Below are 52,353 nucleotides of genomic sequence, written 5' to 3'. Positions count from 1 at the left end.
AAAATATAAAAATGCATTATTTAACGACAAAAGAAAGTTTCGAGGTGAGGGATTAAAAAAAAGGATATCGCCTAATACTTTTAATGCCTATATGACTAGGGCACGAAAAAGATTTGATGATAAATTACATCATAATTTTGAAAAAAACATAGTTAGGTTATCAGAGAAATACCCATTATATAGTGAAGAACTATCTTCGTGGCTTTCTATGCCTGCGGCATCGATTCGTCAAAATATGTCTAATTTGCAGACTAAACTAAAATCAATAATGCACTTAGCCGAAGAATTATCAAATATAAAAATAGGTGCAAGGAATAGTGAGGCAAAGTTAAATAAATTAGCAAACAAATATCCTGAATGGAAATTTGCAATTAGTGATTTAAATAGTGAAGATTGGAAAGATAATAGAGATCACCTTTATAAATTATTCCAGCAAGGCTCTTCACTTCTTGGGGAACTAAACAATTTAAAAGTGAACCATGAAGTTCTCTATCATCTACAGCTTAGTTCTGCCGAGCGAACGTCTATCCAGCAACGTTGGTCTGACGTCCTTAGCAATAAAAAACGTAACGTTGTAGTTATTGATTACCCACGTTACATGCAAGCAATTTACAATATCATTAATTCACCTATATCCTCATTCGACTTAACAACTCGTCGTGGTATGGCCCCACTGGCATTCGCTCTTGCCGCGCTATCTGGTCGCCGAATGATTGAAATCATGCTCCAGGGTGAATTTTCCGTCGCAGGTAAATATACAGTAAACTAATTTATCAAGAGAAATATATACCCTTTGCGATGCAAAATTGTTTGTTAAGTTGATATATGAACTTCGTTCATGTCCTGCTGCACTTGATTTTGAAGAGCTCTTAAAAGGATATGGCGAAAACGATACTCGCCCTGGAAATGGCCGAGTCACTGCTATTTTATCAACGGCCTTTAACCCTTGGGTAAAAAAATTCTTAATAAATTGGCTAATTTCTCCAGAACATGGCGACCAGATGTCGGCGAGGAAAATACCCGTCTGGCAGCACTTCAAAAGCTGGATAGCATGATGCCAGATTTCGCCAAAGGCGACGCCGGGGTTCGTATTGATAAAGATCACAAACAGTACCCTGCGACCATTTAACTTCAGTACCAGGCTGATTCCTCGCCGGTGAAAATGGGCAGTGGCAACTGAAGGACGAGGCGCCTGCAATAGTCCTGCCTGATGAAGAAATTCTTGAGCCCATCGACGACGCCGATCTCGATGACGGAGACCAGGAAGATGAAACGCTGGATGACGATGAGATCGAAGTAGACGAAAGCGAAGGAGAGGAACTGGAGGAAGTGGACGACGCTGAAGAGGCCGAGGAGGCTGAGCAGGAAGAGAAACATCCTGCCAAGCCAAACTTTAAAGCGCCGAGGGATAATGGCGATGGTACCTACATGGTGGAGTTTGAATTCGATGGCCGTCATTACGCCTGGTCTGGTGCCGCCGGTAATCGGGTAGAGGCAATGCAATCTGCCTGGAGTGCCTACTTCAAGTGACAAAAAGGCCACAGGTTATCGCCTGTGGCCTTTCCAGTATCCAGCCCTACAAAATCAGGAAGAGACGGCAGGAGCCTCTGATTTTGTGGATAAGGCCTCCAGTTTACTGAACTCGCATATTACCTAGGGCAGTTTCTGCCGCCGTTAATATTCGGCGTAATTCGGCAATGATAGCCGGCAGATCGTCGACCGTAATTGGGTTAGGTGATGGATTCCTGCAGGCACGTCGCAGCGCCAGCCAAACACCACTGATCCACGCGTTTCGATACTGAAAACTTTGGGCTATATCGTTTATCAGGCCGCGTAATTCTTCCTTTTGCCGCCAGTCCAATGGTTCGCCGGCGCTTTTTGGGGTGGTTTCGACGTAGCTGTATTCACAGAGTGTATAGGCCGGACTCATTCAAAATTATCAATGACTGCGCCCCTTTTCCTGCTGACCCTAACTTAAAGTTAGAGTCACCGCTAAAAAGCTGCTTTTCGTCTTCATCGAGTGCAGATACTGACTTCGTCGGGTTCGTTAATCCTAATGCCTTACAAACATCAACCGCTACAAACCACGGTTCGCCATTAACCAGAACCACCCGCACGGGGTGGTTTTCCTGAAACGAGAAAACAGAGAGTGCGTTCATTTGGCCTCCCTCGCAGTCAGCTCCGCGGACAGAGAGGAGGAGCAGTTACGGGCGTCTTGCACCAGCTCACGGGCAACCTGGAGTAATTCCGCCGCCTCCTGCATATACAGTGAAGCTTCATAGCTGGAGATCGTACGGTGGGCCGAGGAAACCAGCGCTTCTATCTGCGCCAGGCGCTCCTCAATCGACTCAAGCAGGCCCTGGGTGTTTAGCTGCACCTGATTCATGCGGCCACCCCGCTAACCCGGCGATGGTGGACAGATGATGAATATGGGATTTTTTATCGGTACGGCAGATCGCCGCGAACTTGAATTTGAACATGGTGCGCACTCCAGTTTGGTTATGCAATACCGGCCCAAACGAAACCGGCCAGCCAAAAGGCTGCCCCGCCTGAGCCACCATAATTCGGGTATGCGCAGGCATATGGCGACAGGGGTTTTTACAGCTAACTTGACCAACTGATCACAACCTGATCAGTCGGTTTTATGAAGGGGTGGCAAAACACGGGGATGACCCATTTTTATGTAATTATATTTTAACATAATTTAGGATTATAGTTAACTTGACTTGCCGGAGGGTTAGGACTACCTTTGAGAGGCTGTACGTTTATACAGCTAATTCAAAACTCACAAGGAGATTAACATGCCTGAAGAAACATTGACTGTCGTAGGTGGTGGTAATAACAGCTGTAATGTTAGCTGGGGTGGTGGCAATGGTAACAACGGTGGTGCTGGCTATTCTGGTAAATACGGTGGTACTAGCTATGAAGGCGCAACTAGTATGTTGAAGTTGAATGACCGTGTTTTAATTCAGCTTTATCTTTGCAATCCGCTTAACCCAGATTATATTGGAGCACCTTGGGGCAGTGATAAAGATGCTGAATCAATTATCAGAGCTAACAGAGATAAACCAGGAAAGTTCAAGGCTAATATTCAGAACTGGAAAACAAGCGGTACAGGTTCTTTAGGTAGCCCTGTAATTGGGAAAGCTTCTAGCTCAGGTGATGTAGATACTTATTCCGTTAGCTTCGGGAAAGAAAAATACAATGTCCTGTATAACCGTAAAAAAGGCTCTTTTACTACAGGTTATATCGATGGCGGCGCAAGTAAACCTGAGGACAGCATGAAGGATCAGGCTGTTGCCGTTGTTAAACTTTACCTTCTCAACGAAAGTCAGGCATCTGTAATCGATACTACATCGGGAATTATTACTGACTCTGGTAAAACTCTTAGCGGGAAATTAGGCGATAAATACAACACTCTGGCGAAAGAAGCTGCTGACAATATAAAAAACTTCCAGGGTAAGAAACTCCGCAGTTTTAATGATGCTATGGCATCTATTAATGAACTAGCTAACAATCCAAAGATGAAGTTAAGTCAGGCGGATAAAACAGTCGTTTCTAATGCCCTCAAACAAATGGATTTGTCAGCACTAGCTGACCGATTCAAAGGGTTAGAGAAAGCCTTTACTTGGGGTGATCGACTTCTTAAAGCCGAGAAAATCAGAGACGGTGTTGTTACTGGTGTTACCACAGGGGACTGGCAAAAGCTGGCGTTTGAGGTTGAAGCTATGTACCTCAGTGGTGTTGCTGGCGCCGTAGCGTTAGGGATTACTACTGCCATGATTAGCACAGTCGCAGTCGCTTTGTCACTTCCAGCTGTAGCTGTCTCTGCGCTTACTGTTGTGTCCGTCATTGGCATCTCTATTCTCACATCTTATATCGATGCTGATAAGGCCAAAGCACTGAATAATGCAGTGCTTGGCTTATTTAAATAATACTTATGTTTAGTATAAAGCGGAGGTTATCTCCGCTTTTGAAAAAAAGGCAGACCTTTTAAAAGATATAAATAAATCAAAAGCAACCAAATAAAAAAATAATTAGTCAGAAATAAAAGAATGTAGTAAATTAATAGAAAGTACTCATTGCCAGCAATAATTCTTTTAATGCGATACATACTATCAGACATATTTTCCACACCTATATATGTTAAATAGTATGCTCCTGCCGTTAAAAGGAGTACACCAGGCAGAAGTTTAAGCCATCGCTTCAAATCGAGTTTGATGGTTTTTATATCAAACTTGTTCCAGCAAATTATATACATTAATATGACGAAAATTGGTGCGGTTTTAGTATATGCAGAAGCTATAGTGCTCACGGCTAAATATTGTTCTGAAAAATCCCTTTGATATCCATTTGCAATATCAAAAAGGTATGAAATGATGTGTGAGCTTTCATTGCTGAAATGAATAAAAAATATTATTATTATTGGGGTTATCCCTAATAGCAATGAAATTAATGAATATTTGAACAGCCCCTTCCCTTCCATATTATATCCCACCATTATCATGTTAATGATACGTAATCATAACCGACAAATAGAAAATGATAAAGGTTCTCAATACCGACAAGCTAACCGGCCCGAGTGTAATCGCTCCGAGCCGGACATCGATTACTCTACTTCAACCCGGTTATCCGGCTGAATAATGCAGCTGTTTTTGACGTAGTTGCAAACCCGACACGGCCACGGATAAGCCACTGGAACGGGATGGTCAACGAATACAGCGGCACGAACCATAGGCGGTTATCATATTGCTCTGGCATTTTGGCTGATTCGGCGTAGTCATCCCCTTCACCGCAAAGAAAATTACATATCTCTTTCCAGTTTTCGAAACCCTGCTCTTTTAACTTACGCTCAAGCTCATGCCGAAACAAAACCGGCACCCATCCCTTGCGGTAAATCATAATGGTTTCCCCTCTAATGCTGACAATTCCATGCGATCAAGTATTCGCAGCAGGTAACGCGCATCCTCAGCATCAGCAAGGCCAGCTTCATTGATGGTGACTTGTACCAGGCGATCACGCAGATGGTTGAATACCTCATGAACGAACGGTTCCGGGCTGTTGTGCAATGCCAGCTGCGCGACCTGAAAGCGATGCTGCGCCAGCATGCTTTCAATATGCGCCGCATGGCTTTTTAAAACGGAGGTCATCTGATCCGCCTGCTGTTCCAGAAGTGCATCGATATCTTTAGCCATAGAACGCCTCCTGCGCGTCGTAGCCGCCCGTAACCGTGCCGGTGATGTATTCACGCAGCCGGCGCAGTTCGTTGCTGGAGAGGCGGTCCATGAACTCTGTGAGGTACAGGGACGCGAAGGTCATCGCTATGCTGGCTGGCGACCAGGAGGTCATTGTGGCCAGCTCATCATCAGACAGCGCGGTCATCGCCCAGGCCTCCGGCACCGGCACCGGCAGTTCGGCCAGCGCCTCAGTTATTACTGAATGAGGGGCGTCCAAATCCTGCCCGTTTGTGGATCGCGTTTTATGATCCATATATATATTGAGATCTAAACCGTGATCCACTTCGGTGGTGGCTTTCTCGGCTTTACGCAACTGCAGAGACAGGCCGTCGTCTTTACGGTTCTCCAGAATTTCCATCATGAACGCCGCCGACTGCTGATCCACAAACCGTATGGTCGGGCGCTTGTCTCCGTCCCTGGCGCGGCGCTTGTCGGTTTTCAGGCCGAGCGACTCGCAGATGGTTTTAAACAGTGCCTCGGGGACCTTCGGCTTTCCTTTGGGCGTCATAAAGCCACCAATGCGCAGGACGTTGTTTAACAGGTCTCGCCGTTCGGCGGTCATGAGTTTATCCCTGGCGTATGCCAGGCGCGCCTGGGTGGCTTCTCCGGTCATGGTTTCCGGGTCGATGCCGCAGTCAATGAAGTACTGGCGTAGCACCGTAGATTTGAGGCCGTAGAAGCCGCGCATACCGACCTCGACCGCGGGTGTCGATTTGACTTTGTACTCGGTGATGCCAGGGTGTTTCGCCTGGAATGCTTCATCAGCCTGCTCGCGGGTCATCGCGGTGGCGGTAAAGTATTGCCATTGGCCCGCCTGCCTGAAAGCGTAGGTGAAGTTGATCGCGGATTCCTCGCGGTCGAAACGCCGCGCGGTGATCTCATCGAGCAGCATGGTTTCATAACGGCGAACCTTATCGCGGGCGCCGTCGAAGTAGAATTTCAGGTTGTCCTCGTTGACCGGCAGTTTCAGCTCATGCTCGATGTCCCAGCGGACCAGCTTCGCCTGCTCTTCCAGGGTCAGGGCGCGTTTCTTCAGAATGGCTTCCCGTTCAGATTCGTTCGGCGTTTCGATATTCAGGTGGAGATCCAGCGTTTGTTCCCAGACAATTTCGCGGGCTTCCTTGCGCAGCTCCTTGCCGACGCAGTTCGCCAGCTCGTCGGATGCCAGGGGGGCAACCTTGTAGCCGTCGCTGTGCATTATGCAGATCATATTGCTGGCGTAGTCATTACGCGCGGAGGCCTCAATCGCTGCTGCCTTGATTTTCATCCGGGTAAAATCGGTGTTGGCCACACCCATAGAAATGCGGTCGCCGTCGAAAACAACGTCGGTTAGTTCGCCGTTCATGCCGGCAGTGGCCAGCAATGCCTGGACAAACGCACGCTCAATTTTTTGCGGATCGGTTTCGCGTCGTGCGCGAACCTTGTCAAAGCCAATGATGAACTCTTTGGCTGTGCGAAATGCTTTTGCTCGATGGAGACGCCGGAGGATATCGACGGGCTATAAATCAGGCCGTCGTACTTCTTCACCATCTTCTTCGGTTTATTGGTGAATTCTTCAACCTCGGGTTCCGGCTTGCTCTTCTGGTTTACGCAGAGGAATTTTTTCTCCGGGTAGCGCTGGCGCAGCGTGGCGGTAACGTCTTCTGCGAAAGTTGAGCTATCGGTCGCCAGCATGATTTTTTCACCGAGTTCCACCGCTTTAATCAGCATCTGCGTCTACCATGATGGGGTGCAATTCAGTTCTGGCCAGCGCGTCGATCAGCGTATTGAAAACGGCGACCGGGTTCTCCATTGCGCGGCCAGAAAGGATGGCGCGAAGTCCCTGCGTTGCCTCATCAAAGCCGAAATATCGGCCTTGGTCCCTTTCTGCTCTGTCATCATTTCCCACAGGCCACCGATGAGGCTTACGCGGTGCGCAACGGAAACGCCGCGATCAGCGTTATGCATCAATGGGCGCAGCCTGCACGTATTGCAGAATTTCATCCGTCATCACGGATGTTTCAAAGCGTTTATACGTGATGTGCTGGGGACGCTTGTTCGGGTCGGTGATCCGCTCGCTAAAGGAACGGGGTGCCTGGGCAGTACGGCATTTGCGGTTCAGGCGGCGTGCGATGTGGTCTTTAACCGTGGCGCGATAGACGCTTTCCAGTCCCATATCACGCAGCACGATGCAGAACATGTTAAACAGATCCGCCGGGCTATTCGGTACCGGGCAGGTCAGCATGCCAATATCTACCGCGTTCAGCAGTTCTTTAGCAAACGTCCTGCGGTTGTCACGTTTAGCCGTTTTCAGCTTGTTTAGCGTCAGAGACAGCAAATCAGTGCTGTTACTCAGGCGGTTCCCTTTGGCGAATAGCTGGCGACAGGTCTCGCGGAGTCCACGTAATCTGTGCAGGTCGTTGAAGTCGCTGCACTCCAGCTGGGGATCGTCTTCAAAGGTGGGATAAACGCATTTGATGCCGCTAAATTTTGCGAGAATGTCGAAGCCAGTACGTAAGCCGTGCGGCCACAGCGACCACGACAGCATCAAAGCTTTTTTTCGGGTCCTTACGGGTAGCCAGCCATACGGACGCGCCGGTGGCGAAACCTTCCACCACTGCAATATTTTGCGCACCGTTCAGGTTGCCGATAACAAAGCACGCCCCGACGAAATCACCGCTGGTGATCGCGCTGGTCTGGAATTTACCGCCGCGCTGGTCGATACGCTGCCAGCCGACAATTTGTCCGTCTTTGCGTTTTTTCACTGCGTAAGGCCACGACCCGTCCTCAGCTGGCGCATGTTCCCATGCACTGTGGAACGCCAACCATCCGAGCAACCGTTCTTGCTCTAACTGATTGTTTTTAAGTTCATTTATCCGTTGCTGTTCGGCGCGGCGCTTGCGGGCTTCTGCCTGGCGTTCAATACGCTCCAGTTCTTCAGCAGGTTGTGCGACCACGGTCGCATGATTTCTTTGTTGTTCACGGCGGTATTCGGCGAACAGGAAGGAGAAGCCGCTCCAGGAACCTTCGTCATGCCCTTTCTGGACAAAGTTGACGAATGGGTAGCTGATGCCGCTTTTGTGTTGTTCCTTGCGGGAGTAGATTTCCACACGCCCTTTGAGGCTCTTTTCCAGAGCTTCGGGGGCGCCACCGTTATATTTTGAATAACGTTCTTCCCCGCCGCGCGGGTTCAACTGAATGTTATCAGCGCATGCTGCCCAGTTAATGCCAGCCATTGTGGCCAGCTCTGACAGCTCATCCCGCGCTGCTTCAAGCAATGAATACGGATCGCTACCGAAGCGAGCCGCAACGCCATCTAAGTAGTAGCGCTCATCGTCGAAGCGCGCTAACCGCTGTATCGAGATTTTCCCGTCTTTATCACAAACTAACACATCCTCACCCGGAACTGGCGTGAGAGCTGAGTCAACCAGGACGACGTCACCCGGCTGATAGCTGTGCTGAACCTGGTTCCCGACAGTGAGCGCATAAACGGTTTCCCGTTGGCTAACAAATATGGTTATGGCATATAATAATTTTATGAAGCCAGAAGAACTTATCCGCCACTTTGGCGACGTCGAAAAAGCAGCTGCAGGCGTAGGTGTAACACCTGGCGCGGTCTATCAATGGCTTGCGGCTGGGGAGATTCCACCGTTACGCCAGAGCGATATTGAGGTCCGCACGGCATACAAACTGAAGAGCGACTTCACCGTTAAGCGGGTTAGCAAGGACGGTAGTGATGGAACTTGAACGAATCCGCGCTTGTGTGGCCACGGCCCTTTCAGATCTGCATTACCTCCAGCGCGGAATTTTAGAAGTTCAGCTTGAGCAGTTACGTCTTGCCAACTCCGGCAGGTTTACTGATAAGCCAACCCGGGTCATTCAAATGGGCGAGAATAATAAATACGAGATCTCGGTCGCGGCTGAGCAGGTTCGTTACCATGTTGGGAAAACGTTTAAGCAATCCTCAATGCTGCTGACTGAACTTGATTTTCAGACGGCTAGTTGGCGAAGAGCTATTGAGCAGTTAAATCGTGAGGAAATTGCCTGGCTGCATTATTGCTATGGCTGTAAGCCCAATTTTGAAAATGATGAAGTTATATGCCAGTGGCTATGGCTGGATTTTCTTGTCGCTCATTCAAAGCCTGATTTCAAAAAAATGAAAGAGGCGACAAAGAAAAAGATGCGCAATTTAACTTATTACGCCATCCAGCAGGTTAAGGCTTCAATATTACGCGGAGAGGATGTGGACCCACTGCGTGAGGATGAGCATATAAGTCTTTTGCTTAATATCACCGTCGATAGCTGGCGTAAGGATTATAAAAAACGCTGGCTATTAATGAAATCACGATGCCTGCATCTGAATAGCATCGCGTTATTTAACGCAGCGGAGAAGCGCAGTGAAATCATCAACCGCCATTGTACAGGAAGTGCCAACGTGCCTGTGCCAGCAGATTATGCACAGGAAGCCCGGTAAACCCGAACTGAGGTATGCCGCAAACCGTAAAGAGTACATTATCTGGTGCCCAACCTGCGATTACCGGACTCATCCTGATACGAACCGGCAATCGGTTATCACTGAATGGTACCTGTCAAATCAGCCTGGTAATAAACACATCGAAGATATGTGGCTGAAACGTTATCTGGAAATAAAAGAGGGTGCGACCGCGGTCGCATAGGGTAATGATGAGAACTCCATTTAAACAAGGCCCCATGTCATACGATGATGCGGTGCGAATTTCTAACGTTTATCGAAATAAAGGTCGAGAGACTTTAATCACGCGCTCGGATGATTTAGACGGGACGTATTACGTTTTTGTTTATCTCCCTGAGTCCAGAAAAGTCCCAACGCCATCCAGAACTTTTCAACAAAAAATATGGGAATAAAATGCTTACCTACCATCAATCAATTTTTAAAATGATTATGGCAAATTGGCTGAACAGCGATCATGTCATCATCGATACTGAGACCACCGGGCTTATGGCTTCTGATGAAATTATCGAGATCACGATAATTAATATGCGTGGTGAGATTCTGTTAAACACCCTGGTGAAGCCGAGCCGCCCTATTCCGCCAGAAGTTACCAAAATTAATAACATCACCAACGAAATGGTCGCTGATGCGCCAGCATGGTGCGATGTTTTCCCGGCTGCGCTGAAAATTATTCGTAAGCATAAATGGCTGGCATGGAACTCCAGTTTTGATGCCCGCCTGATGGTGCAGACCTGTCTGCAGACCGGATTTTTTGATGACCTAAAGCCTCACCTCATCACCTCCATCATCATGGCCATTGAGACGCGCCACATTGACGCCAAAGCGGTTTATGACCAGTGGTATGGGGAGTTCGACGAGAAGCGCAAAAACTTCAAAAGGCAGAGCCTGGCTACAGCAGCTGCGCGCCACGGCATTTCAACCGCTGGCGCCCATCGCGCGCTTGCCGATTGCCTGATGATCCTCGGCGTGCTGAAACAGGTTTGCCAGCCGGAGGTCGCATGAACTCTGAACTATTCAACTACAGCCTGAAAACGCTACAGGTGCTGAACGTTGTCGCAGACTTGGTTTTATCAGTGGCGCTGTTTGGCTTTGGGTACGGTCTTCTTAACTTGCTTGAGTGGTGGCTTGCATGACAGATATCGCCCGGCTGATTAACAGCATTAAGCGCCGCACGTCCTCAGCAAGAGAGCTTGGCTACGATGTCCTGTTCGTGGCACTCGATGATTTGGATGTCCTGGCTGATTCGCTGGAGACGGCGCTGCGCGCAAACACCGCCCAGGCCGATCACATCGAGCAGCTGCAGGACATAAAACACCAGCTGGAATCAAAGTTAGCCAAGCCGGTGCAGTTGCCAAAAACAAACGGCTACTGGACTGAGCCAGAAAAGGCGTATGAAGAAGCTATTACGTTCGCTAAGAGGCAGGTTCGTCTGGCTGGATTCCGGTGTGAGGGAGATGAGTAGATGTGGCGAGGAACCGACCGCAGCAGAAGCCAGATGATACTGACTGAGTATCGCCACGACTATAAAACCAAAGACTCCAAATCCGTTTACCTGGTGCGGCATAGCAGCCGCTCCCAGCAGACTGTTCTGGAGCAATTCCTGATGGTAGAGCGTGATAGTTTTGGGCGATTTACCCCGACTATCGAACTGAAAGACTTTCCGAGTGGGCTTAGCGACCGCGAGTCGATGCTCAAACTTGCCGACTGGCTGCACCGCTTGGGCGTGGCGATTGAAGATAACTGGAGCCAACCATGACTAAATCAACCATAACCAGAGAGCGCTTAGAACAACTCGCTGATAACAACACTATCTGCAAAGTTTCATGGGATGAGCGGATCGAACTAGCACAAATTGCGCTGGCCGCGTTGGACAGTGAGCCGGTGGCAGAGGTCACCGGCGAAGAGCACCGGCAGCTGCGTGACCTGGTCATGATGGTGAAGATGCTCTGCAGAACGGTGAGAAAGTACAACCCGGAAAGCCAGCAGGCGGCAAATTTCACCGCCTATCTCCAAAAGGAAGGTCTGATATCGGCAGCGGATTGTCTGCGCGAAACCGATCCGCTGGATACTGAGTCGGAGGATCGCCGTGGCTAAAACCCCTGCAGAACGGCAACGGCAGCGCCGTGAACGTTTAAAGCAGTCCGGCACAACCAGACGCGATTGGGTACTTGAGCCGGAGGAACTGCGCATGCTGGGCGAGATTTGCATCCAGCGTCGCCCAGGTAGAACGCCGTATTCAGAAAATGAAGTAATCGGCCTGTTGATCCGAAAGAACTACAAAGAGCTTCAGAAGAGCCTGGCGAACACATGCCAGCGATGTGGCCAGGCGCTGCCGGTGTCTGAATGCATCTTCGACGGCGAAAATTCATGCTTACTGACGACTGTCAGACTAAAGCTGGCCATTAAGGCGTGACTGGTCACGGAGGCTTAAAAATGGATAAATCGGCATTGCTTTTGGAGAAACTCCGGCAACGAACGCAAAGTAGCCTGGCCAGCGGTGGCGACGGCTTTGTCTTTGCATCGATGCTGGTCTTTGACGTGGGCTTGAATGCCCGGACTATTCGGCAAATGTTGGACGTTGCAGTAAGGAACGGGACGCTTGAAAAAAGGGAAAGAGGCATAGGCCGCGCGCATAAGTATCGGACAAATCTGCAAATTTGATGAGCACCTTGACAGGAAATGACGTTTTAGCATTTGCCAAAACGCCTGTGTTTTTATACAGTATATTAATATTTTGTAAGACGAATAACGGGTAGGCTATGTGATGGAAGATACGGTCCTCTCAAATTGTGAAAGGCTGGACGCTGAGCTGAGTGATATCGATGCCGTATTAGATATGGTATCGGTGGCGATGGCATCCCCGGAGGCCAGTTTGCATGTGGCTCAAACAATGCGCCTCATTTGTATGTCACGTCGGATGTTGCAGCGGTGCCGGGATCTCAACAAGGTTGAAGGAAGAAGCCACTAGCCAGCCGAATTGAAAAAGGTGAGGTCTCCCTCACCTTTTTACGTTCAGTATACGGCCTGGATGTTAATTTCAGCGCCGCACGCTTGCGCGTATTTGCTCAGTGTCTTCATGCTGGCCCCCAACGGGTTCCCCTCGAGGCGGCTAATAGCAGATGGCGTGATCCCCATCCGCTCCGCCAGGGCAGATTTGCTTAACCCAGCCTTTTCACGCATCTCGTACAGCATTTCGACCAGTGCCAGCTCTTTATCTGCTTCCTGGTAACCCCGGATTGCCCCCGGGGTGTTGAGCAGACTTTCTTTGACCTGGTTAAATGGGATGCCTTTTACTTTCATTAGCTCATCTCCTTCAGGCGCTTTCTCGCTATCTCTATGGCCCCTGCCGGGGTTTTTTGTGTCTTCTTAACAAACGCATGCAGTAGGTAGATTTCGTGGCCGACTGCGTAAGCGTATAACGTTCTTGCTATGTTTTTGTCTCCAACCCTTAACTCAAAAAGCCCGGCGCCAATTACGCGGCTATGAGGCATTTTTAGTTTTCCTTCACTTTCCAGTCTTTCAATCAGTCGGGTCATGCGACCTCGTAACTCGTCCGGTAGTTCCTGTAACTCTTCCAGCGCTGCCGGGTGGGTTATCACGTTAAACATAGTATATCCTCCCTATGCGTTTAAATATACCAATAAATTAATTTTCACACAATAGAGAAATTTAACTTAAAAGTGAAAAATAAGACTAGATGTCTCATGTTGCCAGAGTTACAGTTCGTGTCGTTGAGACGGGAAACAAACCCGGTAACTAGATGAATTTGGAGGATATTGTGAACTATCAAGGCAACGAAAAAATGAGACAGGACGCGGCTGAGATTTCTAACGAGCTGTATGAACTCTGGCAAAAAGTGAAGCGTTTCCAGCGTGAGTACAGCTTCAACAGCGAGAACATTACAGACAGACTGGCGGGCCGACTGATTGGAACAATGGAACCCAAACTGGCCGACCTTAACAGCTTTATGGCCGATGTCGATTACCAGTTTGAAGATTAAAGGGGGAAATGATGAACGTGAAACAGATCCGCGAGAATATGACCGAAGCGGCCCTGAGCGTTGAGAGTGTAATGCGGGGACACCCCCGCATCACCCTGCAGGAATTAAGCACCGCCTGCAGCATTAGCCTGCCAGCGGTGGAGTTTATTATCGAGCAGATGCTTTGTATGAGGGTGGCGCAGCGGGGCGCTTTTGGGCGGTACTCCCTTACCCCGGAATACCAAAATGGTAGCTTTTAAAAACTGTGCGACCACGGTCGCACAGAAAGAAAAGGATAACTTTTGAAAAACTGTGCGACCGCGGTCGCATAGAAAGAAAATGAAAAAGGTTGGCAAATAAGGCTTTTTTAGGTATCGTTTTTGTATGTTGGGAATTTTATAGCCAACGCCCTCACAACCGCCGCCAAGGCGGTTTTTTTATGCCTTGGAAATGGGCGCTACAGCATGTGTCACCATGCTGTAGCTTTCAACCCATGCCGCCTGACAGGGTCAAAACAAGGCCCATTGCTGATTGCGCAACAGCAAAAAGAGCCTACCAAAAAAGGCCACTAAAGACCATGAAAAACACTGTGAAAATAAACAGTGCTGAACTTGTGCATGCAGATTCACTTGAGTACATCAAAACCCTGCCGGACAACAGCTTAGACGCCATCATCACCGACCCACCGTATTACCGCGTAAAGGCAAATGCCTGGGATAACCAATGGCCCAGCGTAACGGATTATTTGGCCTGGCTGGATGAGTTTTTCGCCGAGTTCTGGCGAGTGCTTAAGCCAGCAGGGTCGTTATATGTGTTCTGCGGGCCGAAATTATCATCGGACACTGAGCTGTTGTTACGTGACCGTTTCAACGTGCTGAACCATATCGTTTGGGCCAAACCCAGCGGGCGCTGGAATGGCGCGCGTAAAGAAGGTTTCCGATCTTATTTTCCGGCCAGTGAGCATATTTTCTTCGCAGAGCATTACGGCGCGGAAGGCTTTGCTAAAGGCCAGGCTGGGTATGCGACAAAGTGCCAGGAGTTGAAAGGCCAGGTCTTCGAACCGCTTATCGCTTATTTCCGGGATGCTCGCCAGCGACTTGGTATTTCCGCTGCCGAAATCAACGCGGCAACCGGCACGAAAATGTGTAGCCACTGGTTTAGCGCCAGCCAATGGCAATTGCCCAATGAACGGCAGTACCTGGCGCTGCAGGCGCTGTTTAACCGTAAGGCCGCAGAGCAGGGAATAACGGGATTGTCAGAGCCGCATGCGGCGCTGCAGGAGGAATACGGCACTTTAACGGCGCTATATTCCGAACTGGTTATGCAGTATTCCGAACTGCGACAGCAGTATGAGAATTTGCGGCGCCCTTTCCATGTGACAAAAGATGTTCCACACACCAACGTGTGGACGTATCCACCGGTTCCGTACTATCCGGGCAAACACCCATGCGAAAAACCGCTGCAGATGATGCTCGACATCATTTCGGCTTGTACGCGCCCTGGCGATGTGATCGCCGACTTTTTTATGGGGTCGGGTGCAACGATAAAAGCCGCGCTGCAGTTAGGACGCGGAGCCATCGGCGTAGAGCTGGAAGAGGAGCGATTTTTACAGACGGTCTCCGAGATAGAAAAACAATAATCAACAGCCTCGCCTAAGTGCGGGGCTTTTTATTACCCGCCACGCGGGTGGCGGAGTCATGAACACAGCTATCGAATATGGAAATCCTGATCTCTGGCTGGTCTTGCTCATGCTGGCCGCCGGGGTGGTATCAAGCGCCCTGCTTTCCGAAACCCCTATCAACCCGCGCCGCCTCATCGGAGACGTTCTGAGAGGCGTAATCGTGGCCATCATCCTCTGGGCTTACGGCGCTATGGGCAACATCTCAATTTTGAACGTAATCACTCTCGCCGGTTTATCGGCTGTGGCATGGCCACACACCGTCAACGAAATCACCGGCTTTGCAAAACGAACTATCAGCCGAATTTTCGGCGGGAGAAAAGAACGATGAATTATGGACTGGTGAGCAAGCAAGACGCGCGCCTGTATGCCGAAGCCGTTTGCGATGTGATCGGGCATGGCAAGGCGAATGCAGCTGTTTTGCTGTGTGTCGAAACGGCCGCAGCCGAGACATTGCTCGGCGATTACAAAGACCCGACGCCGACCAGCGCCGGAACCGGATTAACCCAGGTTGATCTCGGTACCTTCGAATGGCTCCGCGATAAGTATAAAAACAGCCGTTATGCCCCTGTACTGCTTAATCAACTTGGTATCGACCTGAGCCGAACAGTTTATGCGGAACTGAGGACCTCGCCGCTGATGGCGATGCTGTTTTGCCGCCTGCGCTATCTGGCGGTTTCAGAGTCGATTCCGGCGACTCGCGAGGCCCGCGCAGCGTACTGGAAAAAATATTACAACACCTCGGCAGGCAAAGGCACGCCGCAGGATTACATCGATAAATGCCAGCGCGCTGGCGTTGATGCGCTATTCACGCAGTGAGGCGCGAGGAGTGATTATGAACAGTTTAAAACGTATGGCTAAAGCCTGGTTGCTGATGAATGGTGCCTTCGTCCTTCTCGTGATGGCGACGCAACCAGCGATGGCAAATGAGAGCCAGAGTCTTGGTTTGGATCTGGATTCAATTCTGAGCGCCCTTCCTGCTGGCTGGGCCAGCGGCGTAACTGCCGTATTTATCGTGCTGTATGCGGTGGCGCAGCTGCGCGCCGTACTCCCCCCGTCAGTGACCAAAAGGATTCCCACGGTGGTCATGAAAATTCTCGACCTCGTTGCCGCGAACTATGCCCACGCCCGGAACGCTGATGCGATTAGCAAAGTTGCGCGGGATGCTGGGAAAGCCAAAGGCCCATCAGATGTTGATTATCGTGTGATGGTGGAAACAGCCAAAAACAATGGAGAGCTTCGTGGAAGCCGGATTGAGAGTGCTGGCGATTATCCTGGAGATGATCGCCCAGGCAGTAAAAGCCCGCAATGAAGCGGAGCGGCAGGCGAGGATTGAGTATGCGCGTAATAACCCAGCTGATTATCTGCGTCGCTTTGGCCGGGTGCGTGAAATCAACGCCAATGACACCAACACTGAATCCGGCTCCGTGCGCAGCGGAAAAGCCGGTGATTGATGTGGTTCACGTCGATGGGCATTTCGTTATCGCTGATGACGATATGGGAAAACTGACCGGCTACATTGCCGCACTGGAAGCGGGCTGCACCGCACCGAAATAGAGTACTCAATGAAAATTTATATTGCTGGCCCGATGACCGGGCGCGAGAACTTTAACCGTGAGGCATTTAACAAAGAAGCCGAACGACTGACCCGACACGGGCACACCGTTTTAAACCCGGCAAGCCTGCCTGATGGGCTGGAGCAACGCGAATACATGGATATTTGTTTTGCCATGCTCCGTTGCGCTGATGCGATCCTGATGCTCCCCAGCTGGCAGACCTCCTCCGGTGCTACGGCGGAATATCACTATGCCTACAAAATGGCGCTTCCGGTCTATACCACGGTTCACTATCCGCCGGTCGCATAGCGGGAAAATGAAGGCTATGCGACCACGGTCGCACAGGCCAAACCGGTATCCCCATTTAGGGATAAATCGTGCTCCATCCCTACAAAGGGATAAAACCCGGCCACAGTAGAGTGCAAGGTTGCCCCGCAATGCCCTATCCATAGGTCGGATAGCAGCAAAATAGAAGCCATGCGACCACGGTCGCACGGGTCAGTGAATCAACAAGAAGATGAATAAAAACACCACCTTCGGGTGGTTTTTTTATTTCAGATCACGGAGCGAAAAATATGAAAACGCCACTCACGTATGGTGCTTACCGAATTCTTCACGATTTATTTAAAAATGGTGTGACCTTCAAACGCGCTTTACATCGTGAAAAATTACTCGAACTGGAAGAGCGAGGTTATGTTGCTACTTACGCCAACAACTTTGTCTATCTGACCCCCACCGGCCAGCAATATGCGATTGAAACCTTTTGGGGTGAGCATTCCAATGTTTGGCAAGTTGTCACTCAAGCTGCTCAAATCAGTAACGCTGGCATGTCAATTACCAAACTAGCTTCGGATTTGCCGGAAGCCAATAACGATATGACGAATCGGAGCTTTTCCAGCGTTGGTACCCTGACCTCAGGACCCGTATTAGAGCTATCTGATAGTGCTCAGGATGCGCTGTATGCTCTTTTTTTCCGAGGTGCACTCGTATCTGGTGATATTCCTTCAAAAGCCGGCGCCTCCGCACTGCGTTCTCTGGGATTTGCCGAGACCGGCCATACAGCCACGCCATACAAAGGGGAAGACTATTTCACCTGGCTGACTCCTGCAGGGTATGCGTTCGCTATTGGGTATCTGGTTAAAACTCGCTTCGGCAAACAGCCTGCAAATGCAAAATCTTCCGGGCAGCCCTCGGTTCATCCGGAAGGATTAAGCATTAACAACGCCATGATTAAAGGGACGATCAGTAGCGCAGCCTATGTTTGCGGCAATACCATCGAGCAGGAAACGCTGTCGAAGGTTCTGGCCAATTCACTGCATAACGTTTCCCATGAGAAAGCTGGCGATGTTGCTGAACAACTGGCCAGGGCCGTTAAGTCTGCGTTTAGTGCGCTGGGGAATGCATCCAGTGAACAGGACAAGGTACGACCTAAAGAATCGGACTTATCCGTCGGTACTTTCAAAATTTATCGCGATGGAAAGGTGAAGATAGCTTCAGGCTCTCCCTTAACGGCTGAAATAGAAACCGAGCGTGAAGATCGCAAAATAGCAGGGACCATTAATTTAAAACTGGAGCTGGATACCTCTGATGCCATCGAAGGCATTAATGGGCTGAGCAAAGAAATTTCAGATCTTGTTGATACTGCTATTGCCGATGCGCTCAAGCCGGGAGGACGGTTGTGGGAGGCCATTCGCCACTCCAGCGGAGAGTCCCTCAGCACGCGTGTAGATAATCTTGAATCTAGTTACCACACCGCATGCGCTCTGATTAGTGATTTGTCTCGCCGTATTTCAGAACGTATCACTGGTGACGTCCATGCCAGCCCGGTCTAAACGTCCATGCCGCCACCGGGGGTGTGCGGCGATAACCAACGATCCCAGCGGCTATTGCGATGCTCACCGGCAGCAACATGCTGGCGACGGCTGGCGCAACTACCAGGGCGGGAAAAGCCGGCATGAAAGGGGCTACGGTCGCCCCTGGGAAATCCGCCGCGCCAGAATCCTCCAGCGCGATAAATATCTATGCCAAAACTGCCGGCGTCATGGCATCGCCACCAAAGCGACCAGCGTCGACCACATCATACCCAAAGCGCATGGCGGTACAGACGACGATTCCAATCTGGAGTCGTTGTGCTGGCCCTGCCATAGAGCGAAAACAGCAACAGAGAGAACCCGATGAATAATTTTAAAATTGAATACGTTGATGGCGCTTTGACCGTTCTGGAGACGGATGGTCATTCACGGATGAATGAAGCCGTACATGGCATCCATTTTGAGCATGTCCAGGGCGGTCGCCCACTGCTGAAACTGACGATTGCGCATGATATTGCCCCGGCCTCGACTCCGGCCCCGGCTGCTGCGTCGGCTCAGGAACCTTTAGAGGGTGAGCTGGTACAGGAGCAACAATCCCCGCTGCCTGGCGGTCGCCGTTCCCGCCATCGCCGTGGAGGTAAGCAATGATGTATCAACGCACGGATCTGACGCTCTCCATGTTCTATGCATCCAGCGCTGATGCAGACGGGAACAAAGTGGCTACGTTGACGATGCAGGTAATTGCGGCAGAGGTTGGCGCCGTCCAGACCAGTCAACTGCTATGCATCACCGATAGCGCGAAGAAAAAAACGTATACCGTGGGCGAGCAATCTATCAGTAATGGTTCCGATCCGTTGCTGGTCGCGATTGAGAATTACTGGCGCCAGAGTACGGATGTCGTGGTTAAAGGACTGATCGCCGAGGTGACCGATTTCATCGCAGGGAATATCAACTCAGTGAGCACCTGGATCGGCCAGTTTGGGATGAAGGTATTTGAGAACCAGCCATTAGCTGAGCGGCTGCCAGAAAGCGTGCTACAGGCTGATGGTAGCTCCGCTACAGCGACAGGGTCCTGACAGCAGGCATTACAACAGGCGCTCACAGAGCGCCTGTGATAATGGCTGAATGCTTCACCAGCGCGGCGTTTTATTGGAGGTCATGATGAGTTACACCAGCTGTACCTATTGCGGTTCACGTCTCCATACGCGGGCTAACTGCCCGAAAACATGGGGCGGTTCATCGCGTCGCGCCAATCTGCGCTGCAGCTATTGTGGCCAGTCCGGGCATAACTCGAATGCCTGCCCACATAATGCGAGCAGCGGTCGACGGCGCAGCCTGAATGACGACTTTACCCTCGACTGAACCGATAGCACGATGGCAGCAGGCGGAATTGATTTCAATGTGAAATTATTCAATGTCAAATCATTGCATTGCGCGATGATGATAATAGATATCATTTGAGGGGGTAGGGGGGATCAAATCCCTAACCCCTTTCGCGCTTCGGGACTGCCGCTTCAGGTAGATTTTTGCGCGTGAGAAATAAAAACTTTTTTTTTGGCTGTTTTGGGGTGCTTTTGAATGAGTACAGGGATGCGATCACCTGGTGGCGGACGCAAATCGAATAACACTGGAAATCAGGTTAGTTCTTTAACCAGAGCGGTTTCTCCGCCGGATGAATTACTGGGCGATATGGCTATCGATGCCTGGAAACGGACGTGCAAAATTCTTATTAACCGTGGCACGTTCGAAATGGAAGATTGTTATTTGCTGATGGAATACTGCAACACCGTGCAGCTGCTGTACGACGCCAACCAGGAAATTAAAAGCGATGGCCTTGGTGATGATACCGCTGCCGGCGGTCAGAAACTTGGTGCGGCAGTGAAGGCGCGTAGCCGTTATATCAGCGAATTAATTCGACTCTCCGTTGTGTTAAAGCTGGACCCCAATAGCCGCATCCTGAAGAAACAGCCCGGAGATAATGACAAATCCAGCGGTGAGTTCGACGAGTTTTAATTTTGGTGCGGCCCTAATGACTTAAGGATGGAGCATGGCCGCATATCCAAACGTCAATGTGGCGAACAAATATGCGCGGGATATCATAGACGGGAAAATAGTCGCCTGCAGAGCTATTCGGCTGGCATGTCAGCGCCATTTTGACGATTTAAAAAAATCACTCGATAACAATTACCCTTACCGGTTCGACAGAGATTTAGCTGAGCGGGCCTGCCGGTTTGTTCAGAAATTACCGCACTCCAGTGGCGATTTGGCGGGGCAGAAATTAAAACTGGAACCTTGGCAAAGTTTTATTTTTTGTTCGATTTTTGGCTGGGTCACGAAAAAGGATAAAAAACGCCGATTTCGCGAAGCGTATATCCGGGTAGCCAGGAAAAACGGGAAATCGTTTTTTGCTGCCGGGATTGGCACCTACATGTTTTGCGCTGATGGCGAAAACAGCGCAGAAGTGTATTGCGGTGCGACAACTATGGCGCAGGCGAAAAAGGTCTTCACCCCAGCCAGGCAGATGGCCAGCCGCCTGCCGGCACTTCGCTCCAGATTTGATATTTCGGTATGGACCGACAGCCTGACACGCCCGGATGGTTCCGTTTTCGCACCTATGGCGGGGAAACCCGGCGATGGTGACAGCCCACATTGCGCGATCATTGACGAGTATCACGAACACGATACGGATCATATGTACGAGGCCATGACAATGGGGATGGGCGCCCGTTCGCAGCCGTTAACGCTCATTATCACGACAGCCGGCTCGTCACTGGAGTCCCCTTGCTATGACAAGGACAAGGAAGTCAAAGAGGTTATCGAAGGCATAACCCGTAATGATCGCCTGTTTGGCATGATTTACGAACTGGATGCTGGCGATGACTGGACCGACCCGAAAAACTTAATCAAAGCTAACCCAAATCTGGACGTTTCGGTTAAGTACAGCGACCTGGTTGAGCTTCTGGAAGTAGCGAAACAGGTTCCTCGCAAGGTTAACGCCTTCAAAACCAAACGCCTCAATATTTGGGTATCCGGTAAATCCGCGTTCTACAACATGGAGCAGTGGAAGGCTGCTGAAGACCCCGACCTTGAGCTGGCTGATTTTGCGAATGACAGCTGCAACATCGGTCTCGATCTCGCCAAAAAGCTGGATATGAACGCCGGGATACGGCTATTTACGCGGGAAATTGAAGGTAAACGGCATTATTACTGCATCAAACCTAAATTTTGGGTCCCGGAAGACACTATCCATACAACCGATCCAAAACTGCTGAAAACTGCTGACAGGTATCAGAAGTTTTATGAAATGGGCGTGCTGGAAGCGACGGATGGCGCAGAGGCAGACTATCGCGAGATTCTGGCCAGTATTATCGATATGCAGGACGAAAACCGCATTGACGAGATTGATATCGACCCTGCCGGCGCAACAGCACTTCGCCACCAGTTGGAGGACAACGGATTTACCGTAGTCGATATCCGGCAGGATTACACCAATATGTCACCGGCGATGAAAGAGCTTGAAGCGGCTCTGGCCGGTGGTCGATTCCACCATGATGGCAATCCCATTCTGACCTGGTGTATCAGCAACGTTATCGGGAAATTTATACCCGGTAGCGATGATCTCGTTCGCCCGACAAAGGGAGACAATCAAAGCAAAATCGATGGAGCTACAGCGTTATTTAACGCCATGACTCGCGCAATGCTGCACGAAAGCAGCGGCGGCACATCGGTATATGATGAGGAAGACATAGCGTGTTAATCACAATTCTGAGTTTCATTATTGGCCTGGCCGGGGCTGTACTCATATCCGCCGGAGCCTGGTTGATTTTGCCTGCTGCCGGTCTTATTACGGGCGGGTCAATATGTCTTATCTGGTCATATCTGACTGCGCGGGCGGTTTCAGCCGGTGCCAAATTTAACGGGGGTGAATAATGTTTATCCCCCAAATGTTCAGAGGGCGCCAGCAATCGGGAAATGGCCTCTGGGAAGCCATGCTGGGCGGGGTTCGTTCAAGCCAGAGCAAAACTGGCATCATAATCACGCCAGAAACTGCTCTGGGACTTTCTGCGATCCGGGCTTGTGTCACCCTCCTGGCGGAGTCCGTCGCGCAGTTGCCTGTCGAACTCTATCGACGAGACAAAAATGGCGGGCGCCAGCGTGCGACGGACCACCCGGTTTATGACCTGATTCACTCCCAGCCCAACAGGAAAGACACCTCATTCGAGTATTTCGAGCAGCAGCAGGGGTTGCTGGGGCTGGAGGGAAATTGCTACTCGATCATCGAACGGGACGGAAAAGGCTACCCGAAAGAGCTGATCCCCATTAACCCGAAAAAGGTCATTGTGCTGAAAGGGCCGGACGGTATGCCGTATTACGAACTCCCGGAAGTCGGCGAAATTCTGCCGATGCGCATGATGCACCATGTGAAGGTCTTTTCTCTGGATGGCTATATCGGCAGTTCCCCAATTCAGACGAACGCCGATGTTCTGGGGCTGAATCTGGCGGTTGAGGAGCATGCGGCCGCGACATTCCGGCGCGGGACAACGATGAGCGGGGTGATAGAGCGTCCGAAAGAGGCTGCGACCATTAAAAGCCAGGATGCTATTGATCGCCTGCTGGCGAAATGGACCGAGCGCCATTCCGGTATTCACAATATGTTCTCTGTGGCATTGCTGCAGGAGGGCATGAGCTACAAACAACTGTCGCAGGATAACGAAAAGGCGCAGCTGCTACAGTCGCGGCAGTGGGGCGTGGAAGAGGTCTGCCGGCTCTATAAAATCCCGCCACATATGGTGCAGATGCTGGCGAAAGCGACCAACAACAATATCGAGCACCAGGGCCTGCAGTTCGTGATGTATACGCTGCTGGCCTGGCTGAAACGCCATGAGGGTGCGCTGCAGCGCGATCTGCTTCTGCCCAGCGAACGCCGCGATTTGTACATCGAGTTCAACGTTTCCGGGCTGCTGCGAGGCGACCAGAAGTCACGCTATGAATCGTATGCGCTGGGCCGCCAGTGGGGATGGCTATCCACTAACGATATCCGGCGTATGGAGAATCTGCCGCCAATTGCTGGCGGGGACAAATACCTGACACCGCTCAATATGGTCGACAGCGCGAAGATCCTTCCTGGCGATAAGTCGCCGACAGCGAAACAGCTGGCCGAAATCGAAACCCTTCTGGCCAGAGCCTGATTATTTCCCGCCGCGCGGGATGACCTGGAAGACAACATGACAACGAAATTAATTAACCTGCCGCACCTGGCAGATATGGTCTTTGGCGTGCCGCATTACGTGACGCGGCAAACAATGGACTCCGTGAAAGCGGTGCTCATCCCCCGTATTCAGGGGTTCACCGAAGATGCCGCCATTCAGATGGCGCTGAATCCGGGTAAATCACCTGCTGCTGAGCAGGTCCAGCCCACCGGCGGGGTGGCGGTGATCCCCGTTCACGGCATTCTTGTTCCACGCCGGGGGCAGATTACGGCGATGTGCTCCGAGCTGACCAGCTACGAGCGGATCCGCGGGCAGTTGCAGGCGGCGTTAAACGACCCCTCAATCAGCGAAATCGTTCTGGATATTAACTCCGGCGGCGGCGCAGCGGTGGGGTGCAAGGAGCTGGCCGATTACATTTATCAGTCTCGCGACACGAAACCCATCACGGCGATTGTGAACTACAGCGCGTATTCCGCCGCGTATTTCATCGCATCGGCCTGCAGCAAAATCATCGTCAGCCAGACCAGTGGCGTGGGGTCGATTGGTGTGATCATGGAGCACCTCGATACGTCGAAGATGGAAGAAAAAATGGGGCTGACGTTCACCACCATTTACCGGGGAGATAACAAAAATAACGGCACCCAACATGAACCACTGAGTGAAGAGTCGCTGGGTATGTTCCAGGGCATGATCGACGAAATGTACGAGACGTTTACGGGGTCGGTGGCCGAATATCGCGGCCTGAAGCAGCAGGCCGTCATTGATACGCAGGCGGGGCTGTATTTTGGCCCTGGCGCGGTGTCTGCCGGCCTGGCGGATGAAGTCTCTGACCCCCAGGCGGCGATCAATGCTATCGCGGCAAAGTATCAGCAACCCCGTCAAAAAACCTCCATTCAGATGCAGGCAGCCGCGATGGACCTGCAAACCAAAATGTAACCCGGCGCAAACACAAACCGCGTCACCTTAAGCAGCCAGCAGGCTGCTTTTTTTATGTCTAAAAAGAGAGAAATAAAATGCCACATATTGAAGAATTGCGTCGTCAGCGTGCGGGTATCAACGAACAGGTTCAGGCCCTGGCAACCATTGACGCCAGCGGCGGCACGCTGACTGCGGAGCAGATGACGGAGTTTGCGAACCTGCAGCAGCAGTTCACTGATATCAGCGCCAAAATTGAACGACTGGAAGCCGCCGAACGTGCTGCGGCGCTGGTCGCAAAACCCGTGAAAGCGACTCAGCAGGCCCCCGGCATTATTGTTAAGCAGGAGCCGAAACAGTACACCGGTGCTGGCATGACCCGACTGGTTATGTCTGTCGCCGCAGGCGCAGGGAATCTGCAGGACGCGGCAAAATTCGCTTCAGAAGAGCTGAATGACCAGTCCGTATCGATGGCCATTTCCACCGCAGCGGCGTCCGGTGGTGTGCTTATTCCGCAGAACCTCCACAGTGAGGTGATCGAGCTACTGAGCGACCGAACCATCGTCCGCAAGCTGGGTGCCCGTCCCGTTCCGCTGCCTAACGGTAATATGACGCTACCACGCGTGGCCGGTGGAGCAACGGCAAGCTACACAGGAGAAAACAAAGACGCCAAGACATCAGAAACACGCTTTGATGATGTAAAACTTACGGCGAAAACTCTGATTGCGATGGTGCCTATTTCCAATGCACTGATTGGCCGCGCCGGATTCAACGTCGAGCAGCTGGTCCTGCAGGATATTCTGACCGCCATCTCAGTGCGTGAGGATAAAGCCTTTATGCGCGATGACGGTACCGGCGATACACCGATTGGTATGAAGGCGCGCGCGACGCAGTGGAACCGCCTGCTGCCGTGGGAAGCTGATGCAGCGATCAACCTGAACACAGTTGACGAGTACCTGGACAAGATCATTTTGATGGCGATGGACGGCAACAGCAATATGATCAGCAGCGGCTGGGGCATGTCGAACCGTACCTATATGAAGTTGTTTGGGCTGCGTGACGGCAACGGCAACAAAGTCTATCCGGAAATGGCTCAGGGATTACTTAAAGGATATCCGGTTCAGCGTACCAGCGCGATCCCTGCGAATCTGGGGACCGGGGGTAAGGAGACTGAGATTTACTTTGCTGACTTCAATGATGTGGTTATCGCTGAAGACGGCAATATGAAAGTCGACTTCTCGAAGGAAGCCTCTTACATCGATGCCGATGGCACCCTGGTATCTGCGTTTTCCCGTAACCAGTCGCTAATCCGCGTTGTTACTGAGCATGATATTGGCTTCCGTCATCCGGAAGGCCTGGTGCTGGGTACCGGCGTCCTGTTCTAACCCATCCCTCAGTAAATACGGCCCGCATATGCGGGCTTTTCCCTTTCAGGAGAATGTTATGGCTGCGAAAAATAAAGCAGTGGAGCCGGAAGAAACAGGCACACAGGACAACCATGCGACCGTGGTCGCACAGGCAGAGCGTAAATCCGTTGTGTTCCTTGGGCCGCACCACCGTTATTCCCGTGGAGATATCGCGTGCTTTGAAGGATCGCGCGCCGAAGAACTGGTTAAGCGGCGTATCGCGGTATGGCCGGAGGATGCCGAACGTGCGCTGAAACCGAAGCCGGGAGACAGCGATTTTGATACTGACATTGGATGATGTGAAAACCCAGCTACGCCTGGAACTGGACTTCACGGAGCATGATGCCATGCTCACGCAAATGGTGAACGCCGCGCAGCGGAGCATCGAGCGTGATTACTACTGCAAGCTGGTCACCAGTGATGAAGAGCTGCAGGCGCTCCCGGAGACCGTCCGCGGATTTATCGCGGATGAAGATATCCGGCTGGCTATTCAGTTTCTGGTCAGCGATGCGTATCTGAATGGCCATACCGGACAGTGGCTGGAAACCGCTGCGGTGAGGCATCTTCTTTTCCCCCTGCAGGAGCATACGCTATGAGCCTGAAACCGGGTGATATGAACTGTCGCATTGCAATTAGCTACGTTCAGTCCGGTCGTGGGCCGCTGGGCGAACCGCTACCGGAAAAGCAGGTTGAATCGGGAAAAGCGTGGGCAAAACGGGAGCTGGTATCGGGGCGAAAAGTCCGCACGCTGGATCAGCAGCAGGTGGTGGAAACCTGCCTGTTCACGGTCTATCCGGGCGTGCTGGTTGATATTGACTGGAAAATCACGACGAAAAATCTGGTTTATACCGTCCGGAATATCGACCGCAAAACAGACCGGATCATTATCACGGGGGAGGCTGACGGGCGGCATGATAGAGCTGGCGATTAAGGGTGCGCTGGAGCGCATCACCGGCATGAATGCGTATCCGCTTTTACTGCCGGACACGGTCCAGGAAGGTGCGACCTTTCAGCGTATCTCTGACCCGGAAATGGTCTCGGGAATGTTGCGAACGGGGATCGTATCTGCCCGTATCCAGGTGAATCTGTACCGTCTCGATGATTACACCTCACTGCTGCAGCTGGATAAAAAAATCTGGTCGGAACTGAAGTCCGTCGTTCATGGCCAGCTGGAGGGTATCCCGGTTCAGTATGTGGAGCGAGGCGGTATCCATCAGGATAAAAACCAGCTGACGAATCGTCGCATTCAGTATCGCCTGACCCGCGATTTCATCATTCACTACGTGGAGGACTCCTCGTGATCCGAATGGAAGTTAAAGGGCTGGATGAGCTGGAGCGGCAGTTAATGGCCCTGGGCGAAAAAGTGGCGACGAAGGTATTGCGGGATGCCGGGCGCGAAGCGCTAAAGGTCGTCGAGGAAGATATGAAGCAGCATGCCGGCTTTGACGAAACGTCTGCCGGGCCGCACATGCGGGACTCAATCAAAATCCGCTCTTCCACCCGCAAGGGTAAAGGGAACGCGGTTGTAACGCTCCGTGTTGGCCCCAGCAAGCAGCACCATATGAAGGCGCTGGCGCAGGAGTTTGGCACGGTTAAACAGGTTGCAGACCCCTTTATCCGACCCGCCCTGGATTACAACCTCCAGACCGTTTTGCGCGTGTTAACCGTGGAAATCCGAAACGGCATTGAAAACAGGTAGCATCCGCTGCCGTATAAAAAGAGAGAGAAACATGGCTGATAAAACTTCGCCTGAATATGCGATGTTGCCGGCGGGCACCATTGTGAAATACGGGGAGCCTGGCGCTGCCACGTCAGCGCTGAAACCGCTGATTAACTGTAAAGCGCTGGGTGCAATGGGGCAGACGGGGGGCTTTGTCGACTGCACCACGTTACTGGATAAGCAGAAACAGTCCATCAGCGATCTGCCTGACGGGCCTGAAAAGTCACTGGGCTTCATTGATGATCCGGGCAACACCGATTTTGCCGCGCTGCTGAACGCAGCAGAGGCCCGCAAGACCATCCAGTTATACGTCGAATTACCCAACAAGCGAACAGCGACGATGCTCCTGGCGCTGTCCGGGTGGCAGATGAATGAAATCGCCGCTCCGGCGAATGAGGTCATCCAGATCACTGTTCAGGGTAAACAGAACAAGATCGCCTGGGGAACCGTCGCTGTCTCCGGCGGCGCCTGATTAACTTAACCTTTAAACAGCCACCTTCGGGTGGCTTTTTATTTTTAAGGACTACCTGTGAAAGATAAAGATTACCTGTCCACGCTGAAATCCGCGTTGCTTAAATCGGAGCCAACCGTCATTAAAACCGAGTTATTTGGCGCCACCGTATTCATCCGCCGCCTGACCGGGGATTACCTCATCAGCTACGAAGAGAAAATGGCTGAAACCGCAAAAGCTGGCGCAGCGCGCGAGGCATCGGAGCAAGTCATCCAGATCGTCATCGATGCACTGGTTCAGCCGGATGGAACGGCCATTCCGGATGAATTTAAACCCACGGCAGCCGAGCTGCTGAAGGCCCATGAAAACCCCGAACTGCTGGCCGCTGTGGAAAAAGTGAAGCAACACGCAATCGGCAAGCTGGAGGAAGCAGAAAAAAACTGAGTGACTCGCCCTGGCTGGAGCTGATCTTCTGGCTGGCCGACCGCTGGGGCGAGCCTGACCCATCCAAAATTGCCGCATTGCCGGCCAACACTCTGTACCACTGGCGAGCCTACTTCCTGAAACAGGGCACTTTCCGCCGTCCTGGCGATGAAAACGCGCCACCTACCGAAACCACACCTGCGCCATCCCGGGTCGATGATGAATGCGCGGCAGTCATGAGGGCATTAATGTAATGGCAGACGTCGCATCTTTAGCGGTCGGGCTGCACCTGAACGCAGCCAGTTTTAAATCCCAGCTGCTGGGAGCGTATGGCGATGCGGAGAACCAGTCACGACGGTTTAACCGTAATGCCCAGGCGGACGCGAAAAAGACGGAGGACGCCTATAAGAAGGTCGGTCTGTCGATATCCGGGATGGCCAGCCGGCTGGCGGGGCTGGCAGGAGCCGGCCTTTCCATCGGCACGATCGTCACCACGTCCAGACAATATGGACAGGCATTATCAGACCTGCAGGCCATCACCGGTGCGACTGCAGCTGAAATGAAAGCGCTGGATCTGGCTGCGCAGGAAATGGGACGCACGACAGAGTACAGCGCCAGCCAGGCCGCCGAAGCGCTAAAGCTGATGGCGTCGGCTAAACCGGAACTTTTAAAAACGTCCGATGGACTGCAGAAGGCTACGAACAGCGCCCTTATCCTGGCGCAGGCCGCCGGCACAACGTTGCCCGATGCGACCAGAACGCTGGCGCTCTCCTTAAACCAGTACGGGGCGAGCGCGCAGGAGGCGGATCGTTATATCAACGTGCTGGCCGCCGGCGCGAAGTACGGGTCGTCGGAGATTGTGGATACGGCGGCTGCCATTAAAAATGGTGGCGTCGCAGCCGCACAGGCCGGCGTTGGTTTTGAGCAGCTGAATGCCGCGATTCAGGTGCTGGCAGAGCGTGAAATTAAAGGCGGTGAAGCCGGCACGGCGCTGCGTAACGTCATCCTGAATCTGGAAAAGGGCACGGACAAGAGCCTCAAGCCGTCCGTGGTTGGTCTCAGCCAGGCGCTGACCACTCTTTCCGGGAAAAATCTTTCCACGGCCCAGGCCGTAAAACTGTTTGGCGTGGAGAACCTGAATGCGGCGTCTATCCTGGTCCAGAACCGTTCAAAGCTTGATGAGCTGACCGCTTCCCTGACCGGTACCAAAACGGCGCATGAGCAGGCATCCATCAGGGTTAACAACCTGAACGGCGATTTGCTGGGGCTGAGCAGTGCGTTTGAAGGGATGGTCATTAAGATCGGCCAGAGCAGTAACGGGCCACTCCGCAGCGGGATTCAGGTTGCCACGGAGGCACTGAACAGCCTGGCAGACAATTTCAACACCGTCTCCAGCGTGGCGCTTTACAGCCTGATCCCCGTGTTATCCACGAAACTGACTGCAGGGCTGCGGGAGAATATCGCGGCCTGGCGGGAAAGCCAGGCGGCGGTAAAAGCGCGGGCGCAGGCTGATGCGGATATTGCCCGCAAAACGCTGGATTCGACAGCTGCCATCCTGAAACAGAACGACGCTGAGTTTGGCCACTACCGGCAGATGGAGCGGACGGCTAAACAGTACGGGATGAATATCAGTTACCAGGATGAGTTTACCCGGCTTATCCGGCAGGAAACTGAGCAAACAAACCTGGCCAGCCAGGCGAAACTGAAACTGGCGGCGGCAAACCGGCAATTGTCGATATCAGCCCGTGCGGCCTCCGTTGCGGTGGGCCTGGCAAGAGGCGCCCTGGCTTTTGTTGGTGGTCCGGTTGGCGCGGCGACGCTGGCTGGATCTGCATTACTGTATTTCCATCAACAGGCAAAAGAAGCCCGGCAATCGGCCATTGATTTAAAAGATGCCGTAGTGGAAACCAGTGAAGCGCTGATGCGCCTCTCGCTTAACCAGTTAAATGTGAAGCAGTTCGACCTGGAGGATAAGTACGAAAACCAGGTCGTGCAGCGTAACCAGCTGATAAAAGAGATTCAGGATGCCGACAGTCGTATCGACAGCCTGAAAGGGTTTGACCCCTTCGGCCAGCTGGAAGGGGTGACAAAAGACCAGACGCGGGCGCGGGCGGATCTCGATAGCGTTAACGAGGGACTCCGCAAAACCGAGGAAAACATTAAGCGTGTCAGTGATGCAAAAACACTGGCTCAGCTGGGTTTATCGGGAAAAATAACCTCCCTAACGGACGATCTGAAAGGAGCGTTAAGCACGCCCCCCAAAGAGACCGGAGATGGAAATCCCTGGGGCGGCGATGGCGGTACCGGCACGGGGAAAGGCAGTAAGTCCCAGGTCGACCAGTTCAAAACGCTGCGGCAGCAAATTGAAGAAGCCCATGCGTCCAGCCTGGCCAGAATTAACCTGCAGGAAAAGGACAGCAACAGGGAGCTGCAGGAAGCGGCGAAGAAAAATGGCGCCAGTGATGCTGACCTGCAGCGCGCGCTGTTAATGAATGCAGAGAACTACCAGAAACAACGACTGGATCTGGCCGCGCAGTATTCCCCCGCTCATGAAACTCTGCGAAAAGAGCAGGAAGCCAGCCGGGACCTGGCTGAGCTTTTCAAAGCCCGCCTTCTTGATGAAAAAGAGTACCAGGCCGCACGAATAACGCTGGCCAGAGATACTGCGAAAGAGCTGCTGCAGGCGCATGCCGATGAAATCGCTGCGCCGGCACTGGATATCGCCGGCGAAGTTGATCCACTGGTCTCGCTGCGCAATCAGCTTGCGCAGCGGCAGGCATTGCTGCAGGCGTACTACCAGGGCAGCGCGATCAGCAAAGAACAGTACGAAATGCTGATGCAGAAGGCGACGAAAGAATCCGCCGATGCGCAGTATCAGACGTCACTGGAGTTATACCGATCACAGGGAGAATTCCAGAGCCTGGCCGTCGGGTTATTCGAAACGGCCCATGAGCGCTCAAGCAACTTCCTGACGAGCATGCTGACGCGGACGAGAAGCTTTAAGGAGAACATGGCTGATCTGTTTTCCTCGCTCACGCAGTCGATCATAAAAAACCTCGTTGATATGGCCGCTCAGGCGCTGGTCACCAGTACCGTCATGCAAACCATTATGGGCGTGGTGGGAGCTGGAGTGAGTATTGCAGGTGGTGTTTCTGGAGCGGCTGATGTCGGCGCAGGAACTGCGATTCAGAATGCGGGTAATAACTTTAACTTTCAAATACCGGGTTATGCCAAAGGCGGTGTCTTCGATTCTCCTTCATTAAGTGCCTACAGCAACCAGGTCTACGACTCTCCGCAGTTCTTCGCTTTCGCAAAAGGGGCCGGCGTATTTGGCGAGGCCGGGCCGGAGGCCATCATGCCGCTGACGCGTGCCGGCGATGGTTCGCTGGGTGTACGCGCTGTCGGTGGTGGTCAGAACGCCGGCGCGTCGGAAGGGCCAAAAGTCTATATCACGATTGAAGGCGGAAACACCTCAACGCAGGCGCCGTCTGGTTTTGAGCAGTTTGGCCAGCAGATCGGCTCGTTTGTGGAGAAAAAATACAGGGAGCTGATGGCGCAGGATATGCGCCCTGGCGGGATGGTCTGGAATGCAGTTAAAGGGCAACGTTGATGGCTATTGAGATATTCACCTGGAGTCCGCGGGTTAATCCCCAGCAGACCGTTAACTTTCGTGTCCGGAAGGCGCAATTCGGTGACGGGTATGCGCAGGTATCCGGCGATGGTATTAACACCCGATCACAGGACTGGGAGCTGAGTTTTGTCGGTACGGAGGACTATATCCGTCCGATTAAGCAGTTCCTTGATCGTCATGCCGGCACCCGCGCGTTTCAGTGGACCCCGCCTCTGGAAGAGGTGGGGCTTTTCCGCTGCGAACAATACAAACCGGTTCCGCTGGGCGGCGGAAATTACTCACTTTCAGCCACTTTTATTCAGGCATTTAAACCATGAGCCTTAACGCGAATTATCAGAAGTTAGAGCCAGGCGATGAAGTTCGTCTCCTGGAGATCGATGGCCAGGCGTTTGGCCTGGACGAGGTTTTGTATTTCCACGGCTATAACGTTCCCCATACTGCAGCCGAAATCCTCGCCGCTGGCGGCGACCTGGATAAGCTGCCGGCGAAAAGCATCTGGTGGCAGGGGCGGGAGTATAAAGCCTGGCCATGTGAAATCGAAGGGATCGAATCCTCCACCACGGGCAGTGACGCGCAGCCAACGCTGCGGGTAGGGAACATCGACGGGAAGATATCCGCGCTCTGTCTTCATTACGACGATCTGGCTCTGGCGCGGGTTGTCATCCACGACACGCAAAAACAGTATCTCGATGCGAAGAACTTTCCGGACGGGAATGCCTCAGCTGATCCGACGCAGGAGAAACGGCGCCTTTTCTTCATTGACGTAAAGCATTATGAAGACGATGAGAAGGTGGAATTTACTCTCTCCAGCCCGTTTGCCCTGCAGGGGATGATGATCCCCACTCGCCAGCTGCATGCGATTTGCACCTGGTGTATCCGCAATCAGTACCGCAGCGGTAACGGGTGCGACTATGCCGGCACCCGGTATTTTGACAGGAACAATCAGCCAGTTGATGACCCGTCGCAGGATGTCTGCAACGGCACGCTCACGGCCTGTAAATTACGTCATGGTGAGAATAGTGAACTGCCGTTTGGCGGGTTCCCCGGCACCTCATTAATCAGGAGCTGATATGCGTCAGAAAACGATTAAGGCCATCCAGGAACATGCGGCCGCAGAATATCCGCGCGAGGCCTGCGGCCTCGTCGCCCAGAGGGGCCGAGCGGAGCGTTATTTCCCCTGCCGGAACCTGGCCACAGAGTCGAAAGATAATTTTGTGCTGGCGCCGGAGGATTATGCGGAGGTTGAGGAATGGGGAACGATCACCGGTATTGTTCACAGCCATCCTGATGCCACCACCCAGCCGAGCGAACTGGATAAAGCGCAATGCGACGCGACCCTTCTCCCCTGGCATATTATCAGCTGGCCAGAAGGCGATCTCCGTACCATCCACCCGCGTGGTGAGTTGCCGCTCCTCGAGCGACCATTCGTGCTGGGCCACTACGATTGCTGGGGCCTGGTGATGAGCTATTTTCGGCAAACCCACGGCATCGAGCTGCACGATTACCGCGTCGATTATCCGTGGTGGGAAAATGAGTATCCGGACAATTTTTATCAGGACTGCTGGTATGAATGCGGGTTCCGTGAGTTTGATGGTCCACCGCAACCGGGTGATATGGTGATCATGCAGGTGCAGGCGGATAAGTGGAACCACGCCGGGATTCTTCTGGAAGGGAACCTGCTGCTGCATCACCTGTATGGCCATCTCAGCAAGCGCGTGCCGTATGGTGGGTACTGGTTAGACCGAACGATGAAAATCGTTCGATACCATTCTCTGTGTTAATCTTTTGTGGCATTTGAATTAAAAACAAAAGGGACAAAGAGATGAAAAAAATTGCACTAGCTTTAGTGATTGTGGGAATTAGTGGGTGTGCGACTAAACCAGTAACAAATGAACAGGCACAAAATATACCCGCCAAGCAAATATTAGACTCATCGTTTTTCTCTAAAAAAGAAGGTACGGGCGAAGTTATTATAAAGCGGGACTCTGGTGTTATGGGAAGCGCTTGTATGACGCGAGTATATCTTGATGGAAAAGAGATAGCTGATTTAGATACTGCCCAAAAAGCTGTGATTTATCCAAAAGTAGGGAATCATATATTTAGCGCATGGCCAAAAGGAATGTGTGGTGGTGGCATGAGTGAGCAATCAGGGACAGTGATTGATGGAAAAACATTAATGTACCGAATTGGTTATGGCACCAATGGGGATTTTGGAATATACCCCACAGCTTTTTAACTTATCTTTATGAGAAGAACCGCCATCAGGCGGTTTTTTTTGGAGAAAGAAATGCAAGAAGTTATGACGCGTATTGAATTAAGTGGAATGCTCGGTAAAAAGTTTGGGAAAACTCATCATCGTCTTATTTCGTGCATCCATGAAGCAGGCATAGCGTTGGCGAAAACGATACCAGGCTTCGAAAAATTCATGATTACCAGCAAAGAGCGTGGACTAACCTATGCGGTATTTAAGGATGAAAAAAATATAGGTCTAGATGACTTAGGATTCCCCATAACCGGGGAAGTAATTCGCATTGTTCCTGTAGTCATTGGTAGCAAAAAAGCCGGTTTTCTTCAGACTATTTTGGGTGCGGTCATCGTTGCGGTTGGAGCTATAGCCACTTTCGGATTCGGCCAGGCGTGGGGCGTAAACGTAATGATGGGAGGCGGCGCCATGATGCTCGGCGGCGTCGTTCAGATGCTTTCTCCACAGCCAGCAGGCCTGGCACGAAAAGAATCCGCTGACAATAAAGCGTCCTACGCCTTTGGGGGCGTGACGAATACTGCCTCTCAGGGATACCCGGTCCCTTTGCTTTATGGCAAACGCCGAATTGGCGGCGCCATTATATCTGCCGGTATTTACGTAGAAGACCAGCAATAAGTTTTATTCAGTAAACCATCCAATTCAGGCCACCTTGCGGTGGCTTTTTTTATGGGCGTAATATGGCAAACAACATAATTAAAGGGCGCAAGGGTGGCGGCTCAAAGCAGCGTACACCGACGGAACAGCCGGATGATTTACAGTCCGTTGCGAAAGCCAAAATTCTGCTCGCATTAGGTGAGGGTGAATTTGCAGGTGGTTTAACCGGTAAAGATATTTATCTTGATGGCACCCCGCTTGAAAATGCTGATGGTTCGCAAAACTTCAGTGGTGTTTCCTGGGAATTTCGCCCCGGCACGCAGGCTCAGACTTATATTCAGGGTATTCCCGGTACTGAAAATGAAATCAGTGTAGGAACGGAAGTTTCCAGCAAGACAGCCTGGACCCATACCTTTACTAATACCCAGCTTTCTGCCGTTCGTGTCCGCCTGAAATGGCCGTCCCTGATGAAACAGGAAGATGACGGCGACGTGGTGGGCAATACCGTCAAGTATGCGATTGACCTGCAGACCGACGGCGGCGCCTGGCAGACGGTGCTGGAAACCGCTGTCACGGGTAAAACAACCTCCGGTTATGAGCGGAGCCATCGTATTGATCTGCCCCATGCCGGCAGTACCTGGACGCTACGCCTGCGTAAAATCTCTCCGGATGCAAACAGTGTCAAAACTGGCGACGTGATGACGCTGCAGAGCTATACCGAAGTGATTGACGCGAAGCTGCGTTATCCCAACACCGCGCTGCTTTATATCGAGTTCGACTCCAGCCAGTTTAATGGCTCCATTCCGCAAATTTCCTGTGAGCCGCGTGGGCGCGTGATTCGTGTGCCGGATAACTACAATCCGGAAACCCGCGAATATACCGGCGTCTGGACCGGCGGGTTTAAATGGGCCTGGACGGATAACCCGGCCTGGATCTATTACGACATTGTTATAGCTGACCGTTTTGGTCTCGGTAATCGTCTGAGCAGCGCCAATATTTCGAAATGGACGCTGTACCAGATTGCACAGTACTGCGATCAGCTGGTTCCTGACGGGCGTGGTGGTGACGGCATGGAGCCGCGCTATACCTGTAACGTCTATGTTCAGGAACGCAACGATGCTTACACCGTGCTGCGAGACTTTGCCGCCATTTTCCGGGGCATGACCTGCTGGAACGGTGAGCAGATTGTTGTGCAGGCTGATATGCCGCGTGATGTCGATTTTACCTATACGCGCGCCAATATTATCGGCAAACCCCGTTATTCGAGCAGCAGCAGCCAGGTTCGGTACACCAACGCCCTGGTTTCCTGGTCTGATCCGGATAATGCTTATGCTGATGCGATGGAGCCGGCGTTTATCCCGGAACTGGTTTCCCGCTACAGTTTTAACCAGCTCGAACTGACCGCGATTGGCTGTACGCGCCAGAGCGAAGCCCACCGTAAGGGGTTGTGGGGCATACTGACCAACAACAAAGACCGGGTCGTTGAGTTTGATGTGGGGCTGGACGGTCGCATTCCTCAACCCGGTTATATCATTGCCCTGGCGGATGAGTTGCTGGCCGGACGGGTCAACGGCGGGCGAATCAGCGCGGTGAATGGCCGGGTGATTACGCTGGATCGTGATGTGGATGCCAAACCTGGCGACCGTCTCCAGCTAAACCTGCCATCCGGTATCTCACAGAGCCGGACCATTCAGGCTGTTAACGGACGCCGGCAGATTACGGTCACAACGGCATACAGTGAGACGCCAGAACGGGAATGCGTCTGGGCCATTGAATCTGATGACCTCTTCCTGCAGCAGTACCGGGTTACAGGGGTAAAAGAGAACAGCGATGCCACCCTCACGATCACCGGCGTGGCACATGACCCGGATAAATTCGCCCGCATCGATACCGGCGCGATTATCGACCAGCGCCCGGTTAGCGTATTGCCGGCGGGCAACCAGTCACCTCCTGACGATATTGTCATCACATCCCGCTCGGTCGTGAATCAGGGGATCAGCGTCGAAACGATGCAGGTTAACTGGTCAGCGGTCAGCGGCGCTATTGCCTACGAGGCACAGTGGCGCCGTAACGACGGGAACTGGATTAATGTGCCGCGCAGCTCGACCACCTCGTTTGAGGTCAGCGGCATTTATGCCGGTCGTTACCTGGTTCGTGTCCGCGCGATCAATGCGGCGGAGATCTCGAGCGGCTGGGCGTATTCCGAAGAGAAAACCCTGACCGGCAAGGTCGGCGAGCCGCTGGCACCGCTGGCGCTGGCAACCCGTTCGCTGGTTCATGGGGTCCAGGTTAGCTGGGAGTTCCCGACCGGCTCCGGGGATACGCTGCGCACGGAACTGCAGTACAGCAAAAACCAGGACGGCAGTGCGCCAATGCCGTTATCAGACGTGGCCTATCCGGGGAAAAGCTATCAGCAGATGGGCCTCAGTATGGGCGCCGAATTCTGGTATCGGGCGCGCCTTGTGGATCGTCTTGGCAATGAAAGCCCGTGGACCGGCTGGGTCCAGGGGATGGCCAGCGATAACTTTGATGACTACTACGAAAACCTGACCGACGCGATCAAGGATACGGCTGCCTGGGAGGAAACGCAGCGCACCATTAGCGAAACACAGGAAGGTATCCGCAATACGCAGCAGGAACTGGAGCAGACCGCTGAAGCTCTGCGTAAGGAAGCCGAAGACCAGGCGAAGCAGGTCAGCCAGGATATTGATGCATCGGCGAAAAGCATCACGGCTGATGTTGACGGGAAGATCTCCGCCGTGAATAAAACCATCACGGATGAAATCACCTTAGTTAATGAGACCCTCGACGCCGATATTGCAACAGTAAACCAGGCTCTTGATTCTGGTCTGGCTCAGGCAAACAAAGGCGTTCAGGAGGCAAAATCCGCCGTCGCAGATGCGAACAAGCAGATCGCAACTGTGAACAAGTCGCTGACCGACAGCATCACCCAGGTAAGACAGTCAGTCACCGATACGGCTGCGGAAATCAACGCCACCATCGACCTGGAGATTGCCAGGGTCAGCAAAACGCTGGCCGACGGCGATGCCGCATTGAATGCGCAGATAAAGACTGCCGAAAATGGCCTGAAGCAGTCGCTGTCTCAGGTCAACACCACGCTGACCAGTGCGGTGAAGCAGGAGACCGCGGATCGTATCGCCGATGTTAACGCGAAGGCGGCACAGGCCGCTGATGAACTGCTGGCGGCAACGCAGGGGATTGAGGCGAGTATCGAGAGCCTGACTCAGGTGATGAAGACCGCCGATGAAAATCTGGCGCGGGAAATGTCCAGCCTCGCTGCCGGCGCTAATATCCAGTTCGATTCGCAGGTTATCTGGCATTTCAACAATCAGACGACCGAGGGCTGGACCGGCAGCGCCGGCGTACCGGGTGTGTCACAGGATGGCTGGTTACGCCCGGCGGACAGCGCCACCGATCCGTACATTAGCTCTCCTGGCGGGCTGGCTGTCGATGGTGCGGCGTACCGTTTCATCATGCTGCGCTTTCGTAAAACCGGCAAACCAGTCTGGGCGGGTGAGATCCGCTGGGTGTCTGCCGGCGAAAACTTCAATAACACGAAGCGATACATTGTTGCTGAGCCGGAATATGCCGATGGGGTGGCAACCCTGACGGTGCGTGATATTCCGTGGACAGGGAACATTGATCGTATTCGCCTTGACCTGACGAACCAGCAGGATGCCAGCAACTTTATCGAATTCGACTGGATCGCCGTTGGCCGGCCAGCACCCGGCGCCAGTACGGCGGCTCTGCAGGATGTGCGCAGTACGCTGAGTAACGCGCTGACCGCCGAAGCGCAGGCACGCAGCACGCTGGCGGCGCAGATGCGTGGCTCCTATGATGGGAGCGATCTGGAGAAAGTCACCTCCGGGCTGCTGTACCAGGAAAAAACCGCGCGCGTTACCGCCATCTCGGCGGAAGTTAAGGCCAGAGAGTCCCTGCAGACGCAGTTTAACGACAACAAAGCTGCTGTTTCTGGTGAACTGAGTTCTCTGACGACAGAGCAGAGCGCGCAGGCGAGCCGTATCGGTGGCCTGGAAACCAGCCTCGGGAAAAAAGCCGATGCGGCCGCGCTGACGTCCCTGACGCAGAAAGTTGAGCAACAGGGCACCACGCTGACATCGCAGGGCGCCGCGTTAACATCGCTCACTAACCGGGTTGGCCAGACGGAAACGGGCCTGGCTGGTACGAATGAGGCACTGAGCGGGCTGCAGTCTGTTGTTACCCGGCAGGGCGACAGGATAACCAGCCAGGGTCAGTCCATCACGAAACTGACGAGCGATTTGGGCACGACAAATGCCGCGCTGGCGAAGAAAGCCGAAGCGGCTGCGGTCACTGCCTTAACGCAGCAGGTAGAGCAAAACGGGCGGGATATTCGCAGCAATACTGACAGCATCACCAGCCTGTCAAATCAACTGGTCAATGGCCAGCCGAATCGCTGGTCCCGTCGACTCTATCCTGTGCAGCTGGCTAACGCCGGGACAGTCCCGTCATTCAGCGATGTTCGCGCCGTGGCGCCAACGGTCGTGGATGAGGTGGCCGACGCGGCCAAACTGGACTTTACGTCCGCCGGCAGCTATCTGATCGCGCTGTATTCCTGCCAGGTGAAAGTGGCCGCAGATACCACCATCACACTGGCGCCCGGCGCCAGGGTTTTTGATGATACCGGCGCCATATTTGTGAATGGGGTACAGGTCGCCTGGGGTAACGCCAGCTGGAATACCGTCAGTTTTGAACTGAAAGCCGGCTGGAACACCGTTGAGTTTCTGGTGAATCAGTGGACCGGCCAGGCGTATATCAACCTGGGCCTGAAGCTGTCAGACAAGGTTGCTGAGATGTACTCCGGTCTCGGGGTTTCCGCGCTGGCAAACGCAGCCGGCGTGCTCAGCTCGAATGTCAGCCAGATTGGCAACGATGTGGTCAGCAATTCGCAGAGTATCACCCAGCTCCGGAATGCGCTGACGCAGACAGACGCGAACGTGGCCAGCAAAGCGGATCAGACGGCGATGAACTCGCTAACCGGACGAGTGGAGAAGACGGAATCCGGGCTGACGGCTGCTAACGCCAACATTACCTCGCTGAAATCCGCTGTACGGGCCGGAAACGCATCAGGCGGGGATTTAATTCCCAACCCGACGTTTGACCCGGCGTATGACCAGATGGGGTTCAGCGTGGTAGCCACAACGGCTGAGGAGGTCCCGCCGGGCTGCCCGTATGGTTATGCGGCCCGAATTGCCAGCCGGGATCACCATCCTAACTTTGCCGCGTTCCCGGCCACGCTTAACGATGTGATTGAGATCAGCGCACTGGTTGCCTGCGGCGCCGGCACGGCGAATTTTAATCTGTATGTTGGCACCGCCGTTCGGCCAGATACGAGCACCGGTGCGCCACTCATGGCGGGGGGCGGGAAATCACCCTCCGCGACCTGGCAGAGAACCACCTGGCGCTTCAAGGTCACGCAGGCGATGGTGGACAGGGGTTATATCCGCCCGTTCCTGCAGATCTCGCAGAACAGCCCGTATGGCACCGTATGGTTCGTTACGGACTGGCATATGCGAAATGTGACAGCGGCGCAAAAGGTTCAGGATACTGCGGATGCCACGGCGGCGGCGGTTGACTCCCTGACCACCACCGTGACGCAACAGGGTAATCTGCTGACCTCGACCGGCAACCGGACAACCCAGCTGGAAAACGGGCTGGCAACCACCAATGCCGCAGTGGCCAAAAAGGCTGATGCGACAGCGGTGCAGGATTTGACCAATACCGTCACACAGCTGGGCAACGATCTGACTGCTGCGAACAGCGCCATCACGAAACTGACCGGAAATCTGGCGAATACCGATAAAGCGCTGGCGCAGAAAGCCGATGCGACTGCGCTGGCCACGCTCGACACGAAAGTGACGCAGCAGGGTAAAACGCTGGAGAGCCAGAGCAATTCGCTGACGAATCTGTCGAACAGTCTCTCGCAGGTTGCGGCAGATATCGATGCCAGCGGTCAGATACCGGGTAACCTGGTCGTGAATCCCTCGTTTGAACGTGGGCTGGATGGCTACACCGGGCGGTCAACCGCGACCAGTGTGGTGGAGGTTTCCGTTCCTCACAGCGGGACGCGGGCGCTGAAGGTTGATCCGGGGAATGTGACTCCGGGGCAATACATCCCGTTTGTTCAGGGGCGAACCTATGAAATCGGGGTGTGGGTCAAGGAACCCGGAGCGACGACGGATAATGGTGCGGGGAATAACAAGCTGCGGATCGGCAATTCTGCCGGCCAGCCGGTTTTTGAGCGTCCATACAACAGCGGTACGGTGGGGACAAACTGGACCCTGATTTCCGGTCGCTGGAAAGCGACGGAGACAGCCAGCCTGCCGGTGACGCTGAGTAACTATCTGATTAGCGGCAGCCGCTACTTCGATGATTTTTACGTCACTGACGTTACCGACCGGGTGGACATCGATGCCACCGCCGGCGCCGTTACCGGACTGACGAGCCGGGTCAGCACAGCGGAAGGGGCCATCACCTCACAAAGCCAGCAGCTGACGAACCTGCAGAACAACCTGAACACGACCAACAGCAATGTGTCGAAGAAGGCCGATGCAACGGCACTGACTTCGGTCGATAACCGGGTGACAGAGGCAGAAGGGAAACTGACCACACAGAGCCAGCAGCTGACAAATCTGGCGAATGTGCTGACGGCCACCCGCAACGCCGGCGACAACCTGATCCCGAACTTTGATTTTCTGCAGGGCAGCACTGCCTGGGATATTCAGTATCCAGCCGGTGTGACCTTTGGCGATTTCGGGGACGGGAAAGCGGGGGTCCGGCTGAACCGGACGACCACGACCAGCCCAGGCATTTTCTCCAACAACAACAAGCCGGTGCCGCTGAATGGCCAGCGCAAGTATCGGGTGGTGGTGAAGGCCAAAGGTGTTTCCGGCGCGATGAGTCTGCTGATCCGTCGCCAGAACAAAATCGGCCAGACGGACAGTACGTATGAGGATAAAACGGTCACGCTGACCACTGACTGGCAAACCATCACCTGGGAAACCGGATTGACGGCTGCCGGCGCGGACGGGCAGAACTTCAAACTTTATTCTCATCCGGCAAACGGTGAAATCTGGCTCGATTCCGTCCGGGTGTTTGATATCACCGATGAAACCAACATCAAGGCGACCAGCGATGCTGTTTCGTCTCTGACCGGGACGGTGATGAACCAGGGGAACACCCTGACATCACAGGGGCAATCCATCACGGCGCTGAATAACGCGCTGGAAGGGGTCAAAGGCGATGTGGCGAAGAAGGCTGATGCGTCGGCGGTCAGTTCACTGACCAACCGGGTTACCCAGACTGAAAAGGATATCCGTGGCCAGGCCGACAGCCTGACCAGCCTGAATACATCGCTGAAGCAGCAGGCGACACGGGGAGCCAACGTACTGCCGGACGGCAGTTTTGAATCCTATGCCGTCGGCGATGTTCTCAGTAATGCCCGCGCCGTTATCACCAGTGAAGCTGCGCACAGCGGGACCAAAAGCCTGCGTGTTACGCGCAGTACGGAGTACAACCCGAACGCGACGGATAATAACGATACCCATATCTTTTCAGGCATGCAGGTTCGCGATAACGCGGTCTATTACGTGGAGGCGTGGGTTAAGTTGCCGGCTGGCTCGACTGCCGATCCGACCGTTTATATGGTGCTCGGATTTTCCTTCCAGGATTCTGCCAATGGCTGGTCGTGGCCTGGCCTGAACGTGAAAGTCTCCGGGTTGTCGGTGGACAACTGGACAAAAGTCAGTGGCTATCTGACCAACAACCGAACCGCGCTGAAACAGGCAATGGTGAGGATCTCCATCCCGAATACACCAAAAGTTCGCCTGGGTGACGCCTTCCTGATTGATGATCTGATCATCACTGACGTGACCGATGCGAAAGCGGCGCTCGATGCCGCCGATGCGAATGCGCAGGCGCTTTCCAGTCTGTCCGCGTCAGTCACGCAGAACGGGAAGAATATTACGTCTCAGGGCAGCGCGATCACGAAACTGCAGTCGGATGTGATGCAACTTGGTAAGGATATCAGCGGCAAGGCCGATGCCAGCGCGCTGACGAATCTGACGACCCGCGTGACGGCTACCGAAGGCAGCCTGAAATCGCAGGGAGACAGCCTGACCAGCCTGCAGAACAGCCTGAATACGACTAACAGCAATGTGGCGAAGAAGGCTGATGCAACGGCGCTGCAGAGCCTGCAGAACACCGTTGAACAGCATGGCAGGGATCTGACCACGCAAAGTGGGGCGCTGACCAGCCTGCAGAACAGCCTGAACACGACTAACAGCAATGTGGCGAAGAAGGCTGATGCAACGGCGCTGCAGAGCCTGCAGAACACCGTTGAGCAGCACGGCAAGGATCTGACCACGCAAAGCGGGGCGCTGACCAGCCTGCAGAACAGCCTGAACACGACCAACAGCAATGTGGCGAAGAAGGCTGATGCAACGGCGCTGCAGAGCCTGCAGAACACCGTTGAACAGCATGGCAGGGATCTAACCACGCAAAGCAGCGCGCTGACGAACCTGGAAAACAACTTTTCCTCCCTGGCCGTGGGCGGGACCAATCTTATCCGCAATGCGGACACTCTGGAGGGATGGAGCAGCCGCCACGCCACAGAAACCTATCTGGGCGACCGCGTGGCCTACACCCGGCTGGCGAAAGGTGCATCCGGCTATACCCAGCTGGATGAACAGACGCTGGACGTTACCGGGCGTACGGAATTTGTATTCAGTTTCTATGCGAAAGGGGCTTATGACGGGCAGGAGATGGCGAGTTATTTCTATAACCCGTCGAACACCACCATCACGGAAACCAGCCAGGGCGTTAAAGGCGGGGCCGGTGACGGCAAGGCGGTCACGAAACTGACCACCGCATGGGCGCGTTACTGGGTGAAATGGGTTATTCCTGCCACCAGTGGCACCAAACGGCTGATTGCCGCGCGTCTGGAAAGCGCGACGTCTGCCGACAAAGAAGTCTGGCTCTGCCGCCCTCAGCTGGAAACCGGGACCGTGATGACCGACTGGTCACCGAGTCCGGATGATGCGGCCAGCGGTATTACCGCGAACACATCGGCCATTAATAGCCTCACCAGTCGGGTGACGAACGCCGAGGGGCAACTGACCGCGCAGTCTCAGAGCATCACGAATCTGCAGAACAGCCTGAACACCACCAACAACAACGTGGCACAAAAGGCCAGCGCGCAGTCGGTGAGTGATCTCACCAGCCGGGTCACCAGTGCGGAAGGCAAAATCACCTCCCAGGGGCAGGCTATCACGAAGCTGCAGGGCGATTTGAGCAGCACCACCGATAAGGTCAACACCAAAGCGGATCAGACGGCGCTTAACGCGCTGACTGGCCGGGTGGAGAAAACCGAAGCAGGCCTCACGGCAGCCAACAGCAACATCGTCAGCCTGACGGCAGCGGTGAACGCCGGGAATGCTGCCGGGGATGATTACATTCCAAACCCTTCATTTGATCCGGCGTATGACCGTATGGGTTATGACGTGGTGGAGACCACCGCCGATGGTGTGCCGGCTGACTGCCCGTTCAGGTATGCCGTCCGGCTGGCCGGGCGAGACCATGTGCCAAAAATCAACAACATCGCCGTGACACCGGGCGACGTTTTCGAAATGTCTGCTCTGGTAGCGTGTGGTACAGGCAGCGCCGACTTTAATTTCTATATCGGTCGGGCCACCACCGCCACCGGCGGTATCGGGGCGAGAGCGTCCGGGGGCAACACTAAGACCACCTCCGCGTGGAAACGAACCACCTGGCGCTTTACTGTGCCGGCTGACACGAACTTCCTGCGACCGTTCCTGCAGGTTAATCAGTCCAGCCCGTTCGGCACCGTCTGGTACGCTGCCGACTGGCATATGCGCAACGTGACGGCGGCGAACAGTGCGCAGAAAACCGCAGATGCGACCGCAAAAGCGGTGGATTCACTGACCACCACGGTTAGCCAGCAGGGCGATACGCTCAGCAGCATCGGCACGCGGACCACCTCGCTGGAGAACAGCCTCCGGTCGACAAACGATACGGTGAGTAAAAAGGCTGACACGACAGCGGTGACGCAGCTGCAGGGCACGGTGACGCAGCAGGGAAATGACATCGCGGCAGCCAACAGCGCGCTGACTAAACTCAGCAGCGATCTGGCCACGACGAATGCGAACGTGAACAAAAAAGCGGACGCAAGCGCGATGAACACCCTGCAGAACCAGGTCACGGAGCAGGGCAAAACACTCAGTGCGCAGGGGGATTCTCTGACGCAACTGAGTAACAGCCTGAGCCAGACGGCAGCGGATATTGACGCCAGCGGGAAAATGCCGGGCAACCTCATTGTCAACGGCAGTTTTGAGCGCGGCGCGGCGGGCTTTACCGGCTGGAGCAGTACCGCGACGGTGGCCGATTTACAGGTTCCGCACTCGGGTAACAAGGCGCTGAAAATGTCCGCCGGCCAGTCGAACCTGGTCGGACAGGAAATCAGTATCACGCAGGGCCGTACCTACCGCATGGGGGTATGGGCGAAGCAGGACCCGGGGACCACGATTAAAGATGCGGGTAACACGAAGTTTCGTGTGGCCGACAGCACTGGCCTGCTGGTCGGCTCAAACTACGGACCGTTTAGTTCTGGCTGGCAACTGGTAACGTTTGACTGGAAAGCCACGAAGACCACGACGGCCAGTTTCCAGCTGACGACCTTCCTCAGCGCGGGGGCAATGTATTTCGATGATTTCCATGTCCTCGATGTTACGGATGAAAAGGATATCGCAGCTAATGCCGGGGCCATTTCTCAGATGAATACCCGCGTCACCGCTGCGGAAGGGGCTATCACCACCCAGGCGCAGCAGCTGACGAAACTCAGCGGCGATCTGGCCGTCACGAATGCGGCGGTCAGTAAGAAGGCCGAGCAAAGCGCTGTCACCGGGTTGACCACCCGGATGACGTCTGCCGAGGGTAAACTGGATTCGCAGTCGCAGCAGCTCACCAGTCTGCAGAACAGCCTGACCACGATGAATACTGAGCTGGGTAAAAAGGCTGACACGTCCGCGGTGAGTTCACTGACCGGTCGCGTCAGCCAGGTGGAAAACACCATCACCAGCCAGTCGCAGAGCATCACGTCGCTGACCAGCACCATCAATACCATCCGCACTCAGGGAGCTAATCCTTGGGTTGACGGTACGTTTGAAAGCTACAGCGATGGCCAGGTGCTGGGCGGGAACGGCACCGCCGTTGTGGTGGCGTCTCAGAAATTCACCGGCGGTAAGAGCCTGAAGTTGAGACGGGATGAGAACAACAGCGGCAACAGTGATAAACAGCTTGGCACCTGGCAGTCAGTCCGTGAGGACGCGAAGTTCCGGTTTGAGTTCTGGGCCATGATGCCGGCGGATCAGGCGCCCTCCTCCGGGTGGACAACGCTGGTCGGTATCCAGTCGCAGAATGCTGCCGGGCAAAATGCGTGGCAGGCGGCGGTCACTGTCAGCGAAGCCTCTCTGGGCGCGCGCGATAAGTGGGTGAAATTCACGGGGATCGCCAGTAACAACGGGGCAGGCAGAACACGTGCGGTGGTCTGGATCTCCACTCGTGGCGCCACCGGCAACGGTACCCCTGGCTATTCACTGTATATCGACGATCTGGTCATCACGGATGTTACCGATGCGAAAGCGGCACAGGATGCCTCTGACGCGACGGCGAGCGCCGTGAGCGGCCTGACGGCGCGCGTAACGGATGCCGAAGGGAAAATCACTGCCCAGGCGCAGCAGCAGACGGCACTGGCCACGAAAGTGGATAATGCCAACTCCCGCGTCGATAACATGGCGAAGACGCTAAGCGACAGCCAGAGCACACAGGCCAGCCTGAATACCTCGCTTCAGTCGCAGATTGACGCGCAGGCGGCCGCCAACATCAAAAACCAGACGACGCTGGACAACACGATTAAATCGGTGGCCAGTATCACCAGTACCCAGCAGACGCATGCAACGGCACTGGAGGCGCTGGCAACGCAGCAGACGACCCTGACATCCAGTGTCGGGGATCTCAGCGCTTCCGTTCAGAACACCGCCAAAACCGTGGCGGATGTGAATGGTACGGTGAGTTCGCTGTGGTCGATGAAGGTTGAGACGGTTAACGGGAAGAATGTTGGCGCGGGGATTACGCTGGGCAGCAATGGTGAAACGAGCGACATGATCCTCTACGCTGACCGCTTCTCGCTGTTTAACCGTAATAATGCGACGGCTGTTCCGGTGATGGTTGCCGAAGGCAATGAGCTGTATATCGATACGGCACGTATCAAAAACAGTTCCCTGACCTCAACCAAAATCGCGGACGGTTCCATCACGAACGCGAAGATCGGCAACGAGATCCGCTCGAATGACTTTGTTGACGGGTCACGCGGCTGGCGTATCGCCAAGGATGGCTCTTCGCAGTTCAACAACGTGATCGTTCGCGGTGCGGTTTATGCGACTGACGGCTGGTTCCAGGGTACGGTATATGCGAACCACATCGAGGGCGACATCGGGTCATTTGCGATCAACATCGCTCAGCACCGCACGCGCAAGGTGCCGAAGGCTACATGGCAGTGGTTTGAGCTGGCCCGGTTCCGGCGGCAGAATTTCGACCAGGTGATCAATATTCGCGGTGGACTCCTCCAGACGGATAGCATCACTATCGACGGCGGCGCGAAACTCAGAGCGGGGATGTCCTACGCGCCAGGGGCTGACGGCGGACTGAATCCTGGCTATCTGTCGTATGCAATGCTTCTTCGTGGCACAGGCGCTACGTCTGGTGGCGGCAGTATGGAGCTAGGCATTGAGCTTATGTATGAAACAGGTGGAGCAACACGCCTGTTAACGGCGCAAGAGTCAATGAACGTAGACAACATGTCATTTGTCGTCCCTGCCGGTACTGGCGACGCTGTTCTGCGATATGGCTGTTACCTGGACCGTAACGGACAGATGGTATTAACCATCCTCTCAAGATTCGACGCCTTCGCCGCGCGCAATAACAACGTAATTCGCGGTTCATCAACCTGATAACAATATATGGCCCCGCAAGGGGCCTTTTCTTTTTCCAGGGAAAACCATCCAGGAGGAACTTTATTATGGCGATGTATGAAGTCGGTACCGTCACGGGTGCCGCGTCGCAGGCACGGGTGACAGGTGCGACAACAAAATGGTCACAGGAGGCGCTGGGGATACTGCCCGGGTCGATTCTAGTGGTCTACCGCAGCGGTAGTGCTGACCTGTATGCGATCAAATCCGTGGACAGCGACACGCAACTGACGCTGACCCGGAATATCACCACCGCATTTTCCGGTGCCAGTTACGGCATTATTACCGCTGAAACCGCCAGCACCTCGTCGTTTGCTAACCAGCTGGCCAGCGCGTTTGCATTCTGGCGTAGTGTAGTGGAGGGCTGGTCGATGGCCCTGACCGGCAGCGGCAATATCACCCTGACTGACCCGATCACAGGAAAGCAGGTGACCGTGCCGGCGATAGGCGGGATGGCGAAGGCATCGGATCTTAACGCGCTGGCAAAACTCACCGGAGGAAACAAACTCGACGGCTCGCAGGTTATAACCAGCGATAATGCCGGTTTTATTCTTGGCAGGAACAACGATATTGGACTGGTCAAAAAATCAGGCACCTACGGGAAGCTAATGGTGGGCAGCGGAACGCGCTTCAGCGTGGTGAAAGGAAATAAGGCGACCATCAGCCCTGAAGATACCCAGACGGAGATTATGGGGGTCGATAGCGCCGGCAATCTGGCTGTTCCGGGCAACATCAGCGCGGGGAAATATTTTGCGCAGGCCATTGAGCTATCGATGAGTACGCCATACATCGACTTTCATTTCAACGATAGTACCGCCGATTACACAACACGGCTTATCGAGAACGTAGCAGGTGAGCTGACTCTCGAAGGGGCCTTTATGTGTAAAAAGCATCTATACGCCTGGGGAGCACTCATGGCGAGAAGCGTTGCCCCGAGCAATCCAGCGAATGGACAACTGATCACCGGCGCACCGTTCCAGTCGATGATTCAAGGGCGTGGCGGCTTTGGCGATGCCCGTGGTGCGGTAGCAAACTATTATGTTGAGGAGTCTGTGGGTTCGGAGCACAGGGCGGTTGTCTATCTCGATGGTTATGGCCGAACTGATGCATGGATCTTCCGTGCTGGCGGCACCATTTCCACTGGCAAAGGGGACGTCCTGACCACCGGCTCAGACGTGCGGCTTAAAGAGGATTTTACGGAATCTCGGGAAGGTGCCTCCAGGCGCATTAACGCGCTGGGGGTATGCGAGTTCAACATGAAGGGTGAAACGCGCCGGAGGCGTGGATTTATCGCCCAGCAGGCTGAAAAAGCTGACGATCTGTATACTTTCCTCGGCATCGAGCAGGAGATTGATGGCGAAAAATTCAGGGTGATGAATGTGGATTACACGGCAATCATTGCCGATCTGGTTACGGTGGCGCAGGGTTTACTGGTTAAAAATCAGGAACTGGAAAGGCGTATATCTGTGCTGGAGGGAACTTGATTGTCCTGTGATTAGCAGCTGAAAAAATAACTGAATATAAAAGGCCCCTGCAATGCAGGGGCCTTTTTTTATGTGGTTTATTTTTTTTCTAACTCTGACTCAAGCAACTCTTCAATTTTTTGCATTAAGCTGGATGGTATCTTCCGGTTATCAAATTTTAAGGTAACGTAGTTACCGCTATATTTAGCAACAACCCCTTCACCATATGCTTTTTCGGTCTTTTGTGTATCTTTTGCATTGGTCTTAATAAAATCCTGTAATGCCTGGATAATCCTCATAGGTTCGAATTTTTCACCCTGCTTCTTCATGCGTAGCAGCTGCTGCGCCGCATCGAGCATAGCTTTCTCGTTTCCCTGATATATCTTGAACAAGTCATGCCCCGCACGGGCTGATAGCTCACCAGGATGTTGAAAAATGGCGATGATATCTTTAGGCAGGCCAGCTGTGTTGATACAGCGGGTTATGATATTGCGGTCCACCCCTTCCGCCTCAGCTAAAGCTTTTACGCTGCCGTCAAAATCTTTCAGGCGGCGCTGATATTTTTTGCCCCGCTCATATGCGCTTGTTGGTCGATAATCGTTGCCGATTTGAGAGAGCCACTGCATTTGTTCGTCATCGAGATCACCGACTAATACGCGATAATCGCAACCTGTAATGATGGCTGTTTTTCGGCGCCGAGAACCATCAGCAACCTCTATGATGCCTGCAGTTTTGCGAGCGAACGCCGGGTTCTGCTGCCCCGAAGTGAGGAATGACGGAACGAGATCGGCCAAGGACGTTTCGTTGAGCAGGTCTGTTAACGTTACGTCCACACACAGGCAGCATAATACTGTTTCCCGATAATGAACTAAGCTGGCGTTGCAAATCACCCACCATCGGTGACACAGGCTGTGATGCGGGCGCCTGGTGCGTCTTGCTCATAATGCTGTCGATGTTGGGGGCATTTTTTAAAATAGAGCGCTGTTTCACAATTAGTCCTCCCAACGAGGTTTAATCAAGTCATCGAAAATTTCTTGGCAAACAGGCTCCCAAATAGAGACTGCATTTCGCCAGGCGTTAAGTGTTGAGCGCTGATAAGCAGCCTGCTCAAATACCGTACGCATTTTTATTTGGCCCTTTCCTACTTCATCTGTCACCCTGACAACTTGACGCAGAACCATCGACCCCCACGTATTTCTTATCTGCTCTTCCATCCAGCGAGACTGATTACCAGTAGTCAGGCTGTATTTGGTTAGCAGCAGTCGTACCACCGGCTCGAAACCGCCTAAATCAACGGTTTTTAGTAGGTCCAGAAGCATGGTGAAGAACTGCAGAACGGATGAATAATCAAATAGCTCTGCAGGGGTAGCTACGACAATAATATCGGCGGCACAAACAACATTAATCGTCCCTGTTCCGAGGTTAGGAGCGCTATCAATAACGATAATGTCATAGTTATCCCATACGGATTCTATAGCAGCCCGTAGCATCAGGTGAGGCGGATGAGGTAGTTTCCCCTGGGCATGGTATTGCATCAGGTCTGTTTCGATAGTATTCTGCGTTATCACGTTCACCCAGATAAAATGGCAACAAAGTATCATCGGCGTGAATGTGCAAGTCAGGAACATAGCCATGATACATAGAGGCGGTTCCTTGCGGATCATTACCTTCAATGAGTAGAACTCGGTGGCCCTGTAGCGCTAACCATTGGGCTTCAGCCACCTTTATGCGACATAACAGCTAAAACGGCTGGATTTTTATCGGCTGGCCGTTGATTAGGATTACCGAAAATACTCCGCATATGGCTAATTTGGTCGATGGTATAGCCAGCACGACGTTCGACTCGACCACGTAATTCAAAATCAGGTGGTGGTAACCGCCCATTCTTTTCAGCATCTCTAATTGCTTGCGGTGAAACGCCGATTAAATCAGCAACCTCGGTTATCCCCCAGCGACGAGTAATCTTACGTGCTTCAGGGCTATCATCACCAAATTGCGCTATGGCAATGGCTTGCGTCATCTCTTGTCCGCGGCTGATACATTCCTGTAGTAAATTGATAAGTGACATTCCAATTCCCCCTCTTAGGAGTTTTTTCCTTTATGTTTTTTATCCTACTTTATGTTTTTAACGCAAAGCAACGTAAAAAACGCAAAGCTTGAGATAAAAAGCAAAGTTTATGATTTAACCACCAAAAACAACCTTTTCGTTCACTGAGGCAATGCATTATGAGTAAAAGCTAAGATAAGCAGAGAAGGTTAAAACCTAACTTTATGTTTTTTATAGATTAACTATCTATAACTGCATCATTTTATTGGTAGGTAACACGTTGATTTACCATCATGTTTTATCTCATGAGGACTAACCAACCTATGTGGCACCAAAACATAACACAATCAGAAAACATAAATTAATATTAATTTTTAGAGACACTAAATCTGCAA

Annotated in this window: 59 protein-coding genes; 44 read left to right on the top strand and 15 right to left on the bottom strand. The window is 53.1% G+C overall.

The window, feature by feature from the left end:
• Both IE151_RS17645 and IE151_RS17640 read left to right on the top strand, forming a co-directional pair.
• Nucleotides 1-769, top strand: a 769-nt coding sequence (locus IE151_RS17645; protein ID WP_210310916.1) for a hypothetical protein, incomplete at its 5' end; no start/stop codon positions are given.
• Nucleotides 770-946: 177 nt separating this feature from the next.
• Nucleotides 947-1,129, top strand: coding sequence for a hypothetical protein (locus tag IE151_RS17640; protein ID WP_210310915.1), 183 nt, complete (start codon nucleotides 947-949; stop codon nucleotides 1,127-1,129).
• A 2-nt stretch (nucleotides 1,130-1,131) separates the two neighbouring features.
• On the opposite strand, the gene IE151_RS17635 is transcribed toward IE151_RS17640, so the two are convergent.
• The 3 genes from IE151_RS17635 to IE151_RS17265 form a co-directional block, all read right to left on the bottom strand.
• Nucleotides 1,132-1,542 carry a hypothetical protein gene (locus tag IE151_RS17635; RefSeq protein ID WP_210310914.1) on the bottom strand — a complete coding sequence of 137 codons (411 nt, stop codon included), beginning with the start codon at nucleotides 1,540-1,542 and terminating at the stop codon, nucleotides 1,132-1,134.
• A 362-nt stretch (nucleotides 1,543-1,904) separates the two neighbouring features.
• On the bottom strand, nucleotides 1,905-2,159 hold the full coding sequence (locus IE151_RS17790) for a BRO-N domain-containing protein (RefSeq protein ID WP_244636864.1): 255 nt from the start codon (nucleotides 2,157-2,159) through the stop codon (nucleotides 1,905-1,907).
• On the bottom strand, nucleotides 2,156-2,386 hold the full coding sequence (locus IE151_RS17265) for a hypothetical protein (RefSeq protein WP_039814615.1): 231 nt from the start codon (nucleotides 2,384-2,386) through the stop codon (nucleotides 2,156-2,158). The genes IE151_RS17790 and IE151_RS17265 overlap by 4 nt, the downstream gene beginning before the upstream one ends.
• Before the next feature lie 415 nt (nucleotides 2,387-2,801).
• Between IE151_RS17265 and IE151_RS17255 the strand changes: the two genes are divergently transcribed.
• A complete protein-coding gene (locus IE151_RS17255; protein WP_077268490.1) occupies nucleotides 2,802-3,935 on the top strand; it encodes a colicin-like pore-forming protein in 1,134 nt (377 codons plus the stop codon).
• A gap of 26 nt (nucleotides 3,936-3,961) precedes the next feature.
• On the opposite strand, the gene IE151_RS17250 is transcribed toward IE151_RS17255, so the two are convergent.
• From IE151_RS17250 to IE151_RS17630, 7 genes are all read right to left on the bottom strand, one after another.
• The gene (locus tag IE151_RS17250; RefSeq protein ID WP_107317992.1) at nucleotides 3,962-4,486 is read right to left on the bottom strand and encodes a hypothetical protein; all 525 of its coding nucleotides are present in this window, start codon (nucleotides 4,484-4,486) and stop codon (nucleotides 3,962-3,964) included.
• Between the two features lie 128 nt (nucleotides 4,487-4,614).
• Entirely contained in the window at nucleotides 4,615-4,902 is a 288-nt protein-coding gene (locus tag IE151_RS17245) for a hypothetical protein (protein ID WP_189492980.1), read from the bottom strand.
• The gene (locus tag IE151_RS17240; protein WP_040108071.1) at nucleotides 4,899-5,195 is read right to left on the bottom strand and encodes a hypothetical protein; all 297 of its coding nucleotides are present in this window, start codon (nucleotides 5,193-5,195) and stop codon (nucleotides 4,899-4,901) included. The genes IE151_RS17245 and IE151_RS17240 overlap by 4 nt, the downstream gene beginning before the upstream one ends.
• Complete coding sequence (locus tag IE151_RS17235) at nucleotides 5,188-6,582, bottom strand: hypothetical protein (protein WP_189492987.1); 1,395 nt, start codon at nucleotides 6,580-6,582, stop codon at nucleotides 5,188-5,190. Before IE151_RS17235 ends, IE151_RS17240 begins: the two co-directional genes overlap by 8 nt.
• On the bottom strand, nucleotides 6,579-6,947 hold the full coding sequence (locus IE151_RS17230) for a hypothetical protein (protein WP_189492985.1): 369 nt from the start codon (nucleotides 6,945-6,947) through the stop codon (nucleotides 6,579-6,581). Before IE151_RS17230 ends, IE151_RS17235 begins: the two co-directional genes overlap by 4 nt.
• A 229-nt stretch (nucleotides 6,948-7,176) precedes the next feature.
• Nucleotides 7,177-7,764, bottom strand: a complete 588-nt coding sequence (locus IE151_RS17225) for a hypothetical protein (protein WP_189492983.1) — start codon at nucleotides 7,762-7,764, stop codon at nucleotides 7,177-7,179.
• Nucleotides 7,700-8,608, bottom strand: coding sequence for a primase/helicase family protein (locus tag IE151_RS17630; protein ID WP_210310913.1), 909 nt, complete (start codon nucleotides 8,606-8,608; stop codon nucleotides 7,700-7,702). Before IE151_RS17630 ends, IE151_RS17225 begins: the two co-directional genes overlap by 65 nt.
• A gap of 121 nt (nucleotides 8,609-8,729) precedes the next feature.
• On the opposite strand from IE151_RS17630, the gene IE151_RS17215 reads away from it, so the two are divergent.
• The 9 genes from IE151_RS17215 to IE151_RS17180 all read left to right on the top strand — a co-directional run bounded on the left by IE151_RS17215 (nucleotide 8,730) and on the right by IE151_RS17180 (nucleotide 12,369).
• Nucleotides 8,730-8,963, top strand: coding sequence for a Cro/CI family transcriptional regulator (locus tag IE151_RS17215; RefSeq protein ID WP_210310912.1), 234 nt, complete (start codon nucleotides 8,730-8,732; stop codon nucleotides 8,961-8,963).
• Complete coding sequence (locus tag IE151_RS17210) at nucleotides 8,953-9,690, top strand: bacteriophage antitermination protein Q (RefSeq protein ID WP_032408971.1); 738 nt, start codon at nucleotides 8,953-8,955, stop codon at nucleotides 9,688-9,690. Before IE151_RS17215 ends, IE151_RS17210 begins: the two co-directional genes overlap by 11 nt.
• A gap of 339 nt (nucleotides 9,691-10,029) precedes the next feature.
• The gene (locus IE151_RS17205; RefSeq protein WP_210310911.1) at nucleotides 10,030-10,710 is read left to right on the top strand and encodes a 3'-5' exonuclease family protein; all 681 of its coding nucleotides are present in this window, start codon (nucleotides 10,030-10,032) and stop codon (nucleotides 10,708-10,710) included.
• Nucleotides 10,707-10,841 carry a hypothetical protein gene (locus tag IE151_RS17855; RefSeq protein WP_023339399.1) on the top strand — a complete coding sequence of 45 codons (135 nt, stop codon included), beginning with the start codon at nucleotides 10,707-10,709 and terminating at the stop codon, nucleotides 10,839-10,841. Before IE151_RS17205 ends, IE151_RS17855 begins: the two co-directional genes overlap by 4 nt.
• Nucleotides 10,838-11,170 carry a hypothetical protein gene (locus tag IE151_RS17200; RefSeq protein ID WP_146972871.1) on the top strand — a complete coding sequence of 111 codons (333 nt, stop codon included), beginning with the start codon at nucleotides 10,838-10,840 and terminating at the stop codon, nucleotides 11,168-11,170. Before IE151_RS17855 ends, IE151_RS17200 begins: the two co-directional genes overlap by 4 nt.
• Entirely contained in the window at nucleotides 11,171-11,464 is a 294-nt protein-coding gene (locus IE151_RS17195; RefSeq protein WP_064148019.1) for a hypothetical protein, read from the top strand.
• Entirely contained in the window at nucleotides 11,461-11,802 is a 342-nt protein-coding gene (locus IE151_RS17190) for a hypothetical protein (protein WP_071067636.1), read from the top strand. The genes IE151_RS17195 and IE151_RS17190 overlap by 4 nt, the downstream gene beginning before the upstream one ends.
• The gene (locus IE151_RS17185) at nucleotides 11,795-12,121 is read left to right on the top strand and encodes a hypothetical protein (RefSeq protein ID WP_032408968.1); all 327 of its coding nucleotides are present in this window, start codon (nucleotides 11,795-11,797) and stop codon (nucleotides 12,119-12,121) included. Before IE151_RS17190 ends, IE151_RS17185 begins: the two co-directional genes overlap by 8 nt.
• Before the next feature lie 20 nt (nucleotides 12,122-12,141).
• Nucleotides 12,142-12,369, top strand: coding sequence for a hypothetical protein (locus IE151_RS17180; protein WP_023339395.1), 228 nt, complete (start codon nucleotides 12,142-12,144; stop codon nucleotides 12,367-12,369).
• A 351-nt stretch (nucleotides 12,370-12,720) separates the two neighbouring features.
• On the opposite strand, the gene IE151_RS17175 is transcribed toward IE151_RS17180, so the two are convergent.
• Both IE151_RS17175 and IE151_RS17170 read right to left on the bottom strand, forming a co-directional pair.
• A complete protein-coding gene (locus tag IE151_RS17175; protein WP_117073244.1) occupies nucleotides 12,721-13,008 on the bottom strand; it encodes a helix-turn-helix domain-containing protein in 288 nt (95 codons plus the stop codon).
• On the bottom strand, nucleotides 13,008-13,316 hold the full coding sequence (locus tag IE151_RS17170; protein WP_023339392.1) for a type II toxin-antitoxin system RelE/ParE family toxin: 309 nt from the start codon (nucleotides 13,314-13,316) through the stop codon (nucleotides 13,008-13,010). Before IE151_RS17170 ends, IE151_RS17175 begins: the two co-directional genes overlap by 1 nt.
• Nucleotides 13,317-13,486: 170 nt before the next feature.
• Between IE151_RS17170 and IE151_RS17165 the strand changes: the two genes are divergently transcribed.
• The 32 genes from IE151_RS17165 (at nucleotide 13,487) to IE151_RS17005 (ending at nucleotide 49,932) form a co-directional block, all read left to right on the top strand.
• The gene (locus IE151_RS17165) at nucleotides 13,487-13,708 is read left to right on the top strand and encodes a hypothetical protein (protein WP_023339391.1); all 222 of its coding nucleotides are present in this window, start codon (nucleotides 13,487-13,489) and stop codon (nucleotides 13,706-13,708) included.
• An 8-nt stretch (nucleotides 13,709-13,716) separates the two neighbouring features.
• Nucleotides 13,717-13,947, top strand: a complete 231-nt coding sequence (locus IE151_RS17160; protein ID WP_023339390.1) for a hypothetical protein — start codon at nucleotides 13,717-13,719, stop codon at nucleotides 13,945-13,947.
• Between the two features lie 89 nt (nucleotides 13,948-14,036).
• Nucleotides 14,037-15,326 carry a DNA-methyltransferase gene (locus tag IE151_RS17155; protein ID WP_210310910.1) on the top strand — a complete coding sequence of 430 codons (1,290 nt, stop codon included), beginning with the start codon at nucleotides 14,037-14,039 and terminating at the stop codon, nucleotides 15,324-15,326.
• A gap of 58 nt (nucleotides 15,327-15,384) precedes the next feature.
• Nucleotides 15,385-15,696: a hypothetical protein gene (locus IE151_RS17150; RefSeq protein ID WP_023339388.1), complete on the top strand. Its 312-nt coding sequence runs from the start codon at nucleotides 15,385-15,387 to the stop codon at nucleotides 15,694-15,696.
• A complete protein-coding gene (locus tag IE151_RS17145) occupies nucleotides 15,693-16,184 on the top strand; it encodes a hypothetical protein (protein ID WP_146972869.1) in 492 nt (163 codons plus the stop codon). Before IE151_RS17150 ends, IE151_RS17145 begins: the two co-directional genes overlap by 4 nt.
• A 16-nt stretch (nucleotides 16,185-16,200) precedes the next feature.
• Complete coding sequence (locus IE151_RS17140; RefSeq protein WP_039814648.1) at nucleotides 16,201-16,677, top strand: hypothetical protein; 477 nt, start codon at nucleotides 16,201-16,203, stop codon at nucleotides 16,675-16,677.
• Nucleotides 16,625-16,819 carry a hypothetical protein gene (locus IE151_RS17135; RefSeq protein WP_117037470.1) on the top strand — a complete coding sequence of 65 codons (195 nt, stop codon included), beginning with the start codon at nucleotides 16,625-16,627 and terminating at the stop codon, nucleotides 16,817-16,819. Before IE151_RS17140 ends, IE151_RS17135 begins: the two co-directional genes overlap by 53 nt.
• 111 nt (nucleotides 16,820-16,930) lie before the next feature.
• On the top strand, nucleotides 16,931-17,230 hold the full coding sequence (locus IE151_RS17130) for a DUF4406 domain-containing protein (protein ID WP_032408961.1): 300 nt from the start codon (nucleotides 16,931-16,933) through the stop codon (nucleotides 17,228-17,230).
• A gap of 266 nt (nucleotides 17,231-17,496) precedes the next feature.
• On the top strand, nucleotides 17,497-18,753 hold the full coding sequence (locus tag IE151_RS17125) for a hypothetical protein (protein ID WP_146972866.1): 1,257 nt from the start codon (nucleotides 17,497-17,499) through the stop codon (nucleotides 18,751-18,753).
• Nucleotides 18,737-19,099: an HNH endonuclease gene (locus tag IE151_RS18000; RefSeq protein WP_072072213.1), complete on the top strand. Its 363-nt coding sequence runs from the start codon at nucleotides 18,737-18,739 to the stop codon at nucleotides 19,097-19,099. The genes IE151_RS17125 and IE151_RS18000 overlap by 17 nt, the downstream gene beginning before the upstream one ends.
• Nucleotides 19,096-19,380 carry a hypothetical protein gene (locus IE151_RS17115; protein ID WP_032408958.1) on the top strand — a complete coding sequence of 95 codons (285 nt, stop codon included), beginning with the start codon at nucleotides 19,096-19,098 and terminating at the stop codon, nucleotides 19,378-19,380. The genes IE151_RS18000 and IE151_RS17115 overlap by 4 nt, the downstream gene beginning before the upstream one ends.
• Entirely contained in the window at nucleotides 19,377-19,808 is a 432-nt protein-coding gene (locus IE151_RS17110) for a hypothetical protein (RefSeq protein ID WP_077254208.1), read from the top strand. Before IE151_RS17115 ends, IE151_RS17110 begins: the two co-directional genes overlap by 4 nt.
• A 502-nt stretch (nucleotides 19,809-20,310) precedes the next feature.
• Nucleotides 20,311-20,745, top strand: coding sequence for a P27 family phage terminase small subunit (locus IE151_RS17105; protein WP_032408957.1), 435 nt, complete (start codon nucleotides 20,311-20,313; stop codon nucleotides 20,743-20,745).
• A 34-nt stretch (nucleotides 20,746-20,779) separates the two neighbouring features.
• Entirely contained in the window at nucleotides 20,780-22,489 is a 1,710-nt protein-coding gene (locus IE151_RS17100) for a terminase large subunit (RefSeq protein WP_032408956.1), read from the top strand.
• 172 nt (nucleotides 22,490-22,661) lie between these two features.
• On the top strand, nucleotides 22,662-23,921 hold the full coding sequence (locus tag IE151_RS17095) for a phage portal protein (protein ID WP_188249012.1): 1,260 nt from the start codon (nucleotides 22,662-22,664) through the stop codon (nucleotides 23,919-23,921).
• Nucleotides 23,922-23,957: 36 nt separating this feature from the next.
• Nucleotides 23,958-24,878: a S49 family peptidase gene (locus tag IE151_RS17090; RefSeq protein WP_085819740.1), complete on the top strand. Its 921-nt coding sequence runs from the start codon at nucleotides 23,958-23,960 to the stop codon at nucleotides 24,876-24,878.
• Between the two features lie 77 nt (nucleotides 24,879-24,955).
• Nucleotides 24,956-26,242 (top strand): phage major capsid protein, encoded by a 1,287-nt coding sequence (locus IE151_RS17085; protein ID WP_004148013.1) that lies wholly within the window; start codon nucleotides 24,956-24,958, stop codon nucleotides 26,240-26,242.
• A gap of 58 nt (nucleotides 26,243-26,300) precedes the next feature.
• Nucleotides 26,301-26,561, top strand: coding sequence for a hypothetical protein (locus tag IE151_RS17080; protein ID WP_014907814.1), 261 nt, complete (start codon nucleotides 26,301-26,303; stop codon nucleotides 26,559-26,561).
• Nucleotides 26,542-26,859: a head-tail connector protein gene (locus IE151_RS17075; RefSeq protein WP_020317538.1), complete on the top strand. Its 318-nt coding sequence runs from the start codon at nucleotides 26,542-26,544 to the stop codon at nucleotides 26,857-26,859. Before IE151_RS17080 ends, IE151_RS17075 begins: the two co-directional genes overlap by 20 nt.
• Nucleotides 26,856-27,194 (top strand): phage head completion protein, encoded by a 339-nt coding sequence (locus IE151_RS17070; protein ID WP_014228910.1) that lies wholly within the window; start codon nucleotides 26,856-26,858, stop codon nucleotides 27,192-27,194. The genes IE151_RS17075 and IE151_RS17070 overlap by 4 nt, the downstream gene beginning before the upstream one ends.
• Nucleotides 27,175-27,564, top strand: coding sequence for a hypothetical protein (locus tag IE151_RS17065; RefSeq protein ID WP_125330173.1), 390 nt, complete (start codon nucleotides 27,175-27,177; stop codon nucleotides 27,562-27,564). Before IE151_RS17070 ends, IE151_RS17065 begins: the two co-directional genes overlap by 20 nt.
• Nucleotides 27,565-27,569: 5 nt before the next feature.
• Nucleotides 27,570-27,962: an HK97-gp10 family putative phage morphogenesis protein gene (locus tag IE151_RS17060; RefSeq protein ID WP_014907811.1), complete on the top strand. Its 393-nt coding sequence runs from the start codon at nucleotides 27,570-27,572 to the stop codon at nucleotides 27,960-27,962.
• A 31-nt stretch (nucleotides 27,963-27,993) separates the two neighbouring features.
• Nucleotides 27,994-28,455 carry a hypothetical protein gene (locus IE151_RS17055; protein WP_023328090.1) on the top strand — a complete coding sequence of 154 codons (462 nt, stop codon included), beginning with the start codon at nucleotides 27,994-27,996 and terminating at the stop codon, nucleotides 28,453-28,455.
• 57 nt (nucleotides 28,456-28,512) lie between these two features.
• Nucleotides 28,513-28,878 carry a phage tail protein gene (locus IE151_RS17050; protein ID WP_014228914.1) on the top strand — a complete coding sequence of 122 codons (366 nt, stop codon included), beginning with the start codon at nucleotides 28,513-28,515 and terminating at the stop codon, nucleotides 28,876-28,878.
• A 232-nt stretch (nucleotides 28,879-29,110) separates the two neighbouring features.
• On the top strand, nucleotides 29,111-32,467 hold the full coding sequence (locus IE151_RS17045; protein ID WP_182267944.1) for a phage tail tape measure protein: 3,357 nt from the start codon (nucleotides 29,111-29,113) through the stop codon (nucleotides 32,465-32,467).
• Complete coding sequence (locus IE151_RS17040; RefSeq protein WP_032418052.1) at nucleotides 32,467-32,805, top strand: phage tail protein; 339 nt, start codon at nucleotides 32,467-32,469, stop codon at nucleotides 32,803-32,805. Before IE151_RS17045 ends, IE151_RS17040 begins: the two co-directional genes overlap by 1 nt.
• Nucleotides 32,802-33,557 (top strand): phage minor tail protein L, encoded by a 756-nt coding sequence (locus IE151_RS17035; protein WP_023289191.1) that lies wholly within the window; start codon nucleotides 32,802-32,804, stop codon nucleotides 33,555-33,557. Before IE151_RS17040 ends, IE151_RS17035 begins: the two co-directional genes overlap by 4 nt.
• Before the next feature lies 1 nt (nucleotide 33,558).
• Nucleotides 33,559-34,269 (top strand): C40 family peptidase, encoded by a 711-nt coding sequence (locus IE151_RS17030; RefSeq protein ID WP_147001560.1) that lies wholly within the window; start codon nucleotides 33,559-33,561, stop codon nucleotides 34,267-34,269.
• 41 nt (nucleotides 34,270-34,310) lie between these two features.
• The gene (locus IE151_RS17025) at nucleotides 34,311-34,724 is read left to right on the top strand and encodes a hypothetical protein (RefSeq protein ID WP_065519968.1); all 414 of its coding nucleotides are present in this window, start codon (nucleotides 34,311-34,313) and stop codon (nucleotides 34,722-34,724) included.
• A 51-nt stretch (nucleotides 34,725-34,775) separates the two neighbouring features.
• Nucleotides 34,776-35,366, top strand: coding sequence for a tail assembly protein (locus IE151_RS17020; RefSeq protein WP_065519970.1), 591 nt, complete (start codon nucleotides 34,776-34,778; stop codon nucleotides 35,364-35,366).
• 62 nt (nucleotides 35,367-35,428) lie between these two features.
• Nucleotides 35,429-48,430, top strand: coding sequence for a TipJ family phage tail tip protein (gene gpJ / locus IE151_RS17015; RefSeq protein WP_210310909.1), 13,002 nt, complete (start codon nucleotides 35,429-35,431; stop codon nucleotides 48,428-48,430).
• A 68-nt stretch (nucleotides 48,431-48,498) separates the two neighbouring features.
• On the top strand, nucleotides 48,499-49,932 hold the full coding sequence (locus IE151_RS17005) for a tail fiber domain-containing protein (protein ID WP_117136663.1): 1,434 nt from the start codon (nucleotides 48,499-48,501) through the stop codon (nucleotides 49,930-49,932).
• Between the two features lie 77 nt (nucleotides 49,933-50,009).
• Here IE151_RS17005 and IE151_RS17000 read toward each other — a convergent pair whose 3' ends face one another.
• From IE151_RS17000 to IE151_RS17895, 3 genes are all read right to left on the bottom strand, one after another.
• Complete coding sequence (locus tag IE151_RS17000) at nucleotides 50,010-50,744, bottom strand: ParB/RepB/Spo0J family plasmid partition protein (RefSeq protein WP_346432519.1); 735 nt, start codon at nucleotides 50,742-50,744, stop codon at nucleotides 50,010-50,012.
• A 159-nt stretch (nucleotides 50,745-50,903) separates the two neighbouring features.
• A complete protein-coding gene (locus IE151_RS17900) occupies nucleotides 50,904-51,545 on the bottom strand; it encodes an AAA family ATPase (protein ID WP_280517252.1) in 642 nt (213 codons plus the stop codon).
• Between the two features lie 80 nt (nucleotides 51,546-51,625).
• Nucleotides 51,626-51,979: a hypothetical protein gene (locus IE151_RS17895; RefSeq protein ID WP_280517251.1), complete on the bottom strand. Its 354-nt coding sequence runs from the start codon at nucleotides 51,977-51,979 to the stop codon at nucleotides 51,626-51,628.
• Between the last annotated feature and the right edge of the window lie 374 nt (nucleotides 51,980-52,353).

The organism is Limoniibacter endophyticus (genome assembly GCF_014652835.1).
Lineage (GTDB): Bacteria > Pseudomonadota > Alphaproteobacteria > Rhizobiales > Rhizobiaceae > Limoniibacter > Limoniibacter endophyticus.
The sequence above is the reverse complement of the archived record's forward strand: the minus strand, read 5'-3'. Positions and strand labels throughout refer to the sequence as shown.

Coding starts and splice junctions, on each gene's coding strand:
- IE151_RS17090 (WP_085819740.1), top strand. CDS start 23,958: ATGACAACGAAATTAATTAACCTGCCGCACCTGGCAGATATGGTCTTT.
- IE151_RS17105 (WP_032408957.1), top strand. CDS start 20,311: ATGAGTACAGGGATGCGATCACCTGGTGGCGGACGCAAATCGAATAAC.
- IE151_RS17130 (WP_032408961.1), top strand. CDS start 16,931: ATGAAAATTTATATTGCTGGCCCGATGACCGGGCGCGAGAACTTTAAC.
- IE151_RS17045 (WP_182267944.1), top strand. CDS start 29,111: ATGGCAGACGTCGCATCTTTAGCGGTCGGGCTGCACCTGAACGCAGCC.
- IE151_RS17125 (WP_146972866.1), top strand. CDS start 17,497: ATGAAAACGCCACTCACGTATGGTGCTTACCGAATTCTTCACGATTTA.
- IE151_RS17060 (WP_014907811.1), top strand. CDS start 27,570: ATGGAAGTTAAAGGGCTGGATGAGCTGGAGCGGCAGTTAATGGCCCTG.
- IE151_RS17180 (WP_023339395.1), top strand. CDS start 12,142: ATGGATAAATCGGCATTGCTTTTGGAGAAACTCCGGCAACGAACGCAA.
- IE151_RS17230 (WP_189492985.1), bottom strand. CDS start 6,947: ATGCTGATTAAAGCGGTGGAACTCGGTGAAAAAATCATGCTGGCGACC.
- IE151_RS17195 (WP_064148019.1), top strand. CDS start 11,171: ATGTGGCGAGGAACCGACCGCAGCAGAAGCCAGATGATACTGACTGAG.
- IE151_RS17265 (WP_039814615.1), bottom strand. CDS start 2,386: ATGAATCAGGTGCAGCTAAACACCCAGGGCCTGCTTGAGTCGATTGAG.
- IE151_RS17895 (WP_280517251.1), bottom strand. CDS start 51,979: ATGTCACTTATCAATTTACTACAGGAATGTATCAGCCGCGGACAAGAG.
- IE151_RS17035 (WP_023289191.1), top strand. CDS start 32,802: ATGAGCCTTAACGCGAATTATCAGAAGTTAGAGCCAGGCGATGAAGTT.
- IE151_RS17855 (WP_023339399.1), top strand. CDS start 10,707: ATGAACTCTGAACTATTCAACTACAGCCTGAAAACGCTACAGGTGCTG.
- IE151_RS17140 (WP_039814648.1), top strand. CDS start 16,201: ATGAACAGTTTAAAACGTATGGCTAAAGCCTGGTTGCTGATGAATGGT.
- IE151_RS17020 (WP_065519970.1), top strand. CDS start 34,776: ATGCAAGAAGTTATGACGCGTATTGAATTAAGTGGAATGCTCGGTAAA.
- IE151_RS18000 (WP_072072213.1), top strand. CDS start 18,737: ATGCCAGCCCGGTCTAAACGTCCATGCCGCCACCGGGGGTGTGCGGCG.
- IE151_RS17100 (WP_032408956.1), top strand. CDS start 20,780: ATGGCCGCATATCCAAACGTCAATGTGGCGAACAAATATGCGCGGGAT.
- IE151_RS17030 (WP_147001560.1), top strand. CDS start 33,559: ATGCGTCAGAAAACGATTAAGGCCATCCAGGAACATGCGGCCGCAGAA.
- IE151_RS17110 (WP_077254208.1), top strand. CDS start 19,377: ATGATGTATCAACGCACGGATCTGACGCTCTCCATGTTCTATGCATCC.
- IE151_RS17070 (WP_014228910.1), top strand. CDS start 26,856: ATGAGCCTGAAACCGGGTGATATGAACTGTCGCATTGCAATTAGCTAC.
- IE151_RS17175 (WP_117073244.1), bottom strand. CDS start 13,008: ATGAAAGTAAAAGGCATCCCATTTAACCAGGTCAAAGAAAGTCTGCTC.
- IE151_RS17065 (WP_125330173.1), top strand. CDS start 27,175: ATGATAGAGCTGGCGATTAAGGGTGCGCTGGAGCGCATCACCGGCATG.
- IE151_RS17255 (WP_077268490.1), top strand. CDS start 2,802: ATGCCTGAAGAAACATTGACTGTCGTAGGTGGTGGTAATAACAGCTGT.
- IE151_RS17025 (WP_065519968.1), top strand. CDS start 34,311: ATGAAAAAAATTGCACTAGCTTTAGTGATTGTGGGAATTAGTGGGTGT.
- IE151_RS17170 (WP_023339392.1), bottom strand. CDS start 13,316: ATGTTTAACGTGATAACCCACCCGGCAGCGCTGGAAGAGTTACAGGAA.
- IE151_RS17005 (WP_117136663.1), top strand. CDS start 48,499: ATGGCGATGTATGAAGTCGGTACCGTCACGGGTGCCGCGTCGCAGGCA.
- IE151_RS17235 (WP_189492987.1), bottom strand. CDS start 6,582: ATGAACGGCGAACTAACCGACGTTGTTTTCGACGGCGACCGCATTTCT.
- IE151_RS17085 (WP_004148013.1), top strand. CDS start 24,956: ATGCCACATATTGAAGAATTGCGTCGTCAGCGTGCGGGTATCAACGAA.
- IE151_RS17200 (WP_146972871.1), top strand. CDS start 10,838: ATGACAGATATCGCCCGGCTGATTAACAGCATTAAGCGCCGCACGTCC.
- IE151_RS17145 (WP_146972869.1), top strand. CDS start 15,693: ATGAATTATGGACTGGTGAGCAAGCAAGACGCGCGCCTGTATGCCGAA.
- IE151_RS17080 (WP_014907814.1), top strand. CDS start 26,301: ATGGCTGCGAAAAATAAAGCAGTGGAGCCGGAAGAAACAGGCACACAG.
- IE151_RS17160 (WP_023339390.1), top strand. CDS start 13,717: ATGATGAACGTGAAACAGATCCGCGAGAATATGACCGAAGCGGCCCTG.
- IE151_RS17250 (WP_107317992.1), bottom strand. CDS start 4,486: ATGGAAGGGAAGGGGCTGTTCAAATATTCATTAATTTCATTGCTATTA.
- IE151_RS17900 (WP_280517252.1), bottom strand. CDS start 51,545: ATGGCTATGTTCCTGACTTGCACATTCACGCCGATGATACTTTGTTGC.
- IE151_RS17095 (WP_188249012.1), top strand. CDS start 22,662: ATGTTTATCCCCCAAATGTTCAGAGGGCGCCAGCAATCGGGAAATGGC.
- IE151_RS17055 (WP_023328090.1), top strand. CDS start 27,994: ATGGCTGATAAAACTTCGCCTGAATATGCGATGTTGCCGGCGGGCACC.
- IE151_RS17115 (WP_032408958.1), top strand. CDS start 19,096: ATGAATAATTTTAAAATTGAATACGTTGATGGCGCTTTGACCGTTCTG.
- IE151_RS17040 (WP_032418052.1), top strand. CDS start 32,467: ATGGCTATTGAGATATTCACCTGGAGTCCGCGGGTTAATCCCCAGCAG.
- IE151_RS17240 (WP_040108071.1), bottom strand. CDS start 5,195: ATGGCTAAAGATATCGATGCACTTCTGGAACAGCAGGCGGATCAGATG.
- IE151_RS17245 (WP_189492980.1), bottom strand. CDS start 4,902: ATGATTTACCGCAAGGGATGGGTGCCGGTTTTGTTTCGGCATGAGCTT.
- IE151_RS17150 (WP_023339388.1), top strand. CDS start 15,385: ATGAACACAGCTATCGAATATGGAAATCCTGATCTCTGGCTGGTCTTG.
- IE151_RS17790 (WP_244636864.1), bottom strand. CDS start 2,159: ATGAACGCACTCTCTGTTTTCTCGTTTCAGGAAAACCACCCCGTGCGG.
- gpJ (WP_210310909.1), top strand. CDS start 35,429: ATGGCAAACAACATAATTAAAGGGCGCAAGGGTGGCGGCTCAAAGCAG.
- IE151_RS17210 (WP_032408971.1), top strand. CDS start 8,953: ATGGAACTTGAACGAATCCGCGCTTGTGTGGCCACGGCCCTTTCAGAT.
- IE151_RS17225 (WP_189492983.1), bottom strand. CDS start 7,764: ATGCTGTCGTGGTCGCTGTGGCCGCACGGCTTACGTACTGGCTTCGAC.
- IE151_RS17215 (WP_210310912.1), top strand. CDS start 8,730: ATGGTTATGGCATATAATAATTTTATGAAGCCAGAAGAACTTATCCGC.
- IE151_RS17190 (WP_071067636.1), top strand. CDS start 11,461: ATGACTAAATCAACCATAACCAGAGAGCGCTTAGAACAACTCGCTGAT.